Here is a 53,947-nt window from a genome sequence, read left to right as displayed (position 1 = left end):
ATGCCGTCATCCTGCAGGTCACGCCGATCGTCTCGATTGCGCCGCTGATTTTCATCTATGTCGACAGCAAGATCGCCGGATTGCTGATCTGCGCCTGGATCGTCGCCTTCTTCCCGATCCTGTCGAACACCACGCTGGGGCTGAACTCGGCGGACCACAACCTGCGCGACTTGTTCAAGGTCTATGGCGCGACCCGCTGGCAGCGCCTGCGCTTCCTGCAGCTGCCCTCGGCGCTCCCGTACTTCCTCGGCGGGCTGCGCATTGCCGGCGGGCTGTCGCTGATCGGCGCCGTCGTCGCCGAATACGTCGCCGGCACGGGGGGCATCGGCTCCGGACTTGCCTTCCGCATCCTCGAGGCAGGCTACCGGCTCAACATCCCGCGGATGTTCGCGGCGCTCCTGCTGATTGCCCTCGCGGGCATCGTCATTTTCGCCTCGCTCTCCTTCCTCAGCCACATGCTGCTGAGAAAATGGCACGAGAGCGCGATCAAGAGAGAAACATGACCAGTTTCAAGACTTTGCCGGACGGGCCTCTGACCCTCCGAAATGTGACTGTCCCCGGTTGCATCCTGCAATCGCCGCAGGACCTTGTCCGCACCGACCTGCACATCGCCGATGGCCGCCTGACGGGCCGGCCGGGCCAGCCGGTCGAGATGGGCGGCGCCATGGTGTTTCCCTGCTTCATCGACATGCACACCCATCTCGACAAGGGACATATCTGGCCGCGCAGCCCGAACCCCGACGGCACTTTCATGGGCGCGCTGACCACGGTCGGCGCGGATCGCATGGCCCGCTGGAGCGCCGAGGATGTCCGCCGCCGCATGGAGTTCTCGCTGCGCTGCGCCCATGCCCATGGCACCCGCGCGATCCGCACCCATCTCGACAGCCTCGCTCCGCAGGACGAGATCAGCTGGCCGGTTTTCGCCGAAATGCGCGAGCGCTGGAAAGGCCGGATCGAGCTGCAGGCGTCCAACCTCGTGGCCGTCGATACCGCCGATTTCGAAGGGCGGTTTCTGCGCACGGTGGAGCTGGTGGTCGAGCATGGCGGCGTGCTGGGCATGGTCACCTATCCCTGCCCGGACTTGGAAGACCGCCTGCTGGCATTCCTGAAGCTGGCCGAGGCCAATGGCTTGGACGTCGATTTTCATGTCGACGAAACAATGGACCCGTCAGTGGATTCGCTGCGCACCATCGCGCAGACCGTCATTGCCACCGGCTTCCCGAACCGCGTGACGGTCGGCCATTGCTGTTCGCTCTCGACCCAGGATGCGGACACGGCCGCCCATGCCATGGATTTGGTCGCCGCCGCCGGGCTGCATGTCGTCAGCCTGCCGATGTGCAACCTCTACCTTCAGGACCGCGGCTCCGGCACGCCGCGGCGCCGCGGCATCACGCTGGTCCACGAGTTGAAGGCGCGCGGCGTCAATGTCAGTTTCGCCTCGGACAACACCCGCGATCCCTTCTATGCCTATGGCGATCTCGACATGATCGAGGTGATGCGCCAGGCGACGCGGATTGGCCATCTGGACCACAGCGAAACCGACTGGACCAACGCGTTCCTCGCCAATCCTGCCCGCGCTTGCAATCTCCAACCGCCCTCGCTGGCGCCCGGCGCGCCTGCCGATCTGGTGATCTGCAAGGGGCGCGACTGGACGGAGCTTTTCGCCCGTCCGCAATCCGACCGCATCGTGCTGCGCGATGGCCGCGCCATCGACACCGCCCTGCCGGATTATTCCGAACTTGACGACCTCATGGAGCCCGCATGACCCCGAATGTCGCCGCCGCCAAGGCCGCCCTGTCGCATCTCGAGATTGAGGAGCGCGAGGCCACCATCCGTTCGATGAGCCGCGATTTCTTCTGGTACTCGCCGGTGCTGAAGGCGCGGCTCGACCATGTCACCGCCGATTTCGTGGTCTATCCGAAAACAGAGGAGGACGTGCTCGAGATCCTTGCCACCTGCTACGAGCATGACTGCCCGGTGACCACGCGCGGCGCCGGCACGGGCAATTACGGGCAGGCCATGCCTCTGGCCGGGGGCTGCGTCATGTCGCTGAAGAACCTCAAGCGCGTGAAGGAGGTCCATCCGGGACGGGTCATCGTCGAGCCGGGCTGCCTCCTGAAGGACCTCGATGCCCATTGCAAGGCGGCGAGCGGGCAGGAGCTCAGGATGTTCTCTTCGACCTGGGCGACGGCGACGATCGGTGGCTTCATTGCCGGCGGGTCCGGCGGGATCGGCTCCTGCACCTGGGGGGCGCTGCGCGATCTGGGCAACATCATCCGGTTGCGGGTTGCAACCATGGAGGAAACCCCGCGCATTCTCGAATTCCGCGGCGAAGAGCTGGCCCGGGTCAGCCATGCCTACGGCACGAACGGCATCATCACCGAGCTGGAGATGCCGTTGGCGCCCGCCTATGACTGGGTGGACATCTTCGTCACCACCGAGAGCTTTCCCGAGGCCTCGGCCTTTGCCGCCGAGCTGGCGAACGAGGACGGCATCCTGATCAAGCTGGCCAGCGTCTACGAGGCGCCGATTGCGCATGACTACTTCCAGCGGGTCAAGCCGCATGTGACGCCGCAAAGCCACCTGATCGGCCTGATGGTCGCGCCGCATGCGATGGAGGCCTTCCTGACCTTCCTCGGGCGCCGTCCCGGGGCGTCGCTGATCTACCGGTCCGATGCCTCCGATTGGGAGCGTACACCGGGACCCGTCTTCGAATATGGCTGGAACCACACGACGCTGCGGGCGCTGAAGGTCGATCCCTCGATCACCTATCTGCAGGTCCGCTATGGCGCGCCAGACCATCTGGAGAAGGTCGAGAAGATGCGCGCTGCCTTCCCGGATGGCGAGGTCATGCAGCATCTGGAAGTCATGCGCGAAAACGGAAAGACAATCTTTGCAGGGCTTTCCATGGTAAAGTTCACGTCCGAAGAGCGGCTGGACGAGATCATCCGCATTCATGAGGATGCGGGTTGCCTGATCTTCAATCCGCATCGCTACACGCTGGAGGAAGGCGGGCGGCAGACGGTCGACGACCGGCAGCTTGCCTTCAAGCGCGAAGCTGATCCCAAGGGGCTGCTGAATCCGGGCAAGATGATTTCCTGGGATGTGCCGGACTGGGACTACGCCAGCATGTATGCCTACGGAAAACTGCAGCCTGCCGAATGAGTTGCTGGATGGTCTTGAAGTGAAACCGTGAGGGAAGCCGCCAGATGAGCCGGGCTCTTGTCCTTTTTGCCCATCCCTGTCCCGAGAGCTTCTCGGCCGCGCTGCATGCCCAAGTGGTCGGCACGCTCGGCGCCGCGGGCTGGGAGGTCGATGACTGCGACCTGAATGCCGAAGGATTCAGCCCGGTGCTGACCGAGGCGGAGCGGCGCAATTACCACGAAACGGGCGGCGACCGCAGCGCGGTGCAGCCCTATATCGACAGGCTCATGGCGGCCGAGGCGCTGGTTCTGGTCTTTCCGGTGTGGAATTTCGGCTATCCGGCGATCCTCAAGGGGTTCCTCGACCGCGTTTTCCTGCCGGGCGTGTCCTTCCGGCTGGAAAACGGCAAGGTGAAGCCGAACCTCACCCATATCCGCAAGCTGGCGGCCGTCACCACCTATGGCGGCACGCGCTGGCGGGCGATCGGGGCGGGCGATCCGCCCCGGAAATGCGTGACGCGCGCCGTCTGGCACGTGACGCGCCCCGAGAAGATGCGCTATCTGGCGCTGTATGACATGAATCGCGCCGATGACGCGAAACGCGGTCAGTTCCTCCAGAGGGTGGGCCGGGAGATGGAGACCCTCTGAATGCGTGCCCTGGTTGTCTATTGCCACCCGAAACCCGACAGCTTCAATGCCGGGATCCTGAAGCTCGTGCTGGAGAAGCTCGAGGCGGCGGGGGCCGAGGTAAAGGTCAGCGACCTCTATGCCGACGGGTTCCAGCCGGTGCTCTCGGCGGGCGAGCTCGACGGCTATCTCGATTGTCCGGGCAATGTCGGTCCCGTCGCGCAGGAGGTGGAGAAGGTGCGCTGGTGCGACACGCTGATCTTCGTCTATCCGACCTGGTGGTACGGGCTGCCGGCGATGCTGAAGGGCTGGCTCGACCGGGTGCTGCTGCCCGATGTCGCTTTCCTGATGCCGGACCAGCACAATGCCACGATCCGGCCCGGTCTGACGCATATCACCCGGCTCGGGGTGTTCACGACCTGCGGGGCGAGCTGGTGGCTGACCAGGTTCATCGGCGCGCCGGGGCGGCGGACGCTGCTCAGGGGGGTGCGGCTGCTTTGCGCCAAGCGCTGCCGGACGGCCTTTGCCGCGCATTACCTGATGGACAGCTCAAGCGATCCCAGCCGCGCCGCGCATCTGAAGCGGATTTCTGCGAAGCTCGACAAATTTCTCGGCCTGACGCGGGAGCGCGGCGCGGGCAGGCCGGTTTCGGCCTGAAACCACCCTGCCGATGCATGGTTGCACTGTGCAGCCGCGGAGGCGGGCCGGACATGACCCCGAAAAGGAGACTGAGATGAGGCGGCTGGACTGGGCCGAGTACCGCTTTGCGGAATTCCGGGACATCGACCCGGAGAAGGTAATCGCGATCCTGCCAACGGCGGCGATCGAGCAGCACGGGCCGCATCTGCCGGTGGGGACCGACATGATGATCGCCGAGGGCATGCTGGGGCGTCTGCGCGCGGCCTGCCCCGATGACCTCGATATCCGCATCCTGCCGGTGCAGGCGGTGGGCAAGTCGAACGAGCATCTGCACGCCACCGGCACGCTGACCCTGGCCGCCGAGACCGCGCTGCGCGCCTGGACGGAGATCGGCCTGTCGGTGGCGCGGGCGGGGGTGCGCAAGATCGTCATCGCCAATTCGCATGGCGGCAACCTGGATCTGGTGTCGATCCTGTCGCGCGAGCTGCGGGTGCGGGCGGCGATGCTGGCGGTGAAGACGCAATGGATGAGCTTCGGCCATCCCGAGGGCGTGTTCAGCGAAGAGGAGCGGCGCTTCGGCATCCATGGCGGCGATGTCGAGACCTCTCTGATGCTGGAGTTCCGGCCGCACACGGTGGACATGGGCCAGGCGCGGAATTTCCGGTCGAGTGCCGAAACCACCGCGATCCCGCCGATCGGGCCGACCTCCTATGGCTGGGTGGCGACCGACCTCAATCCCGAAGGCACGGTGGGCGATGCCAGCCTCGCGACGCGGGAGAAGGGCGCGGCGATGGCGGATCACGCGGTGGCGGGCTTCATCAAGCTGCTGCGCCAGATGCGCGACATGCCGCTGCCGCCGCCGGTCGCCGTGGCGGGCAGCTGAGGCTTCGAAAAGAAAGGGCCGCCCGGAGGCGGCCCTGATATCCATGTCCCCGCTTCAGAACGGGATTTCGTCGTCGAGATCGCCCCGGCCGCCGCCGAAGCCGCCGCCCGAGGAGCTGCCGCCGCCCGAACCGCCGCCATAGCCGCCGCCGGAAGACCCCTTCGCGCCGATCCGCGACCGCTGGCTCGCCCGCGCCGCCCGGCTTGGCGAGCCGATCCGCGCCCGCACGGCGCGCGAGACCTTTCACGGCACATTCGATACAGTGGACGCGACCGGGCATCTCCTGCTGCGCGCGGCCGACGGGCTGCACCGGATTTCCGCTGCCGACGTATTCTTCTGATTCTGACCGGACGAGACCATGCTGCTTGTCAGCCCTGGGCAGCCTTGGCGACTTCGGCCGCGAAGTCTTCCTCGACCTTCTCGATGCCTTCGCCGACTTCGACGCGGGCGAAGCCGGTCACTTCGACGCCGGCTTCCTTGGCAGCGGCGGCGACGGTCAGGTCGGGATTGATCACGAAGGCCTGGTTCAGCAGGGTGACTTCGGAGAAGAACTTCTTCATCCGGCCCTTGATCATGTTCTCGATGATGTTCTCGGGCTTGCCGGATTCACGGGCCTGCTCGGTCAGGACGGCCTTCTCGCGCTCGACCAGTTCCGGATCGATGTCGTCTTCGGAGAGCGACGCCGGGTTGATCGCGGCGACGTGCATCGCGACCTGGCGGCCGAAGGCTTCGTTGTCGCCCGACAGCGCAACCAGGACGCCGATCTTGCCCATGCCGTCCGCAGCAGCGTTGTGCACGTAGGACACGACGGTGTTGCCTTCGAGCGTCGCCATGCGGCGCAGGGTCATGTTCTCGCCGATGGTCGCGATCTTGTCGGTCAGCGTGGCCTCGACGGTCTTGCCGCCCAGGTCGGCCGCCTTCAGCGCCTCGACATCCGCCGCTTTCAGGGCGGCTTCGGAGATNCGACTTCACCATCGCCTGGAACTCGGCGTTCTTGGCGACGAAGTCGGTTTCGGAGTTCACCTCGACGGCAACGCCCTTGCCGCCTTCGACGGCGACGGCCACAAGGCCCTCGGCGGCGGTGCGGCCGGATTTCTTGGCGGCCTTGGCCAGACCCTTGGTGCGCAGCCAGTCAACGGCGGCTTCCATGTCGCCGTCGTTTTCGGTCAGCGCCTTCTTGGCGTCCATCATGCCGGCGCCGGTCTTGTCGCGAAGTTCCTTCACCAGTGCTGCGGTAATCGCCATGGTNGCTCTCCTCGTTTTCGTCTGGGATCCCCGCGGACGTANCCCGCAGGTCATGTCAATTGTGTAACGGGGGCCCCGAAGGCCCCCCGCGACGGATCGGCTGAGGCTCAGCCCTCGGCGGATTCTTCCGCCAGGGCCGGCTCTTCTGCCGCGCCGAGGTCTTCCTCGGCCAGANTCTTCGAACTCGCCCAGGTCGATGCCGGCCGCGCCCATCTGGGCGGTCATGCCGTCGAGCGCTGCGCGCGCGACCAGGTCGCAGTACAGGCCGATGGCGCGGGCCGCGTCATCGTTGCCCGGGATGACGTAGTCGACGCCTTCCGGCGAGCAGTTGGTGTCGACGACGGCGACGACCGGGATGCCCAGCTTCTTGGCTTCGAGGATCGCCAGATCTTCTTTCTTGACGTCGATGATGAACAGCATGTCCGGCACGCCGCCCATTTCGCGGATGCCGCCCAGCGACGCCTGCAGCTTGGCCTGCTCGCGCTCCATGGAGAGGCGCTCGCGCTTGGTGAGGCCTTCGGCGCCCATGGCCATCTGCTCGTCGATCGCCTTCAGGCGGTTGATCGACTGGGAGACGGTCTTCCAGTTGGTCAGCGTGCCGCCGAGCCAGCGGTGGTTCATGTAGTACTGCGCGCATTTCTCTGCGGCGTCAGCGATCGGCTTCTGGGCCTGGCGCTTGGTGCCGACGAAGAGGACGCGGCCGCCCTTGGCGACGGTTTCCTTGACTGCCTGCAGAGCGGCGTCCAGCATCGGGACGGTCTGGGTCAGGTCGAGGATGTGGATGCCGTTGCGCTCGCCGTAGATGAATTCCTGCATCCGCGGGTTCCAGCGCTGGGTCTGGTGGCCGAAGTGGACGCCCGCTTCGAGCAGCTGGCGCATGGTGAAATCGNACGCTCATGTCCTATCCTTTCCGGTTTGAGCCTTGGCGGGGTCTTGAGGGGCGGATGCCCCAACCGGTGGACACGAAAGGGATGTCTCCCCCATCGGCCCGGACCCTGCCTGCGAGATAGCGGCGCCTATAGAGCCAAACTCCGGCAGGCGCAAGACCCGTTGCCGCAACTTCCCGCCCGCGCCGGACGCCACGGAAGCCATCCTGCCCATTGAAGCGCCGCGCGGAGCCTGCGCATAGCGCGCGCCCGGCCCCTCCGGCCGCCCCTCCCCCCTGATCCCGAAAGGAAACTCCGAGGACATGACCGCGACCGCCTTCCGCATCTTCAAATGGACCATCTACGCGCTGCTGGTGCTCAACACCTGGCTCTTCCTGCGGACCGAGGACACGCTGACCGCGTTTCTCGACAGCGCCGCCTGGGTGCTGCTGCTCTGCGTGATGGAATACGAGACCCGGTCGCTCGGGCAGGACTACGCCTCGCCCCGGGAGAAGCGGATCATCCTGGCGGCGAGCCTCTTCGCCTATGCCGTCATCATCTATGCCTGGCTGGGCTACATCCGCGAGGAGGAATGGACCGACGTCGTCAATGCCTCGGCCTGGCTCGGCGTCTGCGCGGTGCTGGTCTGGCAGGTCTATGTGCCCGGCGAGTACGAGGGCGCCGAATACGGCATCGTCAACCTGCTCAAGACCGGGCTTTATGCGCTGCTCGTGGGCTGCGCGCTGTGGTGGACGGTCGATGCGGAGAACCCGCTGGATGCGGTCGATGCCTGGCTGTGGCTGGCCTGTTTCGCGGTGATCGAGCTGAACGTCTTCGGCTTCGAGCACCGCGCGGACCGGCCGGACGCCGCCTGACCATGGCGCCGGACTGCCTGAGCACGCGCGAAACAGTTGCCGGCAAATCTTGCCGACCCCGCAGGAAAGCCTTGCAGTCCGGCCGCCCTCCGGTCAGATGATCGCCCATGATCCCGAACAGACATATCCTGTGCATCGGCTCGGCCCTCTGGGACACGATCGGCTATCACGACCAGATCATGGCCGCCGGGCATGACCGGCCGGGCCGCATCCGCCGCGTGCCGGGCGGCGTGGCGCTCAACATCGCCATCGCGCTGGCGCGGCTCGGCATGTTCCCGCAGGTGCTGACCGTGCTCGGCACCGACCCCGAGGGCGACACGCTGCTGCCGCGACCGGTCGCCCGGCACCCGTCTCGGCATGCTGAACCTGCGGGGGCCGAAGCTGCGCCAGGGCCGCCATTTCCCCGGCTTCCCCGAAGCGCGGAAGGCCTCGGAGCAGGCCCTGGCCGCCCGGAGCAATGGCGCGACATGGCGCGTTCCGGGAAGCCCGGACCGTCGGGGCCTCCGCCCGGCGCGTGGACGCATCTATGGATGCCCGCGCCCTTGCAAGGCACCTTCTTCCTGTTCCGGCATTTTCCGCGGCTGCGGGCATCTATCCGGCCGGTCGTGGCGATGCGCCCCGCACCGCCGGCCTTGATGCCAAATCCGCAGATCGGTTCCCAATCACTGGTCGCGAGCCCGCAGCTCGATGCGTCCAACGGGTTTGACCGATCCCGGTCCGCGCGGTCATGCCATCACGTCCAGAATTCCCTCGCATCCGCGGCGGCGCAGCGTCAGGGGACGCTGTCTCCGCAGGAAATCATTGCATCTCCATGACGCGTTCCGCATCGGCGTGCCGTAGACGCCGCCATGCTTGAGCATGGCCCGGATCACGCGCGCTGTCTTGTTCGCGACCGCGACCGTGGCAACATTTGCCGGGCGTCGGCCACGCAGCCGGGCGAGCCACGTCCAGGATTTTCCCCGCCAGCGCATGATTGACCTGCTGCCGTGGACCAGCAGGCGGCGCAGGTAGCCATTCCCGCGCTTGCTGATCCCGCCGAGACGATCGACGCCGCCTGTGGAGGCTGCCGCGGCAGTGCGGGCCGGAATGCGATCCGTCAGAGAGACGGACCGCACGCCCAGCCAGGCCGAGAAGTGGCGGCCGGACTTGCAGTCGTCCGCGGCGCGGGCCGATGCGACGATCGCCGTCGCTGTGACGGCGCCGACGCCCGGGATCGTCATGATCCGCTGGCAGGCCGCGTTCTGCGCGGCGAGGGAAACGCGCTCCTTGTCGATGGATGCCAGCTTTTCGGCAACCAGCTCGAGCTGCTCGACGAGACAGGGCAGCGCCTGCCGCGCAGCCATTGGCAGGCGGGTGTCCCCCCGTCCCCGATCACGTCGACCAGAAGCTTCACGCGATGGGCGCGCCGAGGCCCGACAACGCCGAATTCCGCCAGGTGGCCACGGATCCCGTTGATCGCCTGCGTGCGCTGCCGGATCAGCATCTCCCGCACGCGATGCATCGCCAGGATTTCCTGCTGGCTCTCCTCCTTGACGGGCACGAAGCGCATGGACGGCCGGGTCATGGCCCCGCAGATAGCTTCCGCGTCCGCCGCATCGTTCTTGTTCGTCTTGGCGCAAGGCCGGACGTATTGCGCGGGCAGCAGCCTCGCGCCGTGGCCGAGGCTCCGGAGAGCCCGGCCCCAGCAATGCTGCCGGGACAGGCCTCGAGGCCGATCCGGCAAGGCGGCAACGCCCGGAAGAACGGCTCCGCCTCCTCGCGCTTGAGCTTCCTGCGCGAGACCGGCTTGCCCTCGCAGTCGGCGGCGTGGACCTGGAAGACGGACTTGGCTCCAGCCCGACAAGGGCAATGGGTTCTGGCATGTTCGATCTCCTCTCATGGAAATCTGCCGCTTCAACTTGCACCAACGTATCCATTCCGGGCGAGAGGGGGCATCCATGCCACCACTGGTGCAGGCGATGGGGCCGGGCGGCATCGCCAAGAGCACGATGTCCAAGCTTTGCAAAGACATGGACGAGCGGGACGACAAGTTCCCGAACCGCCCCCTGACGGGAGACTGGCCGCATGTCTGGCTCGGCGCCACTTGCCTGGAGGTCCGCGCTGGCGGCGCGCGCCATCGGTCCGCGGGCGATGGCGCGCGGCGAGCGGGCGGATGCTGTCCCCCAGGAGGACAGGGCCGAAGCCGAACCGGCGCAGCGGACGCGTCTTCTGCGCAGGGGCTGCCGCGGTGCCGCGTGCGCCTGGCCGTCCGGCTGCTCCCGCTGGCTGTCATCGGTGGTGCCGAAGGCGATGCCGTCCATCCCTGGATACCGAATCGAACCGATTGGTTCGGCGTTCGCGGTTGACATGGGGGAAGCGGGCGTCCAGATCAACAGGACATCGAACCGGCCGGTTCGGTGTCTCGCGGAGAGGTGAAGAAGATGTCGCATCCTGCCGTCCATCTCGGGCCGCGCCGCCGCGGCAAGGCAGCCGCCGGGCAGGACCCGGCCAAACGGGCGCAGATTCTCGACGGCGCGCGCGCGGTGTTTGCCCGGCTCGGCTTCGACGCGGCCTCGATGAATGACATCACCCGCGAGGCCGGGGTGTCGAAAAGCACGATCTACGTCTATTTCGCCTCCAAGGAGGACCTGTTCGAGGCGCTGATCGGCGAGACCCGCGAACGGCTCTTTGCCGAGGTCATGTCCGAACTCGACCGGCAGGGGCCGGTGGCCGAGGTGTTGCGCGCCTACGGAATGCACCTGTCGCGGGTGATGTGCTCGGACGCGGTGATCGGCGCGCACCGCACGGTGATCGGCGTGACCGAGCGCAAGCCCGATCTCGGCCGCCGCTTCTACGATGCGGGCGGGCGGCGCGGCATGGAGGTGATGTGCGGCTATCTCGAAGCGCGGATCGCGGAGGGCGCGCTCGACATCCCCGATCCGGAACTCGCCGCCTGCCAGTTCGTCGAACTTGCCTCGCCGGCCTGTTCCGCCGCCGGATCATGGCGCATCTCGACCGCGAGCCGACCGAAGCCGAACTGGCCCGGACGGTGGACGGCGCGGTGGCGATGTTCCTCGGCTGCTACGGGGCGGGGGCGGGGGCGCGCTCCAGCGGGGTCTGAGCCGCCAGCCCGGCCAGCATTTCGGCCAGAACCCGGTATTCGGCATCGCGCGGGCTGGAGCGCCGCCAGGCCAGCGCCAGAGGCCGGGGCCGGGGTCACCCCCGAGGCGCTGGCCGCGGCGCTGGCGGCGGCGGGGTTCGAAGCGCATGAACTCGACCCCGGAACGCTGGCGGCGACCCAGACCGACCGCACCGGGCGCGAGCTCCTGATGCGGCTCGGCGTGGCGTTCTTCGCGACGATGAACGTGATGCTGCTGTCGATTTCGGTCTGGGCGGGGGCCGAGGGCGCGACCCGCGACCTGTTCCACTGGATCAGCGCGCTCATCGCGCTGCCGACCGTGGCCTTTGCCGGGCAGCCCTTCTACCGCAACGCCTTTGCCGCTTTGCGCCGGGGCGCGCTCAACATGGACGTGCCGATCACCCTGGCGATCGTGCTGACCATCGCGACCTCGCTCTACGAGACCATCCAGTCCGGCGCGCATGCCTATTTCGACGCGACGCTGATGCTGTGCTTCTTCCTGCTGGCAGGGCGCTATCTCGATCACCGGACCCGCGCCGTGGCGCGCTCGGCCGCCGAGGAGCTGGCTGCGCTGGAAGTCGCCCGCGCCACCCGGCTGCGCGACGGCATCGAGGAGACCGTGACCCAGGCCGAGCTGGCGGTGGGCGACCTGATCCGGGGCTGCACCCAGGCCGATCTGGACCGCGCGGCAAGTCCATTCGGCCTGGCGGTCCCGGCCGGCATCGTGTCCTCGACCGGCATTGCCGGGCTGACGCTCGGCGGCGGGCACGGCTACCTGACGCGGGCCCACGGGCTGACGATCGACAACCTGCTCGAGGCGCAGGTCGTGCTGGCCGACGGGCGCATCGTCACGGCCAGCGGCACGACGAATCCCGACCTGTTCTGGGCGCTGCGCGGCGGCGGCGGAAATTTCGGGGTGGTCACCGAATTCACCTACCGCGCCCATCCGGCGGGCGAGGTCTTCGCCGGGCCGGTCTTCTACGACATTGCCCATGCCGCCGAGATCATGCGCTGGTACCGCGATGCCCTGTCCGGCATGCCGCGCGAGCTGGCGGTGTTCCTGGGGCTCAAGACCGTGCCCTCGACCGATCCCTTCCCGCGCGACATCTGGGGGCGCCGGATCTGCGCGCTGATCGTCTGCTACAACGGCCCCGAAGCGGAGGGGCGGCGCGCGATGCAGCCGATCCATGACGCCCTGCCCGACCCGCTGATGAACGGGATGTCCGTCATGCGCTTCGCCGATCTGCAGGCGATGTTCGACCCGCTCCTGCCGAAGGGCATGCAGTGGTACTGGAAAGGCGACTACGTCACCGAGCTGACCGATGCCGCGATCGCGGCCCATGTCGCGCATGGGTCCCGCAGTCCCAGCGAACTGTCGCTGATGCATCTCTATCCGATCGACGGCGCCGTCCACGAAGTCGCGCCCGATGCCACCGCCTGGGGCGCGCGGAATCAGAAATGGTCGATGGTCATCGCGGGCATCGACCCAGATCCGGCAAAGGCGGACGAGCTTGCCGCCTGGGCGAAAGCCTATTGGGAGGCGGTCCATGCCGAGAACGGCCATGGCGGTTCCTATGTCAATTTCATGATGGCCGATGAAGGCCAGGGCCGCATCCGCGCGGCCTATGGCGGCAATTACGACCGTCTCGCCGAGGTCAAGCGGCGCTACGACCCGGAGAACCTGTTCCACATCAACCAGAACATCCGGCCCTGACGGACACGGATGCTGCCGCCTCCGGGCGGCAGCCCCCGGCAGGGGACGGATGCCGGGCCCGCCTGCGGCCCGGCCCGGGCGGAGCCATGCCCGGACCATGCAGGCCATCCTCCACCCTTCCGCGCCCGGCGCGGGCGGCAGGCCCGCCTGCGCGTCCGGGGCCGCGGGATCCCAACCACGAAAGGACATGACATGATCATCGAACTGGCATTCATCGCCTGCATGGCGGCCCCGGCCGCGGAATGCAGGGAAGAGAGCATCGTCTACGACAACGGGCCGCTTCTGGGATGCATCGTCGGCGCCCAGGCCAAGCTGGCGGAATGGACGGCCGCGCATGGCTCCTGGCAGGTCCGGGAGTATTCCTGCCGCTACATGTACCGGACCGCCGAAGAGCTTTGACGGCCAGGCCCCGGGCCGCCATGGCCCCGGGCCGCGCCCGCTCCGGCGGGAGCTGGCGGACCGCCCTGCCTGCGCCGCCTCCGCGGCGGACCAGCATATCGGGACCCGGACGGAGCGCCGGTGCGGCAGAACTCCGATCCCCTCTCCGCACCTGCCTGTCCCGGTTGCCGGACCCCCTGATGGCGGAGGACCCCGGTCTGCGGACCAGTGCTGCGCACCCAGCCGACACCCATCCTGTCCAGCGGGTTCCGGACGCCCGGTTCCGCCGCACCGCCGGCTCCGGACCCTTGCGAGGCTGCCATGAATCTCCTCCGCGGCACAATTGCCGGCCCGGTCCTTCCGCTTGCAGTCGGGCATCCCCCGGCGACAGCCGAACGGCGCTCCGCGCCTTCGGTTTCCGATTTCATGGCCGTCTGGCTGCAATCCGAATTTTCCCTTGTCCGTCCGGGCGGGATGCCGGACCTGGTGTCCATGCCGCCGACGGAACTCGTCCGGTGCCGCTATGGGACTGCAGGCGGAGCGGACACCCGGACGGGAAATTCGATTGCCGGGATTTCGCGGCTTGCCCACGAGATGGTCCACCATGTCGAGGCCGAGGCGGGGACCGTGTTTGCCTGTTCCGCCGAGCGGGAAAAGCTGGCCTGTGGAGCGCGGGACGCCGGGCTGCAGATGTTCGGCGGCGGCCTGCGGACAACCTGCGGGATCGATCCGGCCCTCTTGCCCGTGGCAACGGCCTGCATCCACTCGCCAGCGCAAGCCGCGGTGCTGGGCTGCTTGCTCCGCAGCACCGCCCGCGAGGGCCCGTCACGGCGTTCGATGGCGGACCCGTCCCAGCCCCCCCGATCCTTTCCGGAAGCAATCTGCGCGCCCGGAACCGACCGGCCTGATGGCGTCTCCTGATCCGATCCGGGCCGCGCGCCGACGCCCAAGCTGAACGGCCGGAGACCGGCGGACGGGCCAGCGTTGCGGCGCTGCCCGCGCGGATGCTGCCTGCCGGATAGGAAGAATTCCGGGCAATGGCGCTGGCATCACCCGAACGGGTGACATGGGCGGGCCGGAAGCGCGGTAGCCTTGCGCCGCACCGGGCGCCCCACGCGCGGGCTCTGCGCGGATCGGGCGGCAGGTCCGGGACATGCGGACGAAACGCACAAGCTGAGGGAGGCGTTTCCCGATGCGGCAGCGTTCCCTCCCCGATCTGCCCGGAGGCTGCCGGAGACCCGGCGCCGGACGCCGCGATCTTCCGCCCCACCTCCCCGGCATCGGGCCTGCAAGGCCGTTCCGCATGGCCAGTCCCCGTTGCCGCCCGCCCCCGCAAGCCGTGGGCCTGCAGAAAAGGACAACAGAATGAATGGCTTCATCTCGCTCCTCGCAACCTATTATCTCTGCGCCGGCGCCCTTGATCAGGGCCCCCTGCCGCATGATCAGGAGTTGCGCTGCGCAGCGGCCGCAACAACGATCGGCGCCGCGTTCCTCACCGAGGACGAGCGCAGGGCAATTTCCGAGATCGGGCTGTCCCAAGGCGCCATGATGCATGCGGGCCTGCTGCGCTTCCAGGCTTGGGAGGCCGAGCACGCGGACATCGTCGAGGCCTTCGAGAAAGCCGCCCGCACGGTTGTCCTGACGCTGCAGTGACGCCGGGCCCGGGCCTTCCGCGGATGGCTGCGGCCGCAAGAGGACAGCCTCTGCCGGACAGCCGGCGGCGCGGATAGCGCTGCATTGCCGCTCCTTTGCGGGCTGGCCCGGCGGACGGATCAGCCGAGCGGCGTGATCATGCCGCTTGCTGCGAACCCGGCCAGAAGGAAAGCGGCGAGGCGCTGCAGCAGGCTGCCGCCGGGCAGCCTGAGCGCCCCCATTCCGACCAGGATGGCTCCGGTCTGGGCCAGGCCGGCGCCGGCGAGCAGCGCCGCCAACATCATTGCGCCGGTTTCCGCGCTGACTGCGCCGGCGGGGAGGAATTGCGGCAGCAGCGCCAGATAGAAGACCAGGTTGAACGGGCTGGACAAGCCGACGAAGAAGCCTGCGAGCAGGTCGGAGGACGACGAGGCCTGCGGACCGGCGCTGGCCGGACCGGGAGCGGTGCGCAGGAGCTGCAGCGCCAGGACCAGAAGCACCGCCGCGCCTATCCATTTGAGCGCCAGCAACACGACGGCCGGCAGCGCCAGAAGGCCGAGGAGGACCGCGACCGACGCAGCGGCCAGAAGCCCGCCCCCGGCCAGGATGCCCGTGCTGACGCGGACGCCCGCTGCGGCTCCGGCGCGCGCGGTGCGGATGACGGTCAGGATGATGCAGGGCCCCGGAATGCCGGCATTGACGGCCGAAGCAAGGCAAAGGGCGAAGATTGCTGAAATCTGCATATGGACCTCCCCGCGCCGCGGGCTGAACCGGTTCCGCTGTTGCATGCAATCTAAGGGAATGACGGGGAGGCCAAATCACCCCTATGGGTGAGAGCCGGGAATGCCCTGCTTCGCGGGGGGGACGGCAGCCCGGCTTGCAACCCGGAACCGGTGGCAACGTCCCGTGCGGCAATGCATTGTCCGGAGATGCGCCGCGCGGGTTCCGTCCGGCCTCAGACATGCCGCCGACCGCGAGGCCCGCTGCATGGGGCGGCAAGGCAAGCGCCCGGCCGCCTGAGGGCAGCAAGGAAGTAAGCGTCGCCGGGCCCTGCGAACGCCGGTCGTCCGCTCGGACCCGGCGCTCTGTTCTCGCTTCGGGCCTTGCTCTCCGTGACCGGGATGCGGGCGGTGCCTGCCGCCCGGCCCGGTCCTTCGTGCTGCCGCCAAGCTGTCGCGAAGGACCCGCAGCCTTCCCTTGGCTTGGAGGCGATACTGTCAAGGCCGGTCGGCGGTTTGCGCAGGTCCCTGCCTTGGCGGCTCTCGGGCCGGGCGCCCGGCGCAGCCGTTTGGACCGGCAGAGATGCCTGCAATTTTCCCGGGCCGTGGCACGCCGGTGGCAAGGCTGCAGCCTCCGCGCGCTGCGGTCCTGCCGCGGGATCGCAGGGCACCTGCCCCGACTGCTTCCGGACAGTCGGCGTTCAGTCCGCCAAAGGCGCATGGCAGGACTTGGCGGGGGCGGCACGGGACCGGATGGCAGCAGATCGGGGCAAAGGCAGGATTGCGCCCCGGATCGGCCTGGCCGCCGCGGATGCCAGGCGGAACCTCGTCGGCGCAAACGACCACCAGCGGGCCGTGCGGCAAATGCAAGTTTTCCGACGTCCGTGATGACCGCATGCCGGTCGTGCCTGCCAGCCTCCGCCCCGCAGCCCGGAGCAGCGGTTCGGTGCCAATGTCCATCCCGCATGGAGTGTGTCCGATGCCGCCCGAATGCCCTCGCCTGTATCCACAGGCCAGCCGCAGACAGGTTGCGGACCGGCAGATGGCGGAGGCGGCCTGCACCCTGCCAGGCAGCGCTAGCGCCCGCGCAACAGCAGGAAGTCGCCGCGGCAACAGATCAGCGTCCGCAGAACCAGGACCAGCCCCAGGGCGGTCGGACCAGCCTCCGCCGCGGCAGGCCGGACCGCCGCCTCCAGGAGCTCCGGCGCCAGCGCAGCCAGGACGAAGACCCGGCTGAGCAAAGCGGCATGGCGGAACATTGCGGCCAGGCGGCCGCCGGAGGCTCCGCCGGGAAGCGCGGCATTGCCGAACTTCCCGACGGCCAGCAGCAGGCCGGACAGGACGGCCATTGCGGCATTGCCGCAGAAGAGCAGAGACAGGGTCAGCGCCAGGGCGCCGAGACCGGACAGGACGTCACCCTTCCGGGTCAGGAACCGCGAAGGCTGGCCGCTGCCGCGCCAGGCGCGGTGGTAGAATTCTCCTGCGGCGAGGAAGGCCGCGACGGCCGCGGTCAGCCAGCTCGCGCCGGGATTGCCGAAGAAACCGGCCCAGAGCACCTCTGCGGCGGAGTGCTCCAGCTCCCGGCCCGCCGCTGAGAGCTGCGCAGCGAGGCCTGCGCCGAGAGCCAGAAGGTTCGCCGCGTTGTAGCAGCCGCCCGGTCCGCGGAACCTGCCGCCGAACATGCCGGCGCGGCGACCGCCACTTTCGGCGCCGCCACCTGAGCGCGCCCCGCCCTGGTCAGCCCCAGCGCGCCTTCGGAGCCGCCGGTCACCACCACCAGCCCGACGCCCTTGCCGGTCAGCTCGGCGGCGAAATCGGCGGCGCTCTGGCCGGGACGCAGGTAATCCAGGTCTTCGGCGCTGATCTTGACGATCGCGGCAGCGGCGAAGAGCGCCTCGACGCGGGCCTCCCAGGCGGCGCGGTCGGTGATCATGTTGGCGCGCACGTTCGGATCGAAGGCCAGCATCTGGCGCTCTGCCTGGCCGAGCGCGAAGCGCAGGATGTTGCCCGCGCCGGGTTCGGGGATCAGCGAGATCGAGCCGACGGCCAGGATGTCGCCCGGCTGCGCCGCGATGCCCTCGGCGGTCGGCGCCATGTTCACCGCGGCGCTGTCGCGGTCATAGAAGGCATAGCGCGGCTCGCCGGTCGACATGTCGACGAAGGCCAGCGTCGAGGGCAGGTCGCTGCGCGGCGTCAGCCCGGTGCGCACGCCATGGGCCACCATGTCCGCCAGCAGCCGCTCGCCGAACAGGTCGCGCGAGATCGCGCCGAGGAAATGCGCCTCGGCCCCGGCACAGGCGGCGGCCTTGGCGGTGTTCATCGGCGAGCCGCCGGGCAGGGGCAGGAAGGCCTCGCCCGCTGCCGTGCCGACGGGGACGAAATCCATGATCGCTTCGCCGCAGACGAAAATCCGTGCCATCTTCTCCTCCCGGGTTTGGGCGCATGCCATCCTTATGGGCGAAAGCCCAAAAGAATGCACGCGCAATTTGTAAATCCGATTTAGAAATTCGCGATGACGCCTGGCAAGCGCAATTCGGTCACCAGGTCGCGGACTTCCTGCCTCGCGGCGATGTTCGAGATGCTCAGCCCCGGCCCGACGCCCGCATCGCGCAGGTCGAGAAGCGTCAGCCCGCGCGGGAAAAGCTCGCGGAAGATCACCCGTTCGGCGAAGCCCGGCGCCACCCGGAAGCCGATCCGCCGCGACAGCTCCGCCAGCGCGTCGCCGACCCGCTTCTTGTTGTGCATCTGCTGCGAGCCCATGCGGTTCCTGAGCACGATCCAGTCGATCGGCTTCAGCCCGGCCTGGGCGCGCAGCTGCCGCGCGTTCCAGACCATCTCGGCATAGACCGAGGGGCCGGTGATCGCGCCGGTATCGGGGTCGTGATGCGCCAGCAGGTCGAAATCGATGAAGCTGTCATTGAGCGGCGTCACCAGCGTGTCGGCCAGCGAATGCGCGATCTGGCTCAGCCGGGTGTGGTTGCCGGGGCAGTCGATGATCAGGAAGTCATGCCGGTCCTCGAGCGCCGTGACCGCCGCGTCGAGCCGCAGGTCATAGACATTGGCGCCCTCGGGCACGGTCTCGGGGGCGATTTCGGGCAGGGGCAGGTAATGCGGGATCGGCAGCGGGATGCCCTCGCGGCGGCAGAAGGCGAGGCGGTTTTCCACGAAGCGGCCGAAGGAGCGCTGGCGCAGGTCCAGGTCGAGCCCGCCGACGCTGTGGCCCATCCGGACGAGCGCCGTGGCCAGATGCATGGTCGTGGTCGATTTCCCGGACCCGCCCTTTTCGTTGCCGACGACGATGATGTGGGCCATGGGGCGGAACTCTTGCAGGGGGTGGGGGGCGCGCCGCGGCGCGGTGGCGGCCACCCTATGGCGTCAGCGCGGCAATGGAAAGCGGTCGCGGCGCGGCGCCGGCGCCATGCCGGGCGAATGCCGGAGCGGTGCGTCCAATGAGTCACAGCGGCCGCTTTCCCTGTGGATAAGCGGCTGCTAAGGTTGAAGGAACTTCGGTTCGCGCCGGTCTGTTGAGAAGGGAAACGGAATGAAGGTCAATATCGACGTGGACATGACGCCGATGGAGGCGCGGGAACTGATGGGGCTGCCGGACGTGCGCCCGATGCAGGAGGCCTGGCTCGACAAGATGAACGCCAAGATGGAGGAGCACATGGAGCAGCTCACCCCCGAGGCGATGATCCAGAACTGGATGAAGGCGGCCGGCGGCAATGCCGAGATCTTCTCGGATTTCATGTCCGCTTTCATGAACATGAGCTCCAAGGGCTGACCGGCAGCAGGGCGGGCGGCGGGCCTCCGCTGCCCGCCGCCGGGGATCAGCGCCGCCGCCGGTAGAGCAGCCCCAGGGCGCAGCCCAGCAGCGGCAGGCCGGCGGGCAGCGGCACTTCCGAATAGCCGGTGACTTCGGTCAGCCGGTAATAGGTGGCAGAGGATTCGATCAGCACTCCGGCACCGCCATCGGCGAAGAGGAAGAAGCGGGGATCGGTCCGGCTGCCGCGGGCCGACAGGTCGAGCAGCGTCACCGGGGTGCCGTCCTCGTCCACCAGCGAGACGCTGAACACGTCCTGTCCGGTGTCCGTCAGCCCGCCCGTGGTGGCGAACAGCTCCCCCGAGACGAGATCGGCGAAGAGCATGCCGATCCCGTCGAAGGAGACATCCGAGGCGACCGGTCCGGAGAGCGCGAAGGCGAGGCCGGGATCGCTGCGGCCGATCTCCGCGACGGCCTGCAGGAAGCCGTCCTCGCCTGCCGGGGCCCGGGCGATGGCGGCGGCATCGGTGCCCAGCGGCACGCCGGGCGAGATGTAGAAGCTGCCTTCGCGCGCATTCCCGTCGGCGGCGCGCCCCCAGCCGAAATTCTCGATCTCCGACGTGTCGAGCAGATCCGCCAGCGGCAGGGCGTTGACCTCCTCGGCCACAGCACCGCCGATATCGCCGAAGAGGACGACCGGTCCGGCCGCGGTCCCGGCGATCTGCAGGCGCTGCACGTTGCGCAGGCCCTTGGCCGCGACGGTCAGGCTGCCATCCTCCGGGTCGACCAGCAGCAGCTTGCCGGCATGTCCGGCCTCGTCCTGCGGCGCGCTGCGCCCGTCCGTCCCGGCGGGCAGGTTGTCCCCTGTGGCCAGGAGCACGCGGCCGTCCGGCAGCACCGGCGGAGATGGAGCCGCATTTCACCGACTGGCGCCGCAGATATTCGGGGCGCGCCGCCGCCGTCGTGCTGCCCGGCACGGTGGAGGCGGTCTCGGCGGTGGTGAAGCTCTGCCACGAGACCGGCACCCCGGTCTGGCCGCAGGGCGGCAATACCGGCATCTGCGGCGGCTCGGTGCCGGGCCCCTCGGGCGACGGCATCGTGCTGGGACTGTCGCGGCTCAACCGCATCCGCGAGGTGTCGCCCGAAGATGACAGCATCACCGTCGATGCCGGCGTCACGCTGCAGGCGGTGCAGGAGGCGGCCGAAGCGGCGGAGCGGCTGTTCCCGCTGTCCCTGGGCGCCGAAGGCAGCTGCCAGATCGGCGGCAACATCGCGACGAATGCCGGCGGCACGGCGGTGGTGCGCTACGGGCCGATGCGCGACCTGGTGCTCGGGATCGAGGCGGTGCTGGCCGACGGCACCATCTGGAACGGGCTGCGGTCCTTGCGGAAGAACAATACCGGGCTCGACCTGAAGCAGCTGATGATCGGCACCGAGGGCACGCTGGGCATCGTCACCGGCGCGACGCTGAAGCTGTTTCCGCGGCCGCGGTCGCGGGTGACGGCGCTCCTCTATTTCACCGGCACGGCAGAAGTGCTGGAGACCGCGCAGGCGATGCGCGCCGCCTTCCCCGGCGAAGTCGACGCGCTGGAGCTTCTCTCGGCCAGCCAGCACCGCATCGTGGCGCGGCATTTCCCGCAGCTCGCGCTGCCGCTGCCCGGGAATGCGGCCTGGTCCCTGCTGGTGGAGATCGCGGGCGGGCGCAGCGAGGCGGAAATGCTCGACAGCCTGACCGCCGCACTGGAACCGATGCTGGACCGCGGCACGCTGGTCGACGCCGTGATCGGCCGGAATGCGCGCCAGCGCGAGGCGATCTGGGCGCAGCGCCATACCGTGACCGAAGCGAATGTCCGCGAGGGCATGGGCCTGACCCATGACATCGCGGTGCCGGTGGCGCGGATCGGCGACTTCCTGGCCGGGGCCGAGGCGATGCTGGCTGAGCACTGGCCGGAAGCCGAACAGGTGGTGGTCAGCCATGTCGGCGACGGCAACCTGCACTGGATCGCGATGTTTTCCGATGCGGACTGGGCGGCGAAACCGGACCCTGAGGCCACGCAGGCGGATCTGGACCGGCGCGCCTATGACATCGCCCATGGCCTGGGCGGCACCTTCAGCGCCGAACATGGCGTGGGCGCCATCCATCTGGGCGAGATGCGGCGCTACAAGTCCGGGGCGGAACTGGGGCTGATGCGGACCGTCAAGGCGGCGCTCGACCCGAAGGGCATTCTCAATCCGGGGCGGGTGGTCCCGGAGTGAGACCGGGAGGCCCCGGCTCTGCGGCCGGGGCGGGACAGGTCCAGGGGCCACGCCGGCAGTCCCCGACCGCGATGCCCTCGCCGGTGGCCAAGCAGGGGGCCGACGCGCGGAGATGCTGGCCGCCTGCGCCACGGATCACGCCGGAACCTCGCTGGTGCGCGCCGCAGGCAGCGCCTCGACGAGCGCGTGCCAGGCCTCGTTGCCGTCGGCCTCGTCGCGGCGGCGGCCGAAGACCTGGAAGATCAGCTGGCCCGCGGCATCGAACGCCTCGAGCGAGACGGCGGGGCCGCGCTTCGTCGGCTTCTCCACGCGGTAGACCTCGGCCAGATGGTCGCCGCGCAGATGCAGGTTGAACCGCGGATCGAGCACGTTGAGCCAGGGCCCCATCGGCTTGATCGTCTGCATCGGGCCCCAGTGGATCTGGATATTGCCGCGGTTGCCAACGAAAAGGCCGACCTCCTGCCCTGTGGCGCTGGCCGCGCCGAGCATGGCCGAAACCGCGCCGGTCTCCATCGGGCGGACCCAGCCGGTGCCCGCAATCAGCCGGTAGGCGCCGAGCCGGTTCATCCCGAATTTCGAGGCCAGGCGGTTGAACTGATGCGTGTCCGTCATGCGGGCCCATTCCGCCAGCAGCGCGTCGCGGGCCTCGGGGCGCATCTTCGCGGGCTCGGGCGGATCGCGGGGATCGACGGCCAGCGCCTCGGGCTGCTCCGCCTCGCGGAGCGCCGTGACGACGCCGGACCAGGCCTCCTGGCGGGACGCGTCGCGCAGATAGATCTTCTGCACCGCGTCGCCGGCCGCATCGAAGACCTGCAGGCTGCGGCGCAGGCCCTGGCCGGTCTCCTCCTCGACGGCGAAGCCATGGACCCAGTGGCGCGGAAAGATGCGGGTGTCGATCTCCTCGCCCAGCACCATGGCGGCATGCGGGCCCGAGCGGTAGTCGCCGAAGGTGCCGACGCGTTCATGCACCGCGCTGTCATTGCGGGTCAGCGCCATGACCTCGCCGAGTTTCGAGGCTTCGGGGATCAGCCGGTCGGGATGCGCCGCGATCCGGGTCACGCCGCGCCCGGTCCGGGCAGCGACAAGCTGCGCTTCGGCAAGGCCAAGCTCGGCGGCAAGTTCACGGACGCGCAGCGTGCTGGCGGCGCGCGCGGCCCGGATGTCTTCGGGGGACAGGGTCATGTCCTGTGTCTCCTGGCTAGGGGGATCGCTGCGCCCCGGAAGAGCGCAGCCAGGTCGGTTCAGAACGTCTTGGCAATGCTCAGCGTCACGCTGCGCCCGGGCGCCTCGCGCGTCGACAGGTACGGCCGGTATTCTTCGTCGAGAAGGTTGTCGAAGCTGGCGCGCAGCTCGTACCCCGCCAGTGCGCCCTGCTCGGGGGTGTAGCCGACGGTCATGCCATAGATCGTGTAGGCGTCCGAGGGCACGGTGCCGGGATAGTTGACCGCGTCGGAATCCGGGGTGCGGTCCTGCTTCCAGGCATGCAGCGCCTCGACTGCGACGCTGAACTGGTCGTCCATCATCCGGCGGCCGACCGAGAACTGCAGGCTGTCGCCGGGCAGGTACTTGTAGTCGGCGCTGGTGTCGTTGATCGTTCCGCGCGCCATCGAGGCGTTCAGATCCGAGAACCAGTCGCCATGGACATAGGACATCTCGAGCTCGTAGCCCTCGATCTCGATCTGGTCGGTATCGACATAGCTGGTCACGTCCCAGATCCGGGTCTGGTACCAGGTCAGCTTGGCGCGCAGCGCATCGTCCTGCGCCACCAGCCCGAGCTGGTCGAGCGAGACCCCGAGTTCCTGCGTCACGGCCTTTTCGGAGGTGTTGATGCTGCCGCTATCCTCGACCGTCAGGTTGTCGAGGATCGGCAGGTTCTCGTTATACGCCAGCGTGCCGAAGACCGCGAAGGCATCGGTCAGCGCATAGCGCGCTGCAAAGGCCCCGGTCCAAGCCTTGTCCTTGTACTCGGTGCCGTCCTTGATGCCCGCGTTGTCGCGCGAGACCAGGACCTGCGATTCATAGCGTAGCTGCGGCGTCAGGGTCAGGCGGCCCAGCTCCATCTTGTCGGTGACATAGGCCGCCCAGTAATCGTCATCGCCGCCCGGCGCGCTGAGGCTGTTGCCGCTGTCGTAGTAGCTGTCGGTCACCTTGGCGGTCCGCGTGCGCCGGCCCGCCTCCAGCCCGGTCAGCAGCTCATGCGTCACCGGCCCGGTGGCAAAGAGCGCGGTATTCTCCAGCGTCACGTAGGTCCGCGTGGTCTTGTAGTCGGTATTCGCCAGATCGGTGCGCGCACGGACGAAGGGGTTGATGACGATATAGGGATCGTCCGAGGTGATCTCGATGCGCTCCTGCGAATAGTTCAGCCGCGCCTCGAAATCGATCAGGTCATTGTCGGCCGGGGCATACCCATAGGACAGGAAGGCGGTTTCGTCGGTGATGGTGCGGTCCACCAGCAGCGTCGAGAAGATGTTGCCGTCGATATAGGCGTCATAGGGCACATCGGTTTGCGGGCTTCGGTTGTAGCTGTAGAGCCCGGTGAGGCTGTGCGCGTCGTTGAAATGATAGGTGCCCTTGATCATGGCCGAGGGCTGCTCGAAGCCGGTATTCTTGACCGTGTCGCCGTCACCGTCCTCGTAGTCGCCGAGCGCCCGGTAGCCGAAGAAGCCCAACAGCTCGAGCCGGTCATCGGGCTTCCAGGCCATGATGGTGGAGGTCAGCCCGCCATTGCCGTTGCTGGTATAGGACAGTTTCTGGCGCAGCGCGAAGGTGTCGTCGCCTTCGAGGAAATCCGAGGCGTCCCGGGTTTCGAAAATTAATGTGCCACCGACTGCGCCGGAGGCATAGCGGAACCCGTCGCCCGGACCGCGGATCACTTCCACCTGCTCGAACAGCTCCGGTTCCAGCTCCGGCAGGCCGCCATTGCGGTAGATTTCCTCCTGGCCCTTCTGCACCCCGTCGATCACAACAGACACCATCCCGTCGGTGCCGTAGCTGCCGGGCTGCGAGCCCAAGCCGCGGATGTTGATCGCCGCGCTATGAGGTGAGATGCCGTTGACTAGCGAGACGCCGGGCACGGTTTCGATCAGCTCGCCGACGGTATTCGCCTGGCGCTCTTCGATCTCTTCCTCGTTGATGACGGTGACCGAGGTCGCGGTATCGGTCTGCACGCCGCGGCGGCTTTCGCCGATGCTGACCGACCCGATATAGGTCCCATCGAACTCGGCGGCGTCCTGCGCATGGGCAGGGGAAATGGCAAGGGAGGCCAGCACGAAGGCGGCCCTGGAGGGTGCGGTCACTTGAAAACCTCGAAACGGTAACGCAAAGGGGGGAGGGCGCTGGCGTATCGGGAATTGGCGAGCTGCAGCTTGCGCATACTTAACCTGATTATTTCTGTCAAGTTTTAGTTGCGCGTGGAAAATGGTCTTGTTGACGGTCGGGTCGCCCTCCTGACGCACTTGTGCCACGGTAATTCGAAGAGAATCAGGAGGGCAATCCAACCCATCATCAAGGCCGATCCGGGAGCTATGGCTGAAACTGGGTGACGCGGCTTGATCAGGCGGCGTGGCTTTCATGGGCATCGGCTTGAGCGACACCGTCAGTGAATGTGACACCTTCGATGNCGGGGCAACTGGTTCCGGCCGTTGAGCTTGCGCCACTTCTTCGAAGCTGCCCTGACCAGCGTGAAGACCATCAGCTTCGCGGTCTTCTGCGAGAGCGCGCCCTTGGTCCGGACCGTGCGATGCCTGACGGTGGCGAACACGCTCTCGATCGGGTTCGAGGTCCGCAGGTGGTCCCAGTGTTCGGCCGGATAGTCGTAGAAGGCCAGCAGCGCATCGGAGTCCTTGGTCAGGCAGGCCACGCCTTTCGCATATTTGGCGGCGTATTTTTCCTTGAAGGTCTCGATGGCGGCAATGGCCTCCGCTCGGGTTGCCGCATGCGAGATGTTGCGCAGGTCTGCGGCCGCGGCTGGCTGCCCGGATTTCGGGAAGTGGTTGAGCACGTTCGACGTTCGGGCATTCCTTCGGACCAGTGGCAGGAACGCCCTCACTGTGGAACCAGCAACGTTGATGACGGGTGCCGGGAAAGACTTCGTCCATCGCTTTCCAGAGTGAGCGGGTGAACGCGACCCGTCCGAGTGAACCCGCGAACGAGGGCGCCGTCGCCCACGGCCAGTTCCGGTGCGACCGCCAAGCCCCGGGCCTTGAGGTCGACCAGAAGCTCGCGCCAGCTCTGGGCGCTTTCCCGGACCCCGACCTGGAATCCCACCAGCTCCTTCTTTCCCTCAGGCGTCGCACCGAGCACGACCAGCATGCACTCGGCCGTGGGTTCCATCCTTGCCTGCAGGTAGACGCCATCGGCCCAGATGTAGACATAGCGCCGGGCGGACAGGTCCCGCCGCTGCCAGCGGTCATGCTCCTCCTGCCAGCCCGCCGTCAGCCGCGTGATGGCGCCCGGCGACAGGTTTGGCGCATCCGTCCCGAGCAGCGCGCCGAGCGCCTCCTGAAAGTCCCCCGTGGAGACGCCGCGCAGGTAGAGCACCGGCAGCAGCGCATCCAGGCTGCGCGACCGCCGCGCCCAACGCGGCAGGATGTTCGAGGTGAACCGGATCTTCTTCTCTTCGGGCGCCCCGGCTGCCCGGTCGCGGACCTTCTGGCGCTGCACCGGGATCGGACCGATCCCGGTCTGGATGTCGCGCTCGGGCCCGGTGCCATGCCGGACGACACGCTGGCGGCCGTCCGGCAGCCGCTCCCCGGAAAACTGGGCGACAAAGCTGGCCGCCTCCGCCTTGAGGGCGGCTGCGAGCATCTGGCGGGCACCCTCGCGGGCAATTTCGGTCAGCGGGTCGAGGATGGTTCCGGGCTGGCGGAGCGGGGTGATCGTGGTATCTTCAGTCATAGGCGTATCGTTCCATTTGGAAGTTCTGGCAGGCTTCAGCACCCGCCACGATACGCCGCCTTCTCAGGCCCCATCACCCAATTTCCGCCATAGCTCCCGATCGGGGCCGTTAGTGCCTGCAGCGCGAATGCTCTGTCCTGCAGCGCCATGCGGCTCAAGACGTATCCGAGCGGGATAGCTTGGGCCGCATGAGCTGGTGTCTGGGTATCCTTTGCCGACAGAACTAGCCGCGCCGGAACAAGCCGGAGCCTATGGCGCGCAGGATGCTCCAGAGGCCGATGCCGCGGCTGTCGCGGATCGGGCCGCCGTCGAGCGTGGCATTGCAGTTCGCAACGAATTCGCCGAGCAGGTGATCTACCAGCCCGCTGACCAGCTCGGGACGGTTGAACTGGCCGAGTCGTCCCTCGATCCGGAAGCGCAGCGCGACATCCACCTCGGACCGGGCGGACGAGGTCCCCTCGGCGATCGCGAAATCCAGCCCGCCGGTCACGTTGGACTGGCCGCCGCGGTCCTTGCCTGCGCCGCGCACGCTGCCGCTGCGGGCGTCAGGGTCGGTGTCGAACCGGCCCTCGCCCTCGAACCGGGCAGTAATCGGTCCGAAGCGGACCGCGACATGGCCGGTGAAGCTGCTGCCGTCGGTCTCGGCGAGCTCGGCGCCTGGCAGGCAGCGGGCAACGGAGGGCAGGTCGGCAAAATGCGCCCAGACCGCGGCGGGAGGATGGGCGAGCGTCACATGGCGGCGGACCACGGTGGGCGCGGCCGCGCGGCGCGGATAGGCCTCCTCGCCCAGAACCTCGATCTCGCCGAAATCGGCCTCAAGCACCCGGACCCGGCCCGAGAGCAGCGTGCGCATCCCGTAGGGCGCGCCCAGCATCCGCGGCGCGGGGGCGCCGGATTCCACCAGCCGCATCGCCGGGATCGCCTGGTCGGGATTGATCAGCGCATTGTCGAAGACCAGCCGCAGCTGGCCCGCCCCGTCGGTCGCGCCGGTGGCCAGCGTCATCCAGGCGCTGCGGCTGCCGAGGAAGATCTGCAGCATGACCTTGAGCCCGGAGACCGGCTTGTCGTCCTCGTCGAAGAACCGGGCGGTAACCGTCGCGCGTCCCATCAGGCGATATCCTTTCCGGTGGTGAGCCGGATCGTCTCGGTGCCGGTCTCGAGCGTCAGCACCACGATCGCGGCGCGCTGGAGCGCGGCGGAGAATGTCACGGAGGTCGAAGCCTGCCCGTCCGGCCCGGTCACCAGCACCGCCTCGCCGAAGGAGACCTGCCCGGCGATCTTCGGCGCCGCCACGCCCGCCGCGGCCGAAAGCGCGCGGGAGGCCTCCAGATCGACATTCACCTGCACCTCGGCGCCGACCAGCGTCTCGCCCGCGCTATTGGCGGCGGCAACGGCCAGCGTGCGCGCGTTGCCCGAACCGGTCACCTCGGCGGCCAGCACCGGCAGCGGCAGGCCCTCGCCGGGCGGCACCGCGACGAAGCGGCCCGAGATGGTCGAGGTCACCTCGGAGCTTTTCTCGGAACTCGTGACCGGGGCGAAGATCAGCCGCATGCCGCCCCCGGACTTGGTTTCGGTCACCAGCCGGAAGCCGATCTCGAAGTCGAGATGCGGGATATGGTATTGCGGCATCGGCCGCCCGAACCCGTCGAGCGGCGCCGCGGAGGCCAGCTCCTCCTGGGCCTCGCGCAGGCTCTCGGCCATCCCCACGATGACGCTTTCCAGCGTGTCGGCGATGAACTTGCCGTCGCTCATGTCCGTTTTCTCCCCTCGCCGCGCTCTTCGGCCCGGCGTTCCCTGCCCTTTTCGGCGGCACGCTCGCGGCGGCGGCGGTCGCGCTCTTCCTGTTCCTGCGCCTCGCGGCGGCGCTCCAGCGCGCGCTGGCGGTTCGACAGCATCCGCTGGAACAGGTCGCCCGATCCGCCGGTCTCGGTCGAGAGCCGCCGCTCGCGGGCTGGCCTGCGCGGCTGCGGTCCGGCTCGATGGCGCGGCGTGCGGGACGCTCTGGCATCCGCCCTTCCGCCTGTCGCTCGGGACGGTCCCGGCCGGTCGCCACCGGCTGGCCATCGACGTCTCCAATGCCGCCGCCAACCGCTTCCATGAAGGCACCCCCTTCGGCGGCCCCCGGCCCGAGCCCTCGGGCCTTACCTCTCCGCCGCTGCTGTTCGAGGAGACGCTGCCTTGTCCCTGACGACGACCCTGCCGCCCGATGTCCAGTGGTTCACCTGGTCGGACCGTCCAGCCGAAGCGGTGTTCGGTCCGCTGGGATTGCGGATCACGCCGCTGCTCTATTCGACGCGGGCGCGCAAGATGTCCCGGATCGAGCCGCGCCGAGATCCGGTGCGGCTCGGGCACCATGCGCTGACCGCCTGCCGGACCGGGCTGGAGACCGGGCTTGCGGGCACCTGGCTGGCGCTGGCGCTCGATCCGGCAGGGCCCTTCGTGCAGCGCGGCAGCTGGCGGCAGGAAGCCGGACTGCGCCCGGGCCGCGCAGCGGCGGCCGGGCGGTCGCGGGCATGGGCCTCCCCGGCTTTGTCCTGAGGTTGAGATTTGTGCAGAAGTGCACGCGGGATAGGCAGTTCCTGCCCTTGCCTTGGCAGGATGGCTCTGAAATGTACTGGGCCGTACACATGAGTCGGGAGGTCCGGCGGCCGGTGCAGGCCCGAACCTGGCCTGTCGGCCCGTACTGGCAAAAATGCTATTTCACGGAACAGAATATGACCGGACCTTCCTCCCCCCTTCCTCGGCCACTCACTTGGCTGATGGTCCTGCTCGGAGCGCTGCTGGCGCTGGCCGGGCTCGGGCTTGCCGGCGGCGGCGCGATGCTGATCGCGCGCGGCGGCAGCTGGTATTACCTCCTCATGGGCGCCGCCCTCGCCGCTTCCGGCGTCCAGATCGCCCGCGGCAAGCCCTCGGGCGCCGCCATTTACGTGGTGGCCTTCACGGCCACCGTCGCCTGGGCCTTCTTCGAGGCCGGCCTGGATTTCTGGGCGCTGCATGCCCGCATCTTCGCCTGGCTCGTCGCGCTGGCCGCCATCCTTGCACTGCATCCGCTGACGCTGATCCGCGCCCGGCGCGCGCCGTGCACCGGGGCCTTCCTCGGTCTGGCCGGTGCCGCCGTCCTGGCGGTTCTCGGCATGGGCTGGGGCATGTTCCAGCCGCATGGCCGGCACAATTTCCCAATCCCCGAGGCTGCCGCTCCGGCGGCGGGCGACAGCCAGGACTGGCGGAACTACGGCGCCACGCCCGAGGCCACGCGCTTTGCCGCTGCCGCGCAGATCACGCCCGAGACGGTCGGCGATCTCGAGGTCGCCTGGACCTTCCGCAGCGGCGACATCCCCGAAAGCCCCAATGGCGGCGGCGCCGAGGACCAGAACACGCCGCTGATGGTCGGCAACGACCTCTTCACTTGCACCCCGCACAACACGGTGATCTCGATCGACGCGACGACCGGTGCCGAAAACTGGCGCCATGAGTTCCCCACCGAGACCCGGACCTGGGTGCGCTGCCGCGGCCTCGCCTATTTCGATGCCGCCGCGCCGGTCGCGCAGCCGAGCGTTCCGGATGCGACCCCGGTGACGCCGGTGTCGCTGCCTGCGGGCGCGGCCTGCCAGCGCCGGATCTTCATGAACACGATCGACGCCGTTCTGGTCGCGCTCGACGCGGAGACCGGCGAACTGTGCCGGGATTTCGGCAATGACGGCAGGATCGACCTGAAGGACGGCCTCGGCGACGCGCAGGCGCCGCTCTATTCGCTGACCTCGCCGCCCCTGGTGGCGGGCACCACCGTGGTGGTCGGCGGCCGGGTCGCCGACAATGTGGCGCTCGACATGCCGGGCGGCGTGATGCGCGGCTTCGACGTCGTCACCGGCGAGATGAAATGGGCCTTCGATCCGGGCAAGCCCGAAGACCGCGCGGCCCCGGCCGAGGGCGGCATCTTCACCCGCTCGACCCCGAATGTCTGGGCGCCGATGACCTATGACGCGGCGTCGAACACCGTGTTCATGCCGGTCGGCAATGCCGCGATCGACCTCTGGGGCGTGGAGCGCACGCCGGAGGACGAGAAATACGGCGCCTCGATCCTGGCCCTCGATGCCACCACCGGCGACGAGAAATGGGTCTACCAGACCGTGCATCACGACCTGTGGGACTTCGACGTTCCGATGCAGCCGACGCTGATCGAGTTCGAGGGCACGCCCGCGCTGGTCTTCGGCACCAAGGCGGGGCAGATCTTCGTGCTCGACCGCGCCACCGGCCGACCGCTGACCGAGGTGGCGGATGTCGACGTCCTGCCGGCCACCATCCCGGACGAGCCCTATGCGCTGAAGCAGCCGAAATCGGTGGGCATGCCGCAGATCGGCGCGCAGACCCTGACCGAGGCCGACATGTGGGGCATGACCCCCTTCGACCAGCTGATGTGCCGCATCATCTTCAAGGGCTACCGCTACGAAGGCCTCTTCACCGCGCCGGACACGGATTACTCGCTCAGCTTCCCGGGCTCGCTCGGCGGCATGAACTGGGGCGGGCTCAGCTATGATCCGGGCACCGACACGGTCTTCGTCAACGACATGCGGCTGGGCCTCTATGTCCACATGGTGCCGCAGGAGCGCGACGCCGTCGCCTCGAACGGCTCCGAGGCGGTCAATGCCGGCATGGGCGCCGTGCCGCTGAAGGGCACGCCCTATTCGGTGGTCAAGGACCGCTTCCTGTCGCCGCTCGGCGTTCCCTGCCAGGAGCCGCCCTTCGGCACGCTGACCGCGATCGACATGAAGACCCAGTCGGTCGCCTGGGAGGCGCCGCTCGGCACCGTGCAGGATACCGTGCTCTTCGGCCAGAAGATGCGCCTGCCGATGCCCGTGGGCATGCCGACGATCGGCGGCTCGCTGTCGACCGGCGGCGGCCTGGTGTTCTTCGCGGCAACCCAGGACAACTATCTGCGCGCCTTCGACCGCGCCACCGGCAAGGAGGTCTGGAAGGCCCGCCTGCCCGTGGGCAGCCAGGGCACGCCGATCTCCTATGTCTCGCCGGAAGACGGGCGGCAGTATGTCGTGATCTCGGCGGGCGGCGCGCGCCAGTCCCCGGACCGCGGCGACTACCTGATCGCCTACGCGCTGCCGCAGGGCTGAGCCCCGCGAGATAGGTAGAAAAGGAGCGTCCCGTCCATCGGGGCGCTCCTGCCATGTCCGGCCTTCAGTGGAAGGCGACGATGCGCGACGGGCCGCCGCTGGCGCCCTCGACCTTCGGCCCGCCGACGAAGAGCCATCCGCCCGCTTCGGGCACGGTGCCGAGCGCGGCGAGGCATTCCGCGCCCCAGCGTCCCGACCCGAGCCAGGCGTAATGCACCGGGAAGTCCCCCGACGCCAGCCCGCGGTCGAGCGACAGCGTGTCGGTGGCGATGCCCTTGACCGAGCGCTCTTCGATCAGGAACGCCGCCGCCTCGGCATGGAAGCCCGGCGTGTGGTTGCGCCCTTCGGCATCCTTGCCGGTGAAGCGCGGATCGCGCAGATGCGCGTCCCAGCCGGAATTCATCGCCACGCAGGCGCCCTCGGGGATCTCGCCGTTCCGGGCCTCCCAGGCGGCAATGTCCTCGGGCGTCAGATAGGCATCCGGGTCCTCGGCGGCCTTGGCGCGGATGTCGATCACCGCCAGCGGGCAGAGCAGGTCGGCGACCGGGATCAGGTCGGCGGTCATGCCGTCCTCGGAGAAGTGGATCGGCGCGTCGAGATGCGTGCCGGTATGTTCCATCAGCGTCCAGCGGTTCAGGTTCACCCGGTCCTTGGCCCAGGTCACCGGATGCTCCATCTCGAACCACCTGTCGCCCGAGAAGGTCGGAAAGCCCTCGTAGAGCGTATGGGTCAGGTCGGTCACCTCGCTGAAGGTGAGCGGACCCGCAGGCGCGGCACGGGCCGGGGCCGGGCGGGCCAGCGATCCGGCGGCCGCCCCGAGGCCGAGCGTGAAGCCCGCCTTCAGCAGGCCGCGCCTGGTGGCCTGTTCGCAGATCTGGTGCAGGCAGTTCGGTGGGCACATGGCCGGGTCTCCTCCTCGGAACTTGTCAAGCCCCCGGCACCTCCCTCGTGCCGGGCTGCAGCGGGACGCAGCGGCGCCGGTCCCGGCCGCAGAATGTTCTCGGCGGTTAATTGTTGTCAAGCGCCGAGGCGGCAACGCCCCAAGCGGGATCTGGCAAGGCGGCACGGCACAGATTGTGCACAATCTATTGCCGTATGGAGGCGGAATCCGGGATTAGCCGTGGATAAACGCGAATTTCGGTAAATATTTTTCCTTGATGCAGGTTTGGAATCGCGCCATTGTATACAAATGAGCCAAGAAACCACCGTTCACGCCAAGCTGCGCAGCATGCTCCTCGACGGGGAGTTCGAAGCCGGGACCCGGCTGACCGAGCAATCGGTCTGCGACCTTCTGGGCGTGTCGCGGACGCCGGTGCGGGCGGCGCTGCTGCGGCTTGCCGCGCAGAACCTGGTCACCGGGCAGAGCAACCGCGGCTATACCGTGCGCGGCATCACGGTCGACGATGTCTGGAACGCGAATGTCGTGCGCGCGGTGCTGGAGGGCGCGGCCGCGGGCATCGTGGCGCGCAACGGGCTCGGCGCCGCGGCCCGGGAGGTGCTGGAGCAGAGCCTGGCCGATTACGGCGATCTGGCGCGCCATGTCGAGCTGTCGGACAGCTTCCTCGAGCGCCACGCGGCGGCCAACCGGGTGTTCCACGATGCGCTGGTCTCGGCCTCGGGCAACGAAAGCCTGACGCGCTCGATCGACACGCTCGCCTACATGCCGGTGCAGATCAACCGCATCGTCTTCGCCTCGGACCGCGATTTCGCGGTCCAGACGGTGCAGTCGGGGCTGGCCGAACATCACGGCGTGGTGGCGGCGATCCTGTCGGGCGACGCGATGGCCGCCGAGATCCTGATGCGCACCCACAGCCAGAAGGCGCTGCGCGGGATCGACCATGTGCGCGGCGTGCTGAAGCTCGGTCCCGAGTTCCGGCAGATGCCCTTTCACGAATTCATAGGCGGCGTCGGCGTGCCCGGCGCCACCGGATAAACCCCGGAGGAAAAAATGCCCGAAGCTGCAGTCAGCGAGTTCTGGAAGGATATCCAGCCGATCGCGGATGTCTTCAAGCCCGATGCGGGCCGCGACGTCTACCAGAGCAAGGTCGCGGATGCCGACGAGAAGTACTTCGTCCCCTTCACCGACACGGTGTTTTCGCGGCCGCTGTGGATCTCGCCGAGCCAGAACAAGTGGTGCGACATCCTGATGGCCAAGAAGGCCGGGCTGGTGAACCGCCATTACCACCCGCACGAGGTCTTCGCCTACACGATCAGCGGCAAATGGGGCTATCTGGAGCATGACTGGACGGCCACCGCGGGCGATTTCATCTACGAGTCCCCCGGCGAGGGCCACACGCTGGTCGCCTATGACCATCCCGATCCGATGCGCGCCTTCTTCATCGTCAAGGGTCCGCTGCTGTGGCTCGACGAGAAGGGCGAGGTCGACGGCTACATGGATGTCCATGACTACCTGAAGATGTGCCGCGACCATTACGAAGAGGTCGGGCTCGGCGCCAGCTACATCGACGGCCTGCTGCGGTGAGCGTCCGCGCGGTCCTCTGGCACGGGCGCCGCGACCTGCGGGTGGAGGCGCGCCCGCGCGCCCCGCTCGCGGAGGAAGCCGCCGCGGCCAAGGCCGAGCCCGCGCAGCCGGTCAAGGCGGCCGCGGTGATCGTGACCGAGCCGGTGCGCTCGGGCCAGAAAATCTATGCCGACAGCGGCGACCTGGTGGTCGTGGCCTCGGTCTCCAACGGGGCCGAGCTGGTCGCGGCGGGGAACATCCATGTCTACGGCACGCTGCGCGGCCGGGCGCTCGCCGGCGTGAACGGCGACACCTCGGCGCGCATCTTCTGCCGGAGCCTCGATGCCGACCTCGTCGCGGTCGCCGGGCTCTACCTGACCTATGACGACTATGCCCGGGAGCACCTGAAGCGCCCCGTGCAGATTTTTCTGGAAAACGACAAGCTGCGCGTGGACGCGTTGAAATAGCATGAGCGAGAAGGGATCATCCGTGGCCAAGATCATCGTTGTCACTTCCGGCAAGGGCGGTGTGGGCAAGACCACCTCCTCGGCCGCCATCGGCGCGGGGCTTGCGCTCCGGGGCTACAAGACCGTCGTGATCGACTTCGATGTCGGGCTGCGGAACCTCGACATGATCATGGGCTGCGAACGCCGCGTGGTCTTCGACTTCATCAACGTGATCCAGGGCGACGCGAAGCTGAAGCAGGCGCTGATCAAGGACAAGCGCCTCGAGAACCTCTTCGTGCTGCCGACCTCGCAGACCCGCGACAAGGACGCGCTGACGATCGAGGGCGTCGAGCAGGTCCTGAACGAGCTGAAGGAAGAGTTCGACTACATCGTCTGCGACAGCCCTGCGGGCATCGAGCGCGGCGCCCATCTGGCGATGTATTTCGCCGACGAGGCGATCGTCGTGACCAACCCCGAGGTGTCCTCGGTGCGCGACAGCGACCGGGTGCTGGGGCTGCTGCAGTCGAAGACGCGCCACGCCGAGGAAGGCGTCGAGGTGAAGACGCATCTGCTGCTGACCCGCTACGACAAGGAACGGGTCGCCCGCGGCGAGATGCTCAATGTGGAGGACGTGCTGGAGATCCTCGCGATCCCGCTGATCGGCATCATCCCCGAAAGCCAGACCGTGCTGAAGGCGTCGAACATCGGCATGCCGGTGGTGCTCGACGACAAGTCGGCGGCGGGCAAGGCCTACGAGGACGCGGTCGCGCGCCTCGACGGGGAAGAGCGCGACATGCGCTATGAAGGCGAGGAGAAGCCGGGCTTCTTCCAGCGGCTCCTAGGCAAAACGGGGTAGGCCATGTTCAGCTTTTCGCTCAGACCAAGACGGAACAAGTCCGCGGAAACCGCCAAGGAGCGGCTGCAGATCCTCCTGGCTCATGAGCGGGCCGACGGGGAAAGCCCGGACTACCTGCCGATGCTCCAGAAGGAGATCCTCGAGGTGGTCCAGCGCCACCTGTCGGTCAGCCAGGACCATGTCGAGGTGAAGATCGACCGCGAGAAGGACATTTCGGCTCTCGAGATCAACATAGAGATCCCGGGACCGTCCTCGCTCAAGGTCAAGGCAGGCGCCTGAGGGCCCCGGACGCGGCGCCGGTATCCGTCTTTGAGGATACCGGTTGACCGGGGGCCAGTCCGGCAGGTCGTCATCCCGCAAGGGCCCCCGGAAGGGGCTCCCGGGATGTGCGCCAGGGCCACGGCAACATTCGCCACTGCACGGGAATCCTGCGTTTCGAGGGGCATGACGAGCGCGCCTGCTGGCAGCGCTTTGCCATGCTGCTCGCCCTCGCCGTCATCATCGCGACGATGGGGCCGATGCGCGCTTCGGGCGTGGTGAACATCGCCGCCATGCTGGTCGCGCCGCTGATGACGCCGATCCTCGGCATCGCCGCCGCCGTCACCATGGGCTGGGTCGGCCGCGCCGCCTGGCTCCTGCTGGTGCTCTGGGCGGCTGCGGCCTGCGCGGTGGGGGTCGCCTGGCTGATCGTCTTCCTCTCCGACGTGCCGCGTGGCATCCTGCTGACGCATGAAGTGCTCAGCCGCACCGATCCGGGGGGCGAAGACTTGGTGATCGCGCTCGCCGCCGGGGTCGCCGGGCCTATGCCCAGATCAACCGCTCCGAGGCCAGCCTGCTGCCCGGCGCCGCCATCGGCGTGTCGCTGGTGCCGCCGCTTTCGGCCGCGGGCATCCGGCTCTATTTCGGCCCGGCGCTGGAGGCGGTGCTGCGCTTCGCGGCGTTGCTGCGCAAATCCGGGAGGATTCATCCCGTGAATCCAGAATGTTAGCTGGGGGCTTTGTTGCGCAACTGCGGCTTGGGATTCACGCCGCGAATTTAGCATGATAGCTGGCTGCCATGAGCAGACCGGCAAAGACCACTTGCAAGACCACCAACTGGCGTAGCTAGCGAGCCGTTGCGCGCCACCGGTCCGAGCGCAGCGGCGAGCGAGGCGCTGAAGCAGCGCGGCTCGCTGACCATCTGGTTCGATCGCTCGATGCAATGGGACGCGGTGCCGCCCGGGCGCCGCGGCCGCCAGCAGGCGTATAGCGAATGAGGAGGCCCAGGAAATCGTCCGGGCCGGTCCGTGCCAGCGGCAAATCCCCTCTGGGGTTCGCTCCGGTCCCCCGCAGGAGGCAAACTGTCCTCGCGGACAGTTTGGGGAAGGAACGGGCGGAGCCCTGCCCGACGAATGCCATCAAGGCCTGCCTCACCCTCAAGGTCCTCCTCGGACTGCCGCTCCGCCAGTGTGAGCCAGTGAGGCGCCATCGGTCCGAGCCCGCTGGCGAACGGCTTCATGGCGAGCCTGCTGGACCTGTCCGGGCTGGGCTGGTCCGTGCCGGACTTCGGCACCCTGTCGCGCCGCCGGAGCGAGACGGGCCCGTGGGGCCGGTGGCGCCGCGAAAGCGCGCAGAACGGCACAGCCGCAAGCACGGTGGCGCGCAGCTCGGCCACGGCCGACTCGAGCCGCTCGGCCTTGCGGCTGGCGATCACCAGCTTGGCGCCGGTCGCGGCGAAGGCCTTTGCGATGCCGAAGCCGATGCCGCTGCCGCCGCCGGTGATCAGGGCCACGCGTCCGGCCAGCGCATTGGAAGTAAAGGTCATGTCCTGTGCTCCTTCGAGTTCCCGACCGGAGGACGGCCGCGCCGCCTTCCGGAGTTCCGCCCGGACTGACGCAAACCCGGTGCCATCCCGGCCCCGGTCACGCCGGGACCGCCTCAAGCGCGGCCGCCGCATCTTCCAGCAGCATCGCCGCGCATTTCTCGCCGACCATCATGCAGGGGATGTTGGTGTTGCCCGACGGCACGGTCGGCATGATCGAGGCATCGGCGATGCGCAGCCCCTCGATCCCGCGGACGCGCAGCCGGTCATCGACCACCGCCATCGGGTCGTGGCCCATCCGGCAGGTGCCGACCATGTGATGGGTGATCTGCCCGGCGCTGCGGATGAAGTCGAGGATTTCCGCGTCGCTCTGCACCGCCTTGCCCGGCGCGATTTCCTCGGCCACCGCCGAGGCCATCGGCTCGGACTCCACGATCTCGCGAGCGCGGCGGACGGCGGCGATGGCGGTCTGCCGGTCGTTTTCGGTCGCGAGGAAGCGGAATTCGATCTTCGGCGGGTCGGCGGGGTCGGCCGAGCGCAGGTGGATCCGCCCGGTGCTCTCGGTGCGCTGCATGTGGGAATACATGAAGAACCCGTCCTCCTTCGACATGCGGCGGCTTTCGCCGGTCTTCATCTCGATCAGGAAGGGAGCGACGACCATCATGATGTCGGGCTCCTCCTTCTCGGGACGCGACCGGGCGAAGACGCGCATCGTGCCGATCCCCTGCGAGATGAAGCCGGTGCGGGTCAGCCCGTAGCGCAGCACCTCCATCGCCAGCCCCAGCCCGCGGCCGCGCTTCGACAGCGACAGGCCGGGCCGGGCGAAACGCCATTTCAGGATCGCCGCATAATGGTCGCGCAGGTTCTCGCCGACGCCGGGCAGCTCGTGGCGCGGCACGATGCCGTGTTCGGCCAGGATGTCCGGATTGCCGATCCCCGACAGTTCCAGGAGCTTCGGCGTGTTGGCCGCGCCGCAGGAGACGATGACCTCGCGGGTGGCGCGGGCCTCGCGGATCTCGCCCCCGCGGCGGTAGCGGACGCCCACGCAGCGCTTGCCCTCGAAGATCAGCTCCTCGGCCTCGGCCCCCGAGACAAGGTCCATGTTGGGCCGCCGCGCCGCCGGTTCGAGATAGCAATTGGCCACCCCCTGCCGTTCGCCGCGGGCCACGGTCTGCTGCGCCATGGCCACGCCCTCCTGGCGTTCGCCGCTGTAATCGGCGTTGAACGGGATGCCCGCCGCCACGGCCGCGCGGATGAAGAGATCGTAGAAGGGCGAGGTCTTGGCCGCCTCGGTCACCCGCACCGGCCCCGAGCGGCCGCGATAGGCATCCTCGCCCAGATCGGTGCTCTCGATCGCCTTGAGATGCGGCAGCACGTCGTCATAGCTCCAGCCGCGGCAGCCCATCTGCGCCCAGGTATCGTAGTCGAGCCGCTGCCCGCGGTTGTAGATCGTGCCGTTGATCATGCTCGAGCCGCCCAGCATCTTGCCGCGCGGCACGTAGATCGCCCGTCCGCCATGGCAGTCATCCGGCTCGGAGCGGTAGCGCCAGTTGACCTCCGGATTGTCGATCAGGAACACCGTCCCGGCCGGCGGACGGGTGAAGACATATTTGCTGGTCCGCGTCCCCGCTTCGAGGCAGAGCACCCGGTAGCGCCCGCTTTCGCTCAGCCGCGCCGCGCAGACGCCCCCCGCCGATCCCGAGCCGATCACGATGTAGTCGTAGCTTTGGCCTGTCATGGTTCGTCCTGTCCTCCCTTGCCGCCCGCGCGGGCGCTCCGGGCCGGGCGGCGCAAAGCCCGTGCCAAATGACAGGACATTTCGCGTAATTGTCCTGAGAACTGCAAGGGCTGGTCTTGGCACGGAAATTGCAGCATTTGTGTCCTGCCCGGCCTGCGGCCTGCCTGCCGGGCGTGCCGCTGCCGCGAAGGACAAGACCTTGCCGATGCCGACCGTTCCGGCCCCCCTGAAACTCGCCCTCGTCTACCTTGCCGCCAGCCTCGGCGGGCTCGTCTTCCATTTGGCGGGGCTGCCGCTGCCCTGGATGATCGGCCCGCTGGTCGCCACGGCGCTGCTCCTGTTCAACGACCGGATCGATGTCCGCATCCCGGTGAAGACCCGGCCCTTCGGCCAGGGGATCGTCGCGTCGCAGGTCGGGCTGGCCTTCTCTCCGGCCGTCTTCGCCTCGCTCCTGGAAATGGCGCCGATGCTCGTCGGCATGGCCTTCCTGCTGATCGTCATTGCCTTCGCCATTGCGGTTCTGCTGTCGCGCATGGGACGGATCAGCCTCAGCTCGGCAATGGTCGCGACCCTGCCGACCAGCCCGGTCGAGGCGGCGGTGATCGGCGAGCGCTACGGCTTTCCCGCCGCGCCGATCGTGCTGTCGCAGACCATGCGGATCGCCACGGTGGTGGTGCTGGTGCCGATGGCCATCGTCGCGCTCGACGGCCATCACGGGCTGTCGGGCAACCGCTTCGTCGGCAGTTTCGATCCGCTGGGGACCGGCGCGCTGATGGCGCTGAGCCTCGCGGGCATGGCGGCCTTCCGCAAGCTCGGCCTGTCGAACCCCTATTTCCTCGGGCCGCTGGCGGTCAGCTCAGCCGTGACCGCCGCCGGGCTGGACCTGCCGGATTATCCGTCGGTGATCCTCTGGGCGGCGCAGGTCGTGCTCGGCACCTGGCTCGGCTCGAATTTCCGGCGCTCGCTCTTCCGCAGCGCCGGGCGGCTGATGACGGCCTCGGTGATCTCGACGCTCCTGTTCATCTCCGCCTCGGCGGTGATCTCGGCCACGCTGGCGCCGCTTCTGGGCCTCTCCTGGCAGACGCTGGTGCTGGCCTCGACGCCCGGCGGCGTGACCGAGATGGCGCTGACGGCGAAATTCCTCGGCGTCGACGTGGCGCTGATCACCGCCTTCCACCTGGTGCGGATCTTCATCGTGATGCCGCTGGTTCCGGTGCTGATCGACCGCGTCCACCGGTTCGAACGGCCCTAGGACCGGCATTCGGCGTCATGGCCGGCAGCCCGGCGCACCGGGTGTCGGCGGCCGCGCAACATGTCCGGATATTCTTGCATCCGGGCGCTGATGCTCAAATCAGCTTAGCCCCGCGGTTCCCCTCTTCCCGGGCACATTTATCCGAGCGCCACGGTGACCGGGACGCCGGGGGCGCGAAGCGGTCCAGGAAGGAGCGGCAAGCGCCATTGGTCCGGGCGCAGCCGCGAATGCGCTGATCCGGACCTCGGCAACCTGGCGGCAGACGTCGAGGGACATGAGCCGCTGGCCGAACGACTTCACGCAGGTCATTCAATCGCCGGGGAAAAGGTCCCCGGCGGTTCCGGACCCCACCTCGCGCTGCGTCCTGACGAAAGGTTTCGCGAATTTCGCCGAGATCAGGCAGAGGTCATGGCCGGCCTCCGAGAGCAGCCTGGCCCGGCGCGGCGCCGTCCCGCAGGCCTCCAGTGCCACCCGGAACTTGGGCAGGGCCTTCATGAATTCCCCGAACTGCCTGCGCGGCAGCGTCTTGCGGAAGACACCTTCGCCAGTTCCGGCTGCTCCGTGCAGCCGAGGATGGAGACGTCTCTCTTCATCCAAACCTCCTGATCCCATCCAGATCACCGTGGCGCAGGTGCCGTCAGGAGGGACTACCCAAGCCATCCTCAACGCCTTGCACCCGAATTGTCCCCTGCTGCCGGCCCCTGATCGCAAGCTGCCCAGGTGGTACGGAAATTGCATTGGCTCCAAATGACAGGACATTTCGCGCCGCAAGTGGCGCGCCGGGAGGAGGGGAATGCCATGAAATTCAGTGCAGGCGAGGCCAATCCGCGCCACGAAGATGCGCGGCTCTTGACCGGCCGGGGCCGCTATGCCGACGACCTGAAGCTACCGGGGATGGTCCATGCCGCCATCGTGCGCTCGCCGCTCGCCCATGCAAGGATCCTCGGCATCGACACGGCGGCGGCAGCGGAAATGCCCGGTGTGCTGGCGGTTCTGACCGGCGCCGACTGGGAGGCCGACGGGCTGGGCGAAATGCGCAATCCGGGCTTCGCCGGCAAGGCGCCGCTGGTGCGCCCCGACGGCGCCCCGCTGGTCAATCCCGGCCGCAAGCCCTTGGCCACCGGCGCAGTTCCGCTAGCGCGGCATGGGGCAGGGCGGCGGGGCGGCGGGCATGGCTCATCTGGTCGCTTCCTTCGGGCGCGGCGGTCTCGTCACGGCGGAGACGGTGCGTGGCCGGAACCTGGCGCAGAGGCCTCCGGCCTGGATGGAGGATGAGGCGGCAGCCGCGGCGCGGCAAGACACTTCTTCGCGGGCCTCCCCGCAGGACCGCGTCAGCGCTTGGGCTGGGCGATGGCGCGCAGCATGTCCGACACCTGGACGCTGGGCACATGCGGGCGGCCGGACTGGCGGTTCAGCCAGAGCAGCATCAGCGCCGCGCGGTGGAACAGCATCAGGTCGCGGTCGGGGCTGTCATTCTGGGATTCGTGGCGCAGATCCTCGATCAGCGCATTCATCTCGGACTGGGGCTGCACGCCCTGCATCCGCAGATGCAGCTCGTGCTGCGGGAAGGGCAGCATGGCCTTCTCGGCAAAGAACACCGCCGTGCCCTGGCAGCGCGGCGAGATCTCGATGCCGTGGGCCTGGTTGGCGGGCAGGAAGATGGCATTGTGGCCGGTGAAGCCGCGCAGCTTGCCGCCGACGCTGATGCGGCCCTGGCCATGGGCGATCCAGAACAGCACCGGTGCCATGTAGCTGCGCTCGGCGCCGAGCCCGAGGCCGCCGTCGCGGGCCAGCTGGGACAGCGGCACGACCCTAAGGGGGTGGGATACGTTCTCGCTGTACTGCGCGTCAAACATGGGATCTCCCTCGCAACTCTGCAGAATACTAGGAAATGGGACAGATTCGGCCAAGGCCGGATAGCGCTCGGGCGCTGCGGCCAAGGCCTTTCCTGCGATAACATGCCCATCGCATGAATAAAGGGTTAATTTTTGGAAGCGACGGCTGACCAGGCGGCCATCTTGCTGCGCATCCAGGTTCTCTGGCGCTTGGCGTATTGGCGGGTGGCCAGCTTTGCCGCCTCGATCGCCTCGGCCTCCGCCATGCCGCCCCGGATCGCCTCGATCAGCTCCCGCGCGCCGATCGCGCGGGAGGATTGCCGGTCGGGGTCCCAGTCCGGTTCCATCCGCCGCGCCTCGTCCCATCCGCCGAGCTCGAGCATCCGGTCGAAGCGCTGTCCGATCCGGGCGTTGAGCACGTCGCGCTCCGCCTCGACCACGAAACAATCGGCGCTGCCCGGGGGCACCAGCGCCGGGCCGGTCTCGTCCTGCCAGGAGGCGAGGCCGCGGCCGGTCTGGCCTGCCGGGGCTGGAGATCGGCCCGGTGGCGCTGGTCCGCGAAGGCCGCGTGGCGGCGGGCGACGAGGTGGCCGAGGCGATGGGCGCCGGGCTCTGCCTGATGCTGATCGGCGAACGGCCGGGGCTTTCGGTCTCCGACAGCCTCGGTGCCTATCTGAGTTTCGCGCCGCGCGTCGGCCTGCCCGACAGTGCCCGCAACTGCGTGTCGAACATCCATGGAAATGGCGGGCTCTCCCATGCCGCCGCCGCCGACCTTCTGGCCTATCTCGTTCTGCGGGCGCGGGAGATCGGCGCGACCGGCGTGGCGCTGAAGGACGACCGGCCCGGGCCGGGGCTGCTGCCCCCGGAATGACGCTGTCTTGCGGCGGCGGTGACCGGCCGCCGCAAGACAGCCCCGCCCCGGCATGCTAGAGCGGGCCGGTTCACAAGTGGAAAGCCCCCATGATGCGTTTCGTCCTCTTCTCGCTCGTCGCCGGCATCGCCGCGACCCTCGTCTTCGATCTCTGGAAGCTCGCCACCGACCGGCTGCGCGGCCGCAGCGGCTCGCCCTGGGGCATGGTGGGCCGCTGGGTTCTGGGGCTGGCGCGCGGGCAGGCAATGCTCGACCAGTCGCGGAGCGATCCGCCCTCGCGCGGCGAATACGCCGTCGGCTGGGCGTTCCACTACGCCGTGGGCATTGCCTATGCCGCGATGCTGCCGCTGTTCTGGGGCATGGGATATATCGACGCCCCGACCGTCTGGCCCGCGATCCTCATCGGCCTGGTGCTGACCACCTTTGCCGGCCTCTGCATCCTGACCCCGGCGATGGGCGGCGGCTTCCTCGCGGGGAACACGCCGAACCAGGCCGAGCGGATCAACGAAACGCTGCAGAACCACGCGATCTTCGCCGTGGCGCTCTACATGGGCGCGAAATCCTTCGCCTGACCCCGCCGGCCGCCCCGCGGCGGACCAACCGCGGAGAGACAGCCCGGCGCGGCTGAGCGCGGGTCTCCGTCCGGAGGACAGCCGGGTCGGGCCTTCCTGCGGAATCCGATGCCGGCGCGGGGGCTCAGCGCCGGTGGCGCAGGAGCTGGGCGCGGCGAATATCCAGGGCGTGCTCGCCTCGGACTTGGCGACGAAATAGAGCGGCCCGAGCGCGTTCAGCACGAAGATGTCGGTCCAGGAAACGTGGTTCGACACCAGGAGCCGCGCCTGCGTGTCGGGCCGCCCCTCGACCGAGAGCGGCAGGCCGAGCCCCTTCAGCNGCGGTCCGGCAGACCGCGACAGTGATCCAGGGCGTGACGGGGCGCGAGCCGCGGCAGAGCGGCGCCTCGGCGAGCCGCAGCAGCGCGGTCAGCATCAGGCCCAGCCCAAGGACCAGGATCACCGGAATGCCCCTCAGCGCCACGCGCAGCCAGCCTGCGGCGCCCTGNCGGCGCCNATGGTGACCGGCGGCGTGTCCGACTGCCAGGTGACGCCCACGCTCAGAGCCCCTTGGCGTAGATTGCGCGCTGGCGTTCGTTCATCCGAGCGGTGTCGAGCACCAGGAAAACGTCGGTGGTGTTGAACTCGCGGTCGACGAAGGCGCCGTCGCCGACGAAGCCGCCAAGCCGCAGATAGGCCTTGATCAGAGCGGGCACCTGGCGCATCGCCGCGACCTTGTCGATCTCGGCCTCCGGCATCCGCGCCAGCGTCTGGTGGAATTCCGGCAGCGTCCGCACCCGCAGGTCCTCCGGCGCCATGTGGCGGTGATGCAAGAGCGACAGAGGCGCCGCGAGGGCGTCGAGATCCGTGCCGTGGAAGCTGGCCGTGCCGAACAGGATCTCGATCTCGCGCTCGATCGTGTAGGCGGCAAGCTGGGTCCACAGATGGAACATCGCCGCCCCGCCGCGGTAGTCGCGGTGCAGGCAGGACCGGCCGAGCTCGAGGAGCTTGCGGCCCGAGGATTTCAGCACCGACAGGTCGTATTCGCCGTCGCCGTAGAAACCGCCGGTTTCGCCGATCCGCTCGCCCGGCAGCAGCCGGTAGACCCCGACCACCTGCTCCTCGGGCGTGCCGCCTCGGGCATGGTCGAAGACCAGCATGTGGTCGAAGACCGGGTCGAACCGGTCGCGTTCCAGCCGCGCCGCGTGATCCACCATTGGCCCCGACGCGCCCAGCTCTTCGGCGAAGACCTCGTAGCGCAGCCGCTGCGAGGCGCGCAGTTCGCCGTCGNTTCCGCGCCAGGCGGACCTCGAATTCCGGCGCCGCCGGAGCCGGTCTGGTTTCGGTCAGTGTCACGGGTGCAGCTCCAAAAATTACCACATTCGAATTGATGCCTGCGTCACGGCTTGACGCGGCAGAACCTGTCTTCCTAAGCTGTCGGCATGACGCATACCGGCCATCACCACGACACCGTCAGGGGTCGAATTCCGGCACCAGTTCCACCGCTGCCCCGTCGATCACGACCTTGCCTGCATGCTCGAAGTTAACGGTGATTTTACCATTTATGTTGGATTGAACCTGTCCGAGGCCCCAATCGGACCGGGTCGGATGCCGGACCAGCATGCCCGGTTCGAGAAGCGAATTCATCATGGCCGGTCCCCCGGAGGAAAGAGCGAGGAATGACGAAGAATGCNACATGAGCTGACCGCCTTGCTGGGTTCCCGGATCTGCCATGACCTGATCAGCCCGCTGGGCGCGATCGGCAATGGGTTGGAGCTGCTTTCCATGACCGGCACNGGACGGCGCCGAGATGTCCCTGATCGCGGAGAGCGTCGCCAATGCCAATGCACGGGTCCGCTTCTACCGCATCGCCTACGGCGCGTCGAGCAGCGACCAGGCGATGGGCAGCCCCGAGATCAGCGGCATTCTCGACGACATCACCCGCGGCGGGCGGCTGAAGATCGCCTGGAACTGCAGCGGCCCGNGTGCCNGCGCCCCGAGGCGNAAGCTGGCTTTCCTGCTGATCCAGTGCATGGAAGCGGCGATGCCCTATGGCGGCGAAATCATCGTCACCTGCCAAGACGGCACCTGGCGCATCCACGGGCTGGCCGCGAAGCTGAAGATCGTTCCGGAATTGTGGGAGATGCTGACGATGCCCGGGGCCGATCCGGAGATTTCCCCGGCGCAGGTGCAATTCGCGCTCGCGCCGGAAATGATGTCCGCCACCGGCCGCAGGCCGGAGCTGCAGTTCCGCGACCGCGACATCCTCGTCAGCTATTGACGGGGNCTGCCGCGGCNGGCGGGGANTCAGCTGCGGATGGTGCCGTCGCCGGTGACCAGGTACTTGAAGCTGGTCAGCTGCGTGGCGCCGACCGGGCCGCGGGCATGCATCTTGCCGGTGGCGATGCCGATCTCGGCGCCCATGCCGAACTCGCCGCCATCGGCGAACTGGGTCGAGGCGTTGCGCATCAGGATCGCGCTGTCGAGCCGCGCGAAGAAGCGCTCGGCCACGGCGTCATCCTCGGTGATGATGCAATCGGTGTGGTTCGACCCGTAGGTGCGGATATGGGCAATCGCCTCGTCCACCCCTTCGACGACCCGCGCCGCGATGATCATGTCGAGGAATTCCTTGCCGAAATCCCCGTCCTCCGCCGGAACGGTTCCCGCNCACGGCCTGCAGGGCCGGATCGGCGCGCACCTCGACGCCCGCCGCGATCAGGTCCTCGATCAGGCCCGGNGCCGTGCTCTTCGAAGAAGGCGCGGTCGATCAGCAGGCATTCCGCGGCACCGCAGATGCCGGTGCGCCGCGTCTTGGCGTTCAGCACGATGCGGCGCGCCTTTTCGACATCGGCCGCCTGGTCGACATAGATGTGGCAGATGCCCTCGAGATGGGCGAAGACCGGCACCCGCGCCTCGCGCTGGACCAGCCCGACCAGCCCCTTGCCGCCGCGCGGCACGATCACGTCGATATGGTCGGTCATGCGCAGCATCTCGGTCACGGCCTCGCGGTCGCGCACCGGCACCAGCTGGATCGCATCGATCGGCAGCTTGGCCGCGCGCAGCCCGGCCTGCAGGCAGGCATGGATCGCGCCGGAGCTGTGGAAGCTCTCGGAGCCGCCGCGCAGAATCACCGCATTGCCCGATTTCAGGCAGAGCGCCCCGGCATCGGCGGTCACGTTCGGACGGCTCTCGTAGATCACGCCGATCACGCCGATCGGCGTGCGGACGCGGCGGATGTGCAGGCCGCTGGGGCGGTCCCACTCCTCCATCACCTCGCCGACCGGATCGGGCTGGGCCGCGACCGTGCGCAGCCCGTCGACGATGGCCTGGATGCGGGCCTCGTCGAGCTTGAGCCGGTCCATCATGGCATCGGTCAAGCCCTTCTGGCGCCCGTATTCCAGGTCCTTTCCGTTGGCCTCGAGGATGTCCTGACGGCGTTCCCAAACCGCATCGGCNGGCGGCTGTCAGGGCCGCCTGCTTGCGCTCTGGCCCGGCAGTCGCCAGCTCCATAGCCGCGGACCGCGCACGCAGTCCCATGGAAGCCAACAACTCGGAAACCGTTTCAAGGTCCTTCATAACACCATATCGTCCCTGTGGATGAGCGCAGCTCTTCCCGAATAGCCCAGAATTTCGGCAATGTCACGTGATTGTCGTCCAGCAATCGCGCCGATCTCGGACGAAGTATACCTGGAAAGACCAACGCCGACACGGGCTCCGCCCGAGTCGCGGATGGTCACGGGCTCGCCCCGTCCGAAGTGTCCCGACACGCTGGTGACCCCCGCCGGCAGGAGCGACTTGCCCCGGCCCAAAGCGGTTCGGGCACCGGCATCGATCNACCACCTCGNCCGCGCGGCTTCATGGCCAGGATCCACGCCTTGCGCGCAGTCGCCGGATCGGTCTGCGCCTTGAACCAGGTCGAGGCCGCGCCGTCCTGCAGCGCGCGCAGCGGGTTGTCGGTCGCGCCCAGCGTGATCGCCATGTCGCAGCCCGCCGCCGTGGCGGTGCGCGCGGCCATCAGCTTGGTGATCATGCCGCCCTTGGAGACGCCCGAGACACCCTCCCCGGCCATGGCCTCGATTTCCGGCGTGATCTCCTCGACGAGATCGAAGCGCACGGCCGCCGGATCGAGCACCGGGTTCGCCGTGTAGAGCCCGTCGACATCCGACAGCAGCACCAGCTGGTCGGCCCCGGCGACCACCGCGACCTGCGCGGCCAGCCGGTCGTTGTCGCCATAGCGGATCTCGTCGGTGGCGACCGTGTCGTTTTCGTTCACCACCGGCACCACGCCCAGCGTCAGGAGCTGGTTCAGCGTCGCGCGGCTGTTGAGATAGCGGCGGCGGTTCTCGCTGTCGGCGAGCGTCACCAGAACCTGGCCGGAATGCAGGCCATGCGCCCAGAGCGCGTCCTCATAGGCGCGCGCCAGCTGCACCTGCCCGACCGAGGCCGCGGCCTGGGCCTGTTCCAGCGGCAGCTCGCCGTCGGGCAGCCCAAGCACGCGGCGCCCCAGCGCGATCGAGCCCGAAGAGACCAGCACCACCTCGGTGCCGGTGCCGCGCAGCCAGGCGACGTCCTCGGCCAGCGATTTCAGCCAGTCCACGCGCAGGCCTTNTTGCCCGGTCGACGAGAAGCGCCGATCCGATCTTCACGACAAGGCGTCGTGCCCCTGTCAGGGTCGCCATTTTTCCGGTTCTTCCTTCGATTTCCGTTCGCGCAGGCGGTCGCCGTCGATCTGCGACCGCACCGCGCGCAGCACGTCCTGCAGCCCCTCGCCGGTCACGCCGGACATGGCGAAGACCGGGCCGCCGACCGCCTCTTCCAGCTCGGCAAGCTTCCCGGCGCGTTCCTCGTCGTCGAGCGCGTCGATCTTGTTCAGCGCCGTCACCCGTGGCTTGTCCGCGAGGTCGCCGCCATACATCTCCAGCTCGGTGACGATGGTCTCGTAATCTTCGGCAACGGTTTCCGAGGTGCCGTCGATCAGGTGCAGCAGCACCGCGCAGCGCTCGACATGGCCGAGGAACAGGTCGCCGAGGCCGCGGCCCTCATGCGCGCCCTCGATCAGGCCGGGAATGTCGGCCATCACGAATTCGGTGTTGTCGATGCCGACCACGCCCAGGTTCGGGTGCAGCGTGGTGAAGGGATAATCGGCGATCTTCGGCCGCGCATTCGAGGTCGCGGCCAGGAAGGTCGACTTGCCGGCATTGGGCAGGCCGAGCAAGCCCNGCATCGGCGATCAGCTTCAGCCGCAGCCAGATGGTGCGCTCGACGCCCGGCTGGCCGGGATTCGCGTTGCGCGGCGCCTGGTTGGTCGCGGTCTTGAAATGCAGGTTGCCCCAGCCGCCATTGCCGCCGCGGCACAGCACGACCCGCTGGCCCAGCTCGGTCAAGTCGGCGATGACGGTTTCCTCGTCTTCCTCGATGATCTCGGTGCCGACCGGCACGCGCAGCACGATGTCGTCGCCCGACTTGCCGGTGCGCTGGCGGCCCATGCCGCCCTGGCCGTTCTGGGCGAAGAAATGCTGCTGGTAGCGGAAGTCGATCAGGGTGTTGAGCCCGTCCACCGCCTCGTGGCGGGCTGGCCCGGCATCGGCCTTCTGGCGAAGGCGACCGGGACGGTCTTCATCTCGCGCGATCCGCGCGCCTCGGCGGCGCAGGCGGCGCTTCTGAAGGCGCGGCTCGCTGCCGGACACCGGCTGATGGTCTTTCCCGAGGGCACCAGCACCGACGGCCGCCGCGTCGTGCGGTTCCGCAGCGCGATGTTCGCCGCGCTCGATGCGGCGGCGCCGGGGACGAAGGTGCAGCCGCTGACCATCGCCTACCATCCGCCGGAGGGGGCCGATCCGCGCTTCCATGGCTGGTGGGGCGACATGGACATGGTTCCGCATCTGCTGCAGCTCCTCTCGGCGCGGCACCGCGGCCATGTGCGGGTGATCTGGCATCCGGCGCTGGCTGCCGACGGCGCGGGGCGCAAGCAGCTGGCGGAGCGGAGCGAGAAGCCTTTGCCGAAACCGCGCAGCGCGCGCTCGAGGACATGCTGGCGGAGCTGCGCAAGGTGCTGCCGCGCGAGCAGGTCGACCGTCTGGCGGCGGATGGCGAGGCGGCGGCGAAGCTGGCCGCGCGGCTGGCAGAGGATGGCGCCGCAGACATGGTGGCACGGATGACAGGGGCCGGGGACTGATGCGGCTGCGCGAACTCACGCTCGACATGTTCGGCCATTTCGCCGGGCGGCGCTTCGATTTCGGCGCCGCCGCGGCGGGCGAACCGGATTTCCACATCGTCTACGGGCCGAACGAGGCCGGCAAGACCACGACGATGGAGGCCTATCTGCGGCTTCTCTACGGCTTCAAGCCGAAGAACGAGCCCTACGGCTTCCGCCATGGCCGCAATGCGCTGAAGGTCTCGGGGCTGCTCGAACACGAGGGCCGGGCGCGCGCCTTCTCGCGGGTGCCGGGAAAGTCGGGGACGCTGCTCGACGGCGCGGGTGCGGTGCTGACCGAAGCCGCGCTCGGCACGATGCTGGGCGGGCTCGACGAGGCGGCCTATCGCAGCCTGCTCTGCCTCGACGATGCCACGATCGAGACTGGCGGCGAGGAAATCGTCCGCGCCCAGGGCGAGATCGGCACGCTGCTTTTCTCCGCCGCGGCGGGGATCGGCGGGCTGTCGGCGGTGCTTGACGGCGTGCGCGCGGCTGCGCAAGGAGATCAAGGAGGTCTCCGACCGGATCAAGGCGATCGACATCCAGGCCCCGGCGCTGAAGGCGCTGCGCAAGGCGCTTGAGACCGCCGAAGCCGAGGAGGCGCGGCTGAAGGAGGCCCGCCGGGCACAGCTTGCCGAAAAGGCGGCGCTGTCTGCGCCGCGGCGGGCATCGAGCACCGCCAGCATCGGCCGCGGTCCGTCCTCGGCCAGCGCCTCCAGCGTCGAGACGCCGATCGCCGGAATGCCCAGCGACAAAGACAGGCCGCGCGCGGCGGCGACCGACAGGCGGATGCCGGTGAAGTTGCCGGGGCCGATGCCGACCGCGACAGCCTCGAGATCGCCGAGTGCCAGCCCGGCATCGGCCAGCGTCTCCTCGACCAGTGGCATCAGCCGTTCGGCCTGGCCCTTGGCCATCGTCTCGGTCCGGGACGCAACGACAAGGCCGTCCCGGAGGACGGCCGCGGCGCAATGCGCGCCGGAGGTGTCGAAGGCGAGAAGCGCGGCCAAGGTCAGACGGCGACCGGGCGCACTTCGATGACTTCGGGGATGTAGTGGCGCAGCAGGTTCTCGATGCCCATCTTCAGCGTCAGCGTGGAGGAGGGGCAGCCGGCGCAGGCGCCCTGCATGTGCAGGTAGACGATGCCCTTCTCGAAGCCGTGGAACGTGATGTCGCCGCCATCCTGGGCCACTGCAGGACGCACGCGGGTGTCGAGCAGGTCCTTGATCTGGCTGACGATTTCGCCATCCGGGCCGTCATGGTCGGCATGGCCCGCCGCGGTGGGCTGCTCGCCTTCCATCACCGGGGCGCCGGACTGGAAATGCTCCATCACCGCGCCGAGGATGGCGGGCTTGATGTGGTCCCAATCGGTTGCCTCGTCCTTGGTGACGGTGACGAAGTCATGGCCGAAGAAGACGGCAACGACGCCCTCGACCTCGAAGATGCGCGAGGCCAGCGGCGATTTCGCAGCCGCCTCGGCAGAGGGGAAATCGGCCGTCCCTGCCTGCAGCACGGCCTGGCCGGGCAGGAACTTCATGGTCGCCGGGTTCGGCGTGGACTCGGTCTGGATAAACATGCGCGCCTCCGTTTCGTTGGATATGCGCGGGGCGGGGCGCGGAGTCAAGGTTTGGAACCGTTCTAAACTGCGTGATCGCCCTCGCTCCGCAGCGGAACTCCGCGCCGGCCCGCCGCGGCGGCGGGGACCTGTCTCCGGCAGCCCGGGGCTGGCGGAAGCCGCACCGTGGGTCCTGTGCTTGCCCGACTGAAGGCATTGCGCCGGACGGCGGTCTCGGCGCGCGAGCTGGCAAGCCAGTTTTTCCTGGTCCCGGCCCTGTCGCTTGCCGCAGGGGCGCCGCGCGCCCGGCCTCTGGTGCATTGGCCATTGAACGGCACCGGCCGCCCGCAGCCGTCCCGAAGGCGGCGGGGTTCGGCGCAACAGGGCCGGTGCAGCGATGCCGGACGGTCATGGCTGCACCACCGGAGCCGCGCAGGGGTCAGGTGATGTCTTCGAGCTGTTCCTTGGACAGGTTGCCGGGCACCACGGTGACCGGCACGCGCAGCGCGTGCATCGACTTGATCAGCTGGGTGACCAGCGGGCCCGGGCCGCCCGACTCGGTCGAGGCCCCCAGCACCAGCACGCCGATCTCGGTATCCTCGGCGATCTGCTCCAGCACCTGGTGGTAGGGCTCGCCCTCGCGGATCACCAGTTCCGGGTCGATCCCCTGGCGGTCGCGCATCCACTTGGCGAAGACCTCGAAATGCGCGGTGATGCGCTCGCGGGCCTCGGCACGCATGATGTCGCTGACGCCGATCCAGTGGTTGAACTCTTCCGGCGGGATCACCGAGAGGATCACGACCGCACCGCTGGAATGGGCGGCGCGCATCGCCGCGAAGCGCATCGCGTTGAGGCATTCGCGGCTGTCGTCGAGCACGACCAGAAACTTGCGCATCAGCATCCCTCCTGCCGGAACCGGGCTCGCGGCACCTTGGGCAAGCGGGCCGCCTTTGGCAAGGCCGGGCTCAGGCCGGCACCGGCTCCGCCGCGGCATCGGCCCTGGCCCAGGCCCAGTAGAGCTCCAGCACGCGCTTGGTCACCGGGCCGTGGGCATAGGTCGTGCCGTCGAATTCGCTGACCGGGGTCACCTTGTTGAGGTTGCCCGACAGGAACACCTCGTCGGCGCCGCGGATATCGTCATAGGTCAGCACCGCCTCGTGCACCGCGAAGCCGTCGGCGCGCAGGTTGGCGATGTGGCGGGCGCGGGTGATGCCCGACAGGAAGGTGCCGTTGGCGATCGGGGTGAAGACTTCGCCGTCCTTGACCATGAAGACGTTGGCGGTGGCGGTTTCGGCCACGTTTCCGGCGACATCGGTCACCAGCGCGTTGTCATAGCCCTTGGCGCGGGCCTCGGCCAGCATCCGGCCGTTGTTCGGATAGAGGCAGCCGGCCTTGGCGTTGCAGACCGCGACCTCCAGCGTCGGGCGGCGGAAGCGCGTGGTGGTCAGGCGCTGCGCGGCCGCGGGCGGGGCCATCGGCACGGTCTCGAGGCAGATCGCGAAACCGGCCGAGCCGTCGGGCTGCACCGCGGTTTCGTTGCCGTCGATGCCCCAGTACATCGGCCGGATGTAGATCGCCGAGCCCTCGGGGAAGAGCGCGCAGCCTTCGAGCGCGAGGCGGGCGATCTCTCCGGCGCTGTGGGTCGGCTTCAGCAGCAGCGCCTCGGCCGAGCGGTTCACGCGGTCGCAATGGGCCAGCAGGTCGGGCGCCATGCCGTCGACGAAACGCGCGCCGTCGAAGACCGTGGAGGCCAGCCAGGCGCCGTGATCTGCCGCGCGCATGACCGCGACATCGCCCTCGTGCCAGGTGCCGTTGAAATAGGTGCGGATCTCTTTGCTGATGGCCATGCCGGACTCCTGCGTCTGTCGCCGGTATCCATGAACCCGGGGGAGGCCGGATGCAAGCCGCCCGGCCATGGCCGCCTTTGCGCTTTGTCCGGCCGGGGCGCCGGTGTAGCCTCCGGGCGGTATCCGTCCGGACGCGGGGCTGCGGGCCCGGCAGAGCGTGCAAGGTGATCAGGAAGGGCGGGCCCGGGGCAGGGGGCGGCGCCGCAACGGATCCGGCAGGAGGACGGCAGGCGCATGGCGGAGAAACGCAAGTTCCAGGGCAGCGGCACGGAGGCCAAGCGCCGGAAGACGGGGCGCGAGCATATCGACCCGAGCCCCAGCGCCGTCGTCCTGGCCGGTACGTTGCGCCATGCCATCGTGGGCCACACCAAGGAACGGATCCGGCATTTCTTCCTGTTCCTCTACACCTTCCGGATCCTGATGCATGTGCTGAAGCTGCCGGCCGGCCAGTGGCCCGGGCTGGTGGAGATCAAGGCCACGCACCAGGTGGATACAGGGATGCGCCGCGACGAGGGCTGGGACCAGATCTTCGCCAAGACCGATGGCAGCATGCTCGACCTGTCCGCGACCGCCTTCCGCAAGATCGACGCGGCGCATTACTGCAATCTCGGGCTGGCGCCGCGGCTGGCGGGGCTGTGCAGCGCCTCGCAGGACAGCCGGGCGGAGCCGCT

At 68.5% G+C, this 53,947-nt stretch carries 52 protein-coding genes and 13 pseudogenes (1 of these 65 cut by a window edge); 34 read left to right on the top strand and 31 right to left on the bottom strand.

What is annotated here, in order from left to right; translation table 11 throughout:
* The 6 genes from C7T91_RS30225 to C7T91_RS30200 form a co-directional block, all read left to right on the top strand.
* A protein-coding gene (locus C7T91_RS30225) for an ABC transporter permease (protein WP_108263523.1) crosses the window boundary here: on the top strand, positions 1-503 show its 3' portion. Its footprint begins 373 nt before the window's first position; 503 of the gene's 876 nt are visible here — the last part of the coding sequence; its start codon lies off the left edge, out of view; it ends in the stop codon at positions 501-503.
* Positions 500-1,765: a cytosine deaminase gene (locus C7T91_RS30220; protein ID WP_108263522.1), complete on the top strand. Its 1,266-nt coding sequence runs from the start codon at positions 500-502 to the stop codon at positions 1,763-1,765. The genes C7T91_RS30225 and C7T91_RS30220 overlap by 4 nt, the downstream gene beginning before the upstream one ends.
* Positions 1,762-3,165 (top strand): FAD-binding oxidoreductase, encoded by a 1,404-nt coding sequence (locus C7T91_RS30215; RefSeq protein WP_108263521.1) that lies wholly within the window; start codon positions 1,762-1,764, stop codon positions 3,163-3,165. Before C7T91_RS30220 ends, C7T91_RS30215 begins: the two co-directional genes overlap by 4 nt.
* Positions 3,166-3,209: 44 nt before the next feature.
* The gene (locus C7T91_RS30210) at positions 3,210-3,791 is read left to right on the top strand and encodes an NAD(P)H-dependent oxidoreductase (protein ID WP_108263520.1); all 582 of its coding nucleotides are present in this window, start codon (positions 3,210-3,212) and stop codon (positions 3,789-3,791) included.
* Complete coding sequence (locus C7T91_RS30205) at positions 3,792-4,427, top strand: NAD(P)H-dependent oxidoreductase (protein WP_108263519.1); 636 nt, start codon at positions 3,792-3,794, stop codon at positions 4,425-4,427. It abuts the gene before it with no gap.
* 76 nt (positions 4,428-4,503) lie between these two features.
* The gene (locus C7T91_RS30200; protein WP_108263518.1) at positions 4,504-5,292 is read left to right on the top strand and encodes a creatininase family protein; all 789 of its coding nucleotides are present in this window, start codon (positions 4,504-4,506) and stop codon (positions 5,290-5,292) included.
* Between the two features lie 54 nt (positions 5,293-5,346).
* On the opposite strand, the gene C7T91_RS34070 is transcribed toward C7T91_RS30200, so the two are convergent.
* A complete protein-coding gene (locus C7T91_RS34070; protein ID WP_201742310.1) occupies positions 5,347-5,520 on the bottom strand; it encodes a hypothetical protein in 174 nt (57 codons plus the stop codon).
* 34 nt (positions 5,521-5,554) lie between these two features.
* On the opposite strand from C7T91_RS34070, the gene C7T91_RS38825 reads away from it, so the two are divergent.
* A complete protein-coding gene (locus tag C7T91_RS38825) occupies positions 5,555-5,632 on the top strand; it encodes a hypothetical protein (RefSeq protein WP_330848913.1) in 78 nt (25 codons plus the stop codon).
* Positions 5,633-5,660: 28 nt separating this feature from the next.
* Here C7T91_RS38825 and tsf read toward each other — a convergent pair.
* Positions 5,661-6,537, bottom strand: a pseudogene (gene tsf / locus C7T91_RS30185) (translation elongation factor Ts).
* A 107-nt stretch (positions 6,538-6,644) separates the two neighbouring features.
* Positions 6,645-7,416: pseudogene (rpsB, locus tag C7T91_RS30180) on the bottom strand (30S ribosomal protein S2).
* Positions 7,417-7,726: 310 nt separating this feature from the next.
* Between rpsB and C7T91_RS30175 the strand changes: the two are divergent.
* Complete coding sequence (locus C7T91_RS30175; protein ID WP_108263517.1) at positions 7,727-8,278, top strand: hypothetical protein; 552 nt, start codon at positions 7,727-7,729, stop codon at positions 8,276-8,278.
* A gap of 107 nt (positions 8,279-8,385) precedes the next feature.
* Entirely contained in the window at positions 8,386-9,093 is a 708-nt protein-coding gene (locus C7T91_RS40235; protein ID WP_407943358.1) for a PfkB family carbohydrate kinase, read from the top strand.
* On the opposite strand, the gene C7T91_RS37490 is transcribed toward C7T91_RS40235, so the two are convergent.
* Positions 9,004-9,498, bottom strand: a complete 495-nt coding sequence (locus tag C7T91_RS37490) for a transposase (RefSeq protein WP_236638621.1) — start codon at positions 9,496-9,498, stop codon at positions 9,004-9,006. The genes C7T91_RS40235 and C7T91_RS37490 overlap by 90 nt on opposite strands.
* Positions 9,495-9,842, bottom strand: coding sequence for a hypothetical protein (locus tag C7T91_RS37485; protein ID WP_236638620.1), 348 nt, complete (start codon positions 9,840-9,842; stop codon positions 9,495-9,497). Before C7T91_RS37485 ends, C7T91_RS37490 begins: the two co-directional genes overlap by 4 nt.
* A 313-nt stretch (positions 9,843-10,155) precedes the next feature.
* Here C7T91_RS37485 and C7T91_RS40230 point away from each other — a divergent pair, with 313 nt between their 5' ends.
* From C7T91_RS40230 to C7T91_RS30135, 5 genes and pseudogenes are all read left to right on the top strand, one after another.
* A complete protein-coding gene (locus tag C7T91_RS40230; protein WP_407943357.1) occupies positions 10,156-10,623 on the top strand; it encodes a transposase in 468 nt (155 codons plus the stop codon).
* Between the two features lie 75 nt (positions 10,624-10,698).
* Positions 10,699-11,378, top strand: a pseudogene (locus C7T91_RS40225) (TetR/AcrR family transcriptional regulator).
* Positions 11,379-11,586: 208 nt separating this feature from the next.
* The gene (locus tag C7T91_RS40220; protein ID WP_201742309.1) at positions 11,587-13,110 is read left to right on the top strand and encodes a BBE domain-containing protein; all 1,524 of its coding nucleotides are present in this window, start codon (positions 11,587-11,589) and stop codon (positions 13,108-13,110) included.
* A 192-nt stretch (positions 13,111-13,302) separates the two neighbouring features.
* Entirely contained in the window at positions 13,303-13,509 is a 207-nt protein-coding gene (locus C7T91_RS30145; protein ID WP_108263516.1) for a hypothetical protein, read from the top strand.
* A gap of 1,344 nt (positions 13,510-14,853) precedes the next feature.
* On the top strand, positions 14,854-15,141 hold the full coding sequence (locus tag C7T91_RS30135) for a hypothetical protein (RefSeq protein ID WP_108263514.1): 288 nt from the start codon (positions 14,854-14,856) through the stop codon (positions 15,139-15,141).
* A 119-nt stretch (positions 15,142-15,260) separates the two neighbouring features.
* On the opposite strand, the gene C7T91_RS30130 is transcribed toward C7T91_RS30135, so the two are convergent.
* The 4 genes from C7T91_RS30130 to C7T91_RS30115 form a co-directional block, all read right to left on the bottom strand.
* On the bottom strand, positions 15,261-15,863 hold the full coding sequence (locus C7T91_RS30130; RefSeq protein WP_161556171.1) for a LysE family transporter: 603 nt from the start codon (positions 15,861-15,863) through the stop codon (positions 15,261-15,263).
* 1,052 nt (positions 15,864-16,915) lie between these two features.
* A complete protein-coding gene (locus C7T91_RS30125) occupies positions 16,916-17,395 on the bottom strand; it encodes a hypothetical protein (protein WP_108263512.1) in 480 nt (159 codons plus the stop codon).
* The gene (locus C7T91_RS30120) at positions 17,350-18,258 is read right to left on the bottom strand and encodes a PfkB family carbohydrate kinase (protein WP_161556170.1); all 909 of its coding nucleotides are present in this window, start codon (positions 18,256-18,258) and stop codon (positions 17,350-17,352) included. Before C7T91_RS30120 ends, C7T91_RS30125 begins: the two co-directional genes overlap by 46 nt.
* An 80-nt stretch (positions 18,259-18,338) precedes the next feature.
* Positions 18,339-19,151 carry a division plane positioning ATPase MipZ gene (locus C7T91_RS30115; protein ID WP_108263510.1) on the bottom strand — a complete coding sequence of 271 codons (813 nt, stop codon included), beginning with the start codon at positions 19,149-19,151 and terminating at the stop codon, positions 18,339-18,341.
* A 229-nt stretch (positions 19,152-19,380) separates the two neighbouring features.
* Between C7T91_RS30115 and C7T91_RS30110 the strand changes: the two genes are divergently transcribed.
* The gene (locus tag C7T91_RS30110; protein ID WP_108263509.1) at positions 19,381-19,620 is read left to right on the top strand and encodes a DUF6489 family protein; all 240 of its coding nucleotides are present in this window, start codon (positions 19,381-19,383) and stop codon (positions 19,618-19,620) included.
* A gap of 46 nt (positions 19,621-19,666) precedes the next feature.
* Here C7T91_RS30110 and C7T91_RS30105 read toward each other — a convergent pair whose 3' ends face one another.
* A complete protein-coding gene (locus C7T91_RS30105) occupies positions 19,667-20,479 on the bottom strand; it encodes a hypothetical protein (protein ID WP_145963075.1) in 813 nt (270 codons plus the stop codon).
* Positions 20,480-20,505: 26 nt separating this feature from the next.
* Between C7T91_RS30105 and C7T91_RS30100 the strand changes: the two genes are divergently transcribed.
* The gene (locus tag C7T91_RS30100) at positions 20,506-21,855 is read left to right on the top strand and encodes an FAD-binding oxidoreductase (protein ID WP_108263507.1); all 1,350 of its coding nucleotides are present in this window, start codon (positions 20,506-20,508) and stop codon (positions 21,853-21,855) included.
* A 135-nt stretch (positions 21,856-21,990) separates the two neighbouring features.
* Here the strand turns inward: C7T91_RS30100 and C7T91_RS30095 are convergent, their stop codons facing one another.
* From C7T91_RS30095 to C7T91_RS33070, 6 genes and pseudogenes are all read right to left on the bottom strand, one after another.
* Positions 21,991-23,037: a hemin-degrading factor gene (locus C7T91_RS30095; RefSeq protein WP_108263506.1), complete on the bottom strand. Its 1,047-nt coding sequence runs from the start codon at positions 23,035-23,037 to the stop codon at positions 21,991-21,993.
* Between the two features lie 59 nt (positions 23,038-23,096).
* Entirely contained in the window at positions 23,097-25,151 is a 2,055-nt protein-coding gene (locus C7T91_RS30090; protein ID WP_161556169.1) for a TonB-dependent receptor domain-containing protein, read from the bottom strand.
* Between the two features lie 256 nt (positions 25,152-25,407).
* Positions 25,408-26,751, bottom strand: a pseudogene (locus C7T91_RS30085) (IS256 family transposase).
* A gap of 223 nt (positions 26,752-26,974) precedes the next feature.
* A complete protein-coding gene (locus C7T91_RS30080; protein ID WP_108263504.1) occupies positions 26,975-27,859 on the bottom strand; it encodes an SRPBCC family protein in 885 nt (294 codons plus the stop codon).
* The gene (locus C7T91_RS30075; RefSeq protein ID WP_108263503.1) at positions 27,859-28,503 is read right to left on the bottom strand and encodes a hypothetical protein; all 645 of its coding nucleotides are present in this window, start codon (positions 28,501-28,503) and stop codon (positions 27,859-27,861) included. Before C7T91_RS30075 ends, C7T91_RS30080 begins: the two co-directional genes overlap by 1 nt.
* Positions 28,500-28,646, bottom strand: coding sequence for a hypothetical protein (locus C7T91_RS33070; RefSeq protein WP_161556168.1), 147 nt, complete (start codon positions 28,644-28,646; stop codon positions 28,500-28,502). Before C7T91_RS33070 ends, C7T91_RS30075 begins: the two co-directional genes overlap by 4 nt.
* Before the next feature lie 283 nt (positions 28,647-28,929).
* On the opposite strand from C7T91_RS33070, the gene C7T91_RS30070 reads away from it, so the two are divergent.
* Both C7T91_RS30070 and C7T91_RS30065 read left to right on the top strand, forming a co-directional pair.
* Positions 28,930-29,289 carry a hypothetical protein gene (locus C7T91_RS30070; RefSeq protein WP_108263502.1) on the top strand — a complete coding sequence of 120 codons (360 nt, stop codon included), beginning with the start codon at positions 28,930-28,932 and terminating at the stop codon, positions 29,287-29,289.
* A 176-nt stretch (positions 29,290-29,465) separates the two neighbouring features.
* Positions 29,466-31,874: a membrane-bound PQQ-dependent dehydrogenase, glucose/quinate/shikimate family gene (locus tag C7T91_RS30065; RefSeq protein ID WP_108263501.1), complete on the top strand. Its 2,409-nt coding sequence runs from the start codon at positions 29,466-29,468 to the stop codon at positions 31,872-31,874.
* A gap of 64 nt (positions 31,875-31,938) precedes the next feature.
* Here C7T91_RS30065 and C7T91_RS30060 read toward each other — a convergent pair whose 3' ends face one another.
* Complete coding sequence (locus C7T91_RS30060; RefSeq protein WP_108263500.1) at positions 31,939-32,775, bottom strand: cyclase family protein; 837 nt, start codon at positions 32,773-32,775, stop codon at positions 31,939-31,941.
* Between the two features lie 288 nt (positions 32,776-33,063).
* Here C7T91_RS30060 and C7T91_RS30055 point away from each other — a divergent pair, with 288 nt between their 5' ends.
* From C7T91_RS30055 to C7T91_RS34065, 8 genes and pseudogenes are all read left to right on the top strand, one after another.
* Positions 33,064-33,807, top strand: coding sequence for a GntR family transcriptional regulator (locus C7T91_RS30055; protein WP_108263499.1), 744 nt, complete (start codon positions 33,064-33,066; stop codon positions 33,805-33,807).
* A gap of 15 nt (positions 33,808-33,822) precedes the next feature.
* Entirely contained in the window at positions 33,823-34,356 is a 534-nt protein-coding gene (locus C7T91_RS30050) for a 2,4'-dihydroxyacetophenone dioxygenase family protein (protein WP_108263498.1), read from the top strand.
* Complete coding sequence (gene minC / locus C7T91_RS30045) at positions 34,353-34,802, top strand: septum site-determining protein MinC (protein WP_236638618.1); 450 nt, start codon at positions 34,353-34,355, stop codon at positions 34,800-34,802. Before C7T91_RS30050 ends, minC begins: the two co-directional genes overlap by 4 nt.
* A 22-nt stretch (positions 34,803-34,824) precedes the next feature.
* Positions 34,825-35,637 carry a septum site-determining protein MinD gene (minD, locus tag C7T91_RS30040; protein WP_108263557.1) on the top strand — a complete coding sequence of 271 codons (813 nt, stop codon included), beginning with the start codon at positions 34,825-34,827 and terminating at the stop codon, positions 35,635-35,637.
* A 3-nt stretch (positions 35,638-35,640) separates the two neighbouring features.
* Positions 35,641-35,916 (top strand): cell division topological specificity factor MinE, encoded by a 276-nt coding sequence (gene minE / locus C7T91_RS30035; protein WP_108263496.1) that lies wholly within the window; start codon positions 35,641-35,643, stop codon positions 35,914-35,916.
* Positions 35,917-36,113: 197 nt separating this feature from the next.
* Positions 36,114-36,625: pseudogene (locus C7T91_RS30030) on the top strand (DUF389 domain-containing protein).
* Between the two features lie 68 nt (positions 36,626-36,693).
* Positions 36,694-36,889 (top strand): annotated as a pseudogene (locus tag C7T91_RS30025) (hypothetical protein); the annotation flags it as partial.
* A 140-nt stretch (positions 36,890-37,029) separates the two neighbouring features.
* Positions 37,030-37,204, top strand: a pseudogene (locus C7T91_RS34065) (transposase); the annotation flags it as partial.
* Between the two features lie 77 nt (positions 37,205-37,281).
* On the opposite strand, the pseudogene C7T91_RS30020 reads toward C7T91_RS34065, so the two are convergent.
* Together C7T91_RS30020 and C7T91_RS30015 are read right to left on the bottom strand one after the other, a co-directional pair.
* Positions 37,282-37,440, bottom strand: a pseudogene (locus C7T91_RS30020) (SDR family NAD(P)-dependent oxidoreductase); the annotation flags it as partial.
* Positions 37,441-37,537: 97 nt separating this feature from the next.
* Complete coding sequence (locus tag C7T91_RS30015) at positions 37,538-39,175, bottom strand: GMC family oxidoreductase (protein ID WP_108263494.1); 1,638 nt, start codon at positions 39,173-39,175, stop codon at positions 37,538-37,540.
* A gap of 205 nt (positions 39,176-39,380) precedes the next feature.
* On the opposite strand from C7T91_RS30015, the gene C7T91_RS30010 reads away from it, so the two are divergent.
* Positions 39,381-40,427: an AbrB family transcriptional regulator gene (locus C7T91_RS30010; RefSeq protein ID WP_161556167.1), complete on the top strand. Its 1,047-nt coding sequence runs from the start codon at positions 39,381-39,383 to the stop codon at positions 40,425-40,427.
* Between the two features lie 309 nt (positions 40,428-40,736).
* Here the strand turns inward: C7T91_RS30010 and C7T91_RS30005 are convergent, their stop codons facing one another.
* Positions 40,737-40,922: a hypothetical protein gene (locus C7T91_RS30005; RefSeq protein ID WP_108263492.1), complete on the bottom strand. Its 186-nt coding sequence runs from the start codon at positions 40,920-40,922 to the stop codon at positions 40,737-40,739.
* A 303-nt stretch (positions 40,923-41,225) separates the two neighbouring features.
* On the opposite strand from C7T91_RS30005, the gene C7T91_RS40215 reads away from it, so the two are divergent.
* The gene (locus tag C7T91_RS40215; protein ID WP_108263555.1) at positions 41,226-41,702 is read left to right on the top strand and encodes a hypothetical protein; all 477 of its coding nucleotides are present in this window, start codon (positions 41,226-41,228) and stop codon (positions 41,700-41,702) included.
* A 56-nt stretch (positions 41,703-41,758) separates the two neighbouring features.
* Here the strand turns inward: C7T91_RS40215 and C7T91_RS29995 are convergent, their stop codons facing one another.
* Complete coding sequence (locus tag C7T91_RS29995) at positions 41,759-42,283, bottom strand: cupin domain-containing protein (RefSeq protein ID WP_145963072.1); 525 nt, start codon at positions 42,281-42,283, stop codon at positions 41,759-41,761.
* Positions 42,284-42,408: 125 nt separating this feature from the next.
* Positions 42,409-42,768: pseudogene (locus tag C7T91_RS29990) on the bottom strand (tRNA (adenosine(37)-N6)-dimethylallyltransferase MiaA); the annotation flags it as partial.
* Between the two features lie 14 nt (positions 42,769-42,782).
* On the opposite strand from C7T91_RS29990, the gene C7T91_RS29985 reads away from it, so the two are divergent.
* Positions 42,783-43,133 carry an ethanolamine ammonia-lyase light chain EutC gene (locus C7T91_RS29985; RefSeq protein ID WP_108263489.1) on the top strand — a complete coding sequence of 117 codons (351 nt, stop codon included), beginning with the start codon at positions 42,783-42,785 and terminating at the stop codon, positions 43,131-43,133.
* An 89-nt stretch (positions 43,134-43,222) separates the two neighbouring features.
* Complete coding sequence (locus C7T91_RS29980) at positions 43,223-43,705, top strand: DUF2938 family protein (protein ID WP_108263488.1); 483 nt, start codon at positions 43,223-43,225, stop codon at positions 43,703-43,705.
* A 539-nt stretch (positions 43,706-44,244) separates the two neighbouring features.
* Here C7T91_RS29980 and C7T91_RS29970 read toward each other — a convergent pair.
* Both C7T91_RS29970 and C7T91_RS29965 read right to left on the bottom strand, forming a co-directional pair.
* Positions 44,245-44,901 (bottom strand): GNAT family N-acetyltransferase, encoded by a 657-nt coding sequence (locus C7T91_RS29970; RefSeq protein WP_330848911.1) that lies wholly within the window; start codon positions 44,899-44,901, stop codon positions 44,245-44,247.
* Positions 44,902-45,157: 256 nt separating this feature from the next.
* Entirely contained in the window at positions 45,158-45,331 is a 174-nt protein-coding gene (locus tag C7T91_RS29965) for a DUF3553 domain-containing protein (protein WP_108263554.1), read from the bottom strand.
* Positions 45,332-45,494: 163 nt separating this feature from the next.
* Here C7T91_RS29965 and C7T91_RS29960 point away from each other — a divergent pair, with 163 nt between their 5' ends.
* Complete coding sequence (locus C7T91_RS29960; RefSeq protein WP_236638617.1) at positions 45,495-45,965, top strand: histidine phosphotransferase family protein; 471 nt, start codon at positions 45,495-45,497, stop codon at positions 45,963-45,965.
* Between the two features lie 26 nt (positions 45,966-45,991).
* Here the strand turns inward: C7T91_RS29960 and C7T91_RS29955 are convergent.
* The 3 pseudogenes from C7T91_RS29955 to obgE all read right to left on the bottom strand — a co-directional run.
* Positions 45,992-47,260: pseudogene (locus C7T91_RS29955) on the bottom strand (glutamate-5-semialdehyde dehydrogenase).
* A pseudogene (proB, locus tag C7T91_RS29950) lies at positions 47,257-48,363 on the bottom strand (glutamate 5-kinase). Before proB ends, C7T91_RS29955 begins: the two co-directional pseudogenes overlap by 4 nt.
* A pseudogene (gene obgE / locus C7T91_RS37470) lies at positions 48,351-49,248 on the bottom strand (GTPase ObgE); the annotation flags it as partial. The pseudogenes obgE and proB, both read right to left, overlap by 13 nt.
* Between obgE and C7T91_RS29940 the strand changes: the two are divergent.
* Positions 49,198-49,842, top strand: a complete 645-nt coding sequence (locus C7T91_RS29940; RefSeq protein WP_108263553.1) for a 1-acyl-sn-glycerol-3-phosphate acyltransferase — start codon at positions 49,198-49,200, stop codon at positions 49,840-49,842. The pseudogene obgE and the gene C7T91_RS29940 overlap by 51 nt on opposite strands.
* Before the next feature lie 16 nt (positions 49,843-49,858).
* Positions 49,859-50,458, top strand: coding sequence for an AAA family ATPase (locus C7T91_RS29935; protein ID WP_108263487.1), 600 nt, complete (start codon positions 49,859-49,861; stop codon positions 50,456-50,458).
* A 135-nt stretch (positions 50,459-50,593) separates the two neighbouring features.
* Here C7T91_RS29935 and tsaB read toward each other — a convergent pair.
* The 4 genes and pseudogenes from tsaB to C7T91_RS29915 form a co-directional block, all read right to left on the bottom strand.
* A pseudogene (gene tsaB, locus C7T91_RS29930) lies at positions 50,594-50,884 on the bottom strand (tRNA (adenosine(37)-N6)-threonylcarbamoyltransferase complex dimerization subunit type 1 TsaB); the annotation flags it as partial.
* Positions 50,885-50,886: 2 nt separating this feature from the next.
* Entirely contained in the window at positions 50,887-51,450 is a 564-nt protein-coding gene (locus C7T91_RS29925; protein ID WP_108263486.1) for a NifU family protein, read from the bottom strand.
* Positions 51,451-51,868: 418 nt separating this feature from the next.
* Positions 51,869-52,324 (bottom strand): universal stress protein, encoded by a 456-nt coding sequence (locus C7T91_RS29920; RefSeq protein ID WP_108263552.1) that lies wholly within the window; start codon positions 52,322-52,324, stop codon positions 51,869-51,871.
* Positions 52,325-52,394: 70 nt separating this feature from the next.
* Positions 52,395-53,276, bottom strand: a complete 882-nt coding sequence (locus C7T91_RS29915) for a branched-chain amino acid aminotransferase (RefSeq protein ID WP_108263485.1) — start codon at positions 53,274-53,276, stop codon at positions 52,395-52,397.
* A 234-nt stretch (positions 53,277-53,510) separates the two neighbouring features.
* Between C7T91_RS29915 and C7T91_RS29910 the strand changes: the two genes are divergently transcribed.
* On the top strand, positions 53,511-53,947 hold a 437-nt coding region (locus C7T91_RS29910; protein ID WP_145963071.1), incomplete at its 3' end, for a hypothetical protein.

The sequence above is a fragment of the Mangrovicoccus ximenensis genome, from assembly GCF_003056725.1.
Lineage (GTDB): Bacteria > Pseudomonadota > Alphaproteobacteria > Rhodobacterales > Rhodobacteraceae > Mangrovicoccus > Mangrovicoccus ximenensis.
Note: the sequence above shows the minus strand (reverse complement) of the source record. Positions and strands in the feature narration are given on the sequence as shown.

Excerpts from the sequence above, each read along its gene's own strand:
- C7T91_RS30220 (WP_108263522.1), top strand. The coding sequence starts at position 500 with ATGACCAGTTTCAAGACTTTGCCGGACGGGCCTCTGACCCTCCGAAAT.
- C7T91_RS30215 (WP_108263521.1), top strand. The coding sequence starts at position 1,762 with ATGACCCCGAATGTCGCCGCCGCCAAGGCCGCCCTGTCGCATCTCGAG.
- C7T91_RS30210 (WP_108263520.1), top strand. The coding sequence starts at position 3,210 with ATGAGCCGGGCTCTTGTCCTTTTTGCCCATCCCTGTCCCGAGAGCTTC.
- C7T91_RS30205 (WP_108263519.1), top strand. The coding sequence starts at position 3,792 with ATGCGTGCCCTGGTTGTCTATTGCCACCCGAAACCCGACAGCTTCAAT.
- C7T91_RS30200 (WP_108263518.1), top strand. The coding sequence starts at position 4,504 with ATGAGGCGGCTGGACTGGGCCGAGTACCGCTTTGCGGAATTCCGGGAC.
- C7T91_RS30175 (WP_108263517.1), top strand. The coding sequence starts at position 7,727 with ATGACCGCGACCGCCTTCCGCATCTTCAAATGGACCATCTACGCGCTG.
- C7T91_RS40235 (WP_407943358.1), top strand. The coding sequence starts at position 8,386 with ATGATCCCGAACAGACATATCCTGTGCATCGGCTCGGCCCTCTGGGAC.
- C7T91_RS37490 (WP_236638621.1), bottom strand. The coding sequence starts at position 9,498 with ATGACGATCCCGGGCGTCGGCGCCGTCACAGCGACGGCGATCGTCGCA.
- C7T91_RS37485 (WP_236638620.1), bottom strand. The coding sequence starts at position 9,842 with ATGACCCGGCCGTCCATGCGCTTCGTGCCCGTCAAGGAGGAGAGCCAG.
- C7T91_RS40230 (WP_407943357.1), top strand. The coding sequence starts at position 10,156 with ATGGAAATCTGCCGCTTCAACTTGCACCAACGTATCCATTCCGGGCGA.
- C7T91_RS40220 (WP_201742309.1), top strand. The coding sequence starts at position 11,587 with ATGCGGCTCGGCGTGGCGTTCTTCGCGACGATGAACGTGATGCTGCTG.
- C7T91_RS30145 (WP_108263516.1), top strand. The coding sequence starts at position 13,303 with ATGATCATCGAACTGGCATTCATCGCCTGCATGGCGGCCCCGGCCGCG.
- C7T91_RS30135 (WP_108263514.1), top strand. The coding sequence starts at position 14,854 with ATGAATGGCTTCATCTCGCTCCTCGCAACCTATTATCTCTGCGCCGGC.
- C7T91_RS30130 (WP_161556171.1), bottom strand. The coding sequence starts at position 15,863 with ATGCAGATTTCAGCAATCTTCGCCCTTTGCCTTGCTTCGGCCGTCAAT.
- C7T91_RS30120 (WP_161556170.1), bottom strand. The coding sequence starts at position 18,258 with ATGGCACGGATTTTCGTCTGCGGCGAAGCGATCATGGATTTCGTCCCC.
- C7T91_RS30115 (WP_108263510.1), bottom strand. The coding sequence starts at position 19,151 with ATGGCCCACATCATCGTCGTCGGCAACGAAAAGGGCGGGTCCGGGAAA.
- C7T91_RS30110 (WP_108263509.1), top strand. The coding sequence starts at position 19,381 with ATGAAGGTCAATATCGACGTGGACATGACGCCGATGGAGGCGCGGGAA.
- C7T91_RS30100 (WP_108263507.1), top strand. The coding sequence starts at position 20,506 with ATGGAGCCGCATTTCACCGACTGGCGCCGCAGATATTCGGGGCGCGCC.
- C7T91_RS30095 (WP_108263506.1), bottom strand. The coding sequence starts at position 23,037 with ATGACCCTGTCCCCCGAAGACATCCGGGCCGCGCGCGCCGCCAGCACG.
- C7T91_RS30080 (WP_108263504.1), bottom strand. The coding sequence starts at position 27,859 with ATGGGACGCGCGACGGTTACCGCCCGGTTCTTCGACGAGGACGACAAG.
- C7T91_RS30075 (WP_108263503.1), bottom strand. The coding sequence starts at position 28,503 with ATGAGCGACGGCAAGTTCATCGCCGACACGCTGGAAAGCGTCATCGTG.
- C7T91_RS33070 (WP_161556168.1), bottom strand. The coding sequence starts at position 28,646 with ATGCTGTCGAACCGCCAGCGCGCGCTGGAGCGCCGCCGCGAGGCGCAG.
- C7T91_RS30065 (WP_108263501.1), top strand. The coding sequence starts at position 29,466 with ATGACCGGACCTTCCTCCCCCCTTCCTCGGCCACTCACTTGGCTGATG.
- C7T91_RS30060 (WP_108263500.1), bottom strand. The coding sequence starts at position 32,775 with ATGTGCCCACCGAACTGCCTGCACCAGATCTGCGAACAGGCCACCAGG.
- C7T91_RS30055 (WP_108263499.1), top strand. The coding sequence starts at position 33,064 with ATGAGCCAAGAAACCACCGTTCACGCCAAGCTGCGCAGCATGCTCCTC.
- C7T91_RS30050 (WP_108263498.1), top strand. The coding sequence starts at position 33,823 with ATGCCCGAAGCTGCAGTCAGCGAGTTCTGGAAGGATATCCAGCCGATC.
- minE (WP_108263496.1), top strand. The coding sequence starts at position 35,641 with ATGTTCAGCTTTTCGCTCAGACCAAGACGGAACAAGTCCGCGGAAACC.
- C7T91_RS30015 (WP_108263494.1), bottom strand. The coding sequence starts at position 39,175 with ATGACAGGCCAAAGCTACGACTACATCGTGATCGGCTCGGGATCGGCG.
- C7T91_RS30010 (WP_161556167.1), top strand. The coding sequence starts at position 39,381 with ATGCCGACCGTTCCGGCCCCCCTGAAACTCGCCCTCGTCTACCTTGCC.
- C7T91_RS30005 (WP_108263492.1), bottom strand. The coding sequence starts at position 40,922 with ATGAAGGCCCTGCCCAAGTTCCGGGTGGCACTGGAGGCCTGCGGGACG.
- C7T91_RS40215 (WP_108263555.1), top strand. The coding sequence starts at position 41,226 with ATGAAATTCAGTGCAGGCGAGGCCAATCCGCGCCACGAAGATGCGCGG.
- C7T91_RS29995 (WP_145963072.1), bottom strand. The coding sequence starts at position 42,283 with ATGTTTGACGCGCAGTACAGCGAGAACGTATCCCACCCCCTTAGGGTC.
- C7T91_RS29980 (WP_108263488.1), top strand. The coding sequence starts at position 43,223 with ATGATGCGTTTCGTCCTCTTCTCGCTCGTCGCCGGCATCGCCGCGACC.
- C7T91_RS29970 (WP_330848911.1), bottom strand. The coding sequence starts at position 44,901 with ATGGTGGATCACGCGGCGCGGCTGGAACGCGACCGGTTCGACCCGGTC.
- C7T91_RS29965 (WP_108263554.1), bottom strand. The coding sequence starts at position 45,331 with ATGAATTCGCTTCTCGAACCGGGCATGCTGGTCCGGCATCCGACCCGG.
- C7T91_RS29940 (WP_108263553.1), top strand. The coding sequence starts at position 49,198 with ATGCTGCTGGTAGCGGAAGTCGATCAGGGTGTTGAGCCCGTCCACCGC.
- C7T91_RS29935 (WP_108263487.1), top strand. The coding sequence starts at position 49,859 with ATGCGGCTGCGCGAACTCACGCTCGACATGTTCGGCCATTTCGCCGGG.
- C7T91_RS29925 (WP_108263486.1), bottom strand. The coding sequence starts at position 51,450 with ATGTTTATCCAGACCGAGTCCACGCCGAACCCGGCGACCATGAAGTTC.
- C7T91_RS29920 (WP_108263552.1), bottom strand. The coding sequence starts at position 52,324 with ATGCGCAAGTTTCTGGTCGTGCTCGACGACAGCCGCGAATGCCTCAAC.
- C7T91_RS29915 (WP_108263485.1), bottom strand. The coding sequence starts at position 53,276 with ATGGCCATCAGCAAAGAGATCCGCACCTATTTCAACGGCACCTGGCAC.